The organism is Nocardia anaemiae NBRC 100462 (assembly GCF_001612725.1).
Classification (GTDB): Bacteria; Actinomycetota; Actinomycetes; order Mycobacteriales; family Mycobacteriaceae; genus Nocardia; species Nocardia anaemiae.
The window spans coordinates 115,343-173,013 of record NZ_BDAZ01000034.1; the positions used below are offsets into that span (position 1 = coordinate 115,343).

At 66.8% G+C, this 57,671-nt stretch carries 52 protein-coding genes, 1 pseudogene and 1 riboswitch (1 of these 54 cut by a window edge); of the genes and pseudogenes, 41 read left to right on the plus strand and 12 right to left on the minus strand.

The genetic code is table 11. From position 1 onward, the window contains the following. Positions 1-15: 15 nt before the first annotated feature. The 5 genes from NA5_RS21265 (at position 16) to NA5_RS21285 (ending at position 5,491) form a co-directional block, all read left to right on the plus strand. Entirely contained in the window at positions 16-633 is a 618-nt protein-coding gene (locus NA5_RS21265; RefSeq protein WP_062988820.1) for a GNAT family N-acetyltransferase, read from the plus strand. Further along, entirely contained in the window at positions 630-2,198 is a 1,569-nt protein-coding gene (locus NA5_RS21270) for a phytoene desaturase family protein (protein ID WP_084484308.1), read from the plus strand. Before NA5_RS21265 ends, NA5_RS21270 begins: the two co-directional genes overlap by 4 nt. A 386-nt stretch (positions 2,199-2,584) precedes the next feature. After that, on the plus strand, positions 2,585-3,484 hold the full coding sequence (locus NA5_RS39445; RefSeq protein ID WP_245672323.1) for a carotenoid biosynthesis protein: 900 nt from the start codon (positions 2,585-2,587) through the stop codon (positions 3,482-3,484). Positions 3,485-3,557: 73 nt separating this feature from the next. Beyond that, positions 3,558-4,334: an LppM family (lipo)protein gene (locus tag NA5_RS21280; protein ID WP_371856446.1), complete on the plus strand. Its 777-nt coding sequence runs from the start codon at positions 3,558-3,560 to the stop codon at positions 4,332-4,334. Further along, positions 4,310-5,491: a glycosyltransferase family 2 protein gene (locus NA5_RS21285; protein WP_084484310.1), complete on the plus strand. Its 1,182-nt coding sequence runs from the start codon at positions 4,310-4,312 to the stop codon at positions 5,489-5,491. The genes NA5_RS21280 and NA5_RS21285 overlap by 25 nt, the downstream gene beginning before the upstream one ends. A 162-nt stretch (positions 5,492-5,653) precedes the next feature. Here the strand turns inward: NA5_RS21285 and NA5_RS21290 are convergent, their stop codons facing one another. Then, positions 5,654-6,367 (minus strand): hypothetical protein, encoded by a 714-nt coding sequence (locus tag NA5_RS21290; protein ID WP_245672324.1) that lies wholly within the window; start codon positions 6,365-6,367, stop codon positions 5,654-5,656. Positions 6,368-6,689: 322 nt separating this feature from the next. After that, positions 6,690-6,783: riboswitch (SAM riboswitch) on the plus strand. Between the two features lie 10 nt (positions 6,784-6,793). Here NA5_RS21290 and NA5_RS21295 point away from each other — a divergent pair. The 10 genes and pseudogenes from NA5_RS21295 to NA5_RS21340 all read left to right on the plus strand — a co-directional run bounded on the left by NA5_RS21295 (position 6,794) and on the right by NA5_RS21340 (position 18,001). Then, a complete protein-coding gene (locus NA5_RS21295; protein WP_084484311.1) occupies positions 6,794-7,807 on the plus strand; it encodes an amino acid ABC transporter permease in 1,014 nt (337 codons plus the stop codon). Next, positions 7,804-8,580 carry an amino acid ABC transporter ATP-binding protein gene (locus tag NA5_RS21300; protein WP_062988709.1) on the plus strand — a complete coding sequence of 259 codons (777 nt, stop codon included), beginning with the start codon at positions 7,804-7,806 and terminating at the stop codon, positions 8,578-8,580. Before NA5_RS21295 ends, NA5_RS21300 begins: the two co-directional genes overlap by 4 nt. Positions 8,581-8,599: 19 nt before the next feature. Then, positions 8,600-9,573, plus strand: a pseudogene (locus NA5_RS21305) (ABC transporter substrate-binding protein). 4 nt (positions 9,574-9,577) lie between these two features. Continuing rightward, on the plus strand, positions 9,578-10,714 hold the full coding sequence (locus tag NA5_RS21310) for an LLM class flavin-dependent oxidoreductase (RefSeq protein ID WP_062988711.1): 1,137 nt from the start codon (positions 9,578-9,580) through the stop codon (positions 10,712-10,714). After that, positions 10,714-12,330, plus strand: a complete 1,617-nt coding sequence (locus NA5_RS21315; RefSeq protein WP_062988713.1) for an ABC transporter substrate-binding protein — start codon at positions 10,714-10,716, stop codon at positions 12,328-12,330. The genes NA5_RS21310 and NA5_RS21315 overlap by 1 nt, the downstream gene beginning before the upstream one ends. Before the next feature lie 2 nt (positions 12,331-12,332). Then, on the plus strand, positions 12,333-13,328 hold the full coding sequence (locus NA5_RS21320) for an ABC transporter permease (protein WP_062988716.1): 996 nt from the start codon (positions 12,333-12,335) through the stop codon (positions 13,326-13,328). Between the two features lie 104 nt (positions 13,329-13,432). Then, positions 13,433-14,305 carry an ABC transporter permease gene (locus NA5_RS21325; RefSeq protein WP_084484313.1) on the plus strand — a complete coding sequence of 291 codons (873 nt, stop codon included), beginning with the start codon at positions 13,433-13,435 and terminating at the stop codon, positions 14,303-14,305. Beyond that, positions 14,302-15,996, plus strand: a complete 1,695-nt coding sequence (locus tag NA5_RS21330; protein WP_084484314.1) for a dipeptide ABC transporter ATP-binding protein — start codon at positions 14,302-14,304, stop codon at positions 15,994-15,996. Before NA5_RS21325 ends, NA5_RS21330 begins: the two co-directional genes overlap by 4 nt. Positions 15,997-16,046: 50 nt before the next feature. Further along, positions 16,047-16,853: a DUF1684 domain-containing protein gene (locus NA5_RS21335; RefSeq protein ID WP_062988718.1), complete on the plus strand. Its 807-nt coding sequence runs from the start codon at positions 16,047-16,049 to the stop codon at positions 16,851-16,853. After that, complete coding sequence (locus NA5_RS21340) at positions 16,850-18,001, plus strand: LLM class flavin-dependent oxidoreductase (protein WP_062988720.1); 1,152 nt, start codon at positions 16,850-16,852, stop codon at positions 17,999-18,001. The genes NA5_RS21335 and NA5_RS21340 overlap by 4 nt, the downstream gene beginning before the upstream one ends. Positions 18,002-18,074: 73 nt before the next feature. On the opposite strand, the gene NA5_RS21345 is transcribed toward NA5_RS21340, so the two are convergent. Further along, complete coding sequence (locus tag NA5_RS21345) at positions 18,075-19,106, minus strand: methylenetetrahydrofolate reductase (RefSeq protein WP_084484323.1); 1,032 nt, start codon at positions 19,104-19,106, stop codon at positions 18,075-18,077. Between the two features lie 175 nt (positions 19,107-19,281). Between NA5_RS21345 and NA5_RS21350 the strand changes: the two genes are divergently transcribed. The 4 genes from NA5_RS21350 (at position 19,282) to NA5_RS21365 (ending at position 24,741) form a co-directional block, all read left to right on the plus strand. Continuing rightward, positions 19,282-20,424, plus strand: coding sequence for a polyprenyl synthetase family protein (locus NA5_RS21350; protein ID WP_062988827.1), 1,143 nt, complete (start codon positions 19,282-19,284; stop codon positions 20,422-20,424). 15 nt (positions 20,425-20,439) lie between these two features. Continuing rightward, positions 20,440-22,023 (plus strand): phytoene desaturase family protein, encoded by a 1,584-nt coding sequence (crtI, locus tag NA5_RS21355; protein WP_084484324.1) that lies wholly within the window; start codon positions 20,440-20,442, stop codon positions 22,021-22,023. 64 nt (positions 22,024-22,087) lie between these two features. Beyond that, positions 22,088-23,806: an alpha-(1->6)-mannopyranosyltransferase A gene (locus tag NA5_RS21360; RefSeq protein ID WP_062988727.1), complete on the plus strand. Its 1,719-nt coding sequence runs from the start codon at positions 22,088-22,090 to the stop codon at positions 23,804-23,806. Next, positions 23,803-24,741, plus strand: a complete 939-nt coding sequence (locus tag NA5_RS21365; RefSeq protein WP_062988729.1) for a phytoene/squalene synthase family protein — start codon at positions 23,803-23,805, stop codon at positions 24,739-24,741. The genes NA5_RS21360 and NA5_RS21365 overlap by 4 nt, the downstream gene beginning before the upstream one ends. Before the next feature lie 14 nt (positions 24,742-24,755). Here NA5_RS21365 and NA5_RS21370 read toward each other — a convergent pair whose 3' ends face one another. Next, entirely contained in the window at positions 24,756-25,124 is a 369-nt protein-coding gene (locus tag NA5_RS21370) for an Rv2175c family DNA-binding protein (RefSeq protein WP_062988731.1), read from the minus strand. 387 nt (positions 25,125-25,511) lie between these two features. Here NA5_RS21370 and pknB point away from each other — a divergent pair, with 387 nt between their 5' ends. Next, entirely contained in the window at positions 25,512-27,473 is a 1,962-nt protein-coding gene (gene pknB / locus NA5_RS21375; RefSeq protein WP_062988733.1) for a Stk1 family PASTA domain-containing Ser/Thr kinase, read from the plus strand. A 48-nt stretch (positions 27,474-27,521) separates the two neighbouring features. On the opposite strand, the gene NA5_RS21380 is transcribed toward pknB, so the two are convergent. Next, a complete protein-coding gene (locus tag NA5_RS21380; protein ID WP_062988734.1) occupies positions 27,522-28,907 on the minus strand; it encodes a class II 3-deoxy-7-phosphoheptulonate synthase in 1,386 nt (461 codons plus the stop codon). A 107-nt stretch (positions 28,908-29,014) separates the two neighbouring features. Between NA5_RS21380 and NA5_RS21385 the strand changes: the two genes are divergently transcribed. Then, complete coding sequence (locus NA5_RS21385) at positions 29,015-29,533, plus strand: polyadenylate-specific 3'-exoribonuclease AS (RefSeq protein WP_084484315.1); 519 nt, start codon at positions 29,015-29,017, stop codon at positions 29,531-29,533. 48 nt (positions 29,534-29,581) lie between these two features. Here NA5_RS21385 and qcrB (NA5_RS21390) read toward each other — a convergent pair whose 3' ends face one another. From qcrB (NA5_RS21390) to ctaE, 4 genes are all read right to left on the minus strand, one after another. Further along, positions 29,582-31,204 (minus strand): cytochrome bc1 complex cytochrome b subunit, encoded by a 1,623-nt coding sequence (gene qcrB, locus NA5_RS21390; RefSeq protein ID WP_062988736.1) that lies wholly within the window; start codon positions 31,202-31,204, stop codon positions 29,582-29,584. Continuing rightward, positions 31,201-32,376: a cytochrome bc1 complex Rieske iron-sulfur subunit gene (qcrA, locus tag NA5_RS21395; protein WP_062988738.1), complete on the minus strand. Its 1,176-nt coding sequence runs from the start codon at positions 32,374-32,376 to the stop codon at positions 31,201-31,203. Before qcrA ends, qcrB (NA5_RS21390) begins: the two co-directional genes overlap by 4 nt. 20 nt (positions 32,377-32,396) lie before the next feature. Beyond that, entirely contained in the window at positions 32,397-33,260 is an 864-nt protein-coding gene (gene qcrC, locus NA5_RS21400; protein WP_062988740.1) for a cytochrome bc1 complex diheme cytochrome c subunit, read from the minus strand. 61 nt (positions 33,261-33,321) lie between these two features. After that, complete coding sequence (gene ctaE, locus NA5_RS21405) at positions 33,322-33,933, minus strand: aa3-type cytochrome oxidase subunit III (RefSeq protein ID WP_084484316.1); 612 nt, start codon at positions 33,931-33,933, stop codon at positions 33,322-33,324. Between the two features lie 318 nt (positions 33,934-34,251). On the opposite strand from ctaE, the gene NA5_RS21410 reads away from it, so the two are divergent. Together NA5_RS21410 and trpD are read left to right on the plus strand one after the other, a co-directional pair. Then, the gene (locus NA5_RS21410; RefSeq protein ID WP_062988744.1) at positions 34,252-34,671 is read left to right on the plus strand and encodes a hypothetical protein; all 420 of its coding nucleotides are present in this window, start codon (positions 34,252-34,254) and stop codon (positions 34,669-34,671) included. Between the two features lie 70 nt (positions 34,672-34,741). Beyond that, positions 34,742-35,797, plus strand: a complete 1,056-nt coding sequence (gene trpD / locus NA5_RS21415) for an anthranilate phosphoribosyltransferase (RefSeq protein ID WP_062988829.1) — start codon at positions 34,742-34,744, stop codon at positions 35,795-35,797. 64 nt (positions 35,798-35,861) lie between these two features. Here trpD and NA5_RS21420 read toward each other — a convergent pair whose 3' ends face one another. After that, positions 35,862-36,137, minus strand: coding sequence for an Lrp/AsnC family transcriptional regulator (locus NA5_RS21420; protein WP_062988747.1), 276 nt, complete (start codon positions 36,135-36,137; stop codon positions 35,862-35,864). A 5-nt stretch (positions 36,138-36,142) separates the two neighbouring features. Beyond that, complete coding sequence (locus tag NA5_RS21425; RefSeq protein ID WP_062988749.1) at positions 36,143-37,912, minus strand: DEDD exonuclease domain-containing protein; 1,770 nt, start codon at positions 37,910-37,912, stop codon at positions 36,143-36,145. A gap of 605 nt (positions 37,913-38,517) precedes the next feature. Here NA5_RS21425 and NA5_RS21430 point away from each other — a divergent pair. The 17 genes from NA5_RS21430 (at position 38,518) to NA5_RS21510 (ending at position 55,253) form a co-directional block, all read left to right on the plus strand. After that, positions 38,518-39,090 carry a C40 family peptidase gene (locus NA5_RS21430; RefSeq protein ID WP_062988751.1) on the plus strand — a complete coding sequence of 191 codons (573 nt, stop codon included), beginning with the start codon at positions 38,518-38,520 and terminating at the stop codon, positions 39,088-39,090. Between the two features lie 325 nt (positions 39,091-39,415). Next, complete coding sequence (locus NA5_RS21435; RefSeq protein ID WP_084484317.1) at positions 39,416-40,363, plus strand: NlpC/P60 family protein; 948 nt, start codon at positions 39,416-39,418, stop codon at positions 40,361-40,363. Between the two features lie 6 nt (positions 40,364-40,369). Next, a complete protein-coding gene (locus NA5_RS21440; RefSeq protein WP_062988754.1) occupies positions 40,370-41,368 on the plus strand; it encodes a hypothetical protein in 999 nt (332 codons plus the stop codon). Between the two features lie 465 nt (positions 41,369-41,833). Beyond that, the gene (locus NA5_RS21445) at positions 41,834-42,961 is read left to right on the plus strand and encodes a glycosyltransferase family 4 protein (protein ID WP_062988755.1); all 1,128 of its coding nucleotides are present in this window, start codon (positions 41,834-41,836) and stop codon (positions 42,959-42,961) included. A 49-nt stretch (positions 42,962-43,010) separates the two neighbouring features. After that, positions 43,011-43,400: a hypothetical protein gene (locus NA5_RS21450; RefSeq protein WP_062988832.1), complete on the plus strand. Its 390-nt coding sequence runs from the start codon at positions 43,011-43,013 to the stop codon at positions 43,398-43,400. A gap of 45 nt (positions 43,401-43,445) precedes the next feature. Further along, entirely contained in the window at positions 43,446-43,883 is a 438-nt protein-coding gene (locus NA5_RS21455) for an SRPBCC family protein (protein ID WP_062988757.1), read from the plus strand. Continuing rightward, positions 43,883-45,175 (plus strand): ArsA family ATPase, encoded by a 1,293-nt coding sequence (locus tag NA5_RS21460; protein WP_281201731.1) that lies wholly within the window; start codon positions 43,883-43,885, stop codon positions 45,173-45,175. Before NA5_RS21455 ends, NA5_RS21460 begins: the two co-directional genes overlap by 1 nt. Positions 45,176-45,248: 73 nt before the next feature. Then, the gene (locus NA5_RS41645; protein ID WP_062988761.1) at positions 45,249-45,716 is read left to right on the plus strand and encodes a hypothetical protein; all 468 of its coding nucleotides are present in this window, start codon (positions 45,249-45,251) and stop codon (positions 45,714-45,716) included. After that, positions 45,713-46,726 (plus strand): ROK family protein, encoded by a 1,014-nt coding sequence (locus NA5_RS21470; RefSeq protein ID WP_062988763.1) that lies wholly within the window; start codon positions 45,713-45,715, stop codon positions 46,724-46,726. The genes NA5_RS41645 and NA5_RS21470 overlap by 4 nt, the downstream gene beginning before the upstream one ends. A gap of 134 nt (positions 46,727-46,860) precedes the next feature. After that, positions 46,861-47,586: a lysophospholipid acyltransferase family protein gene (locus NA5_RS21475; RefSeq protein ID WP_062988765.1), complete on the plus strand. Its 726-nt coding sequence runs from the start codon at positions 46,861-46,863 to the stop codon at positions 47,584-47,586. A gap of 266 nt (positions 47,587-47,852) precedes the next feature. After that, positions 47,853-48,728 carry a hypothetical protein gene (locus NA5_RS21480; protein ID WP_157110549.1) on the plus strand — a complete coding sequence of 292 codons (876 nt, stop codon included), beginning with the start codon at positions 47,853-47,855 and terminating at the stop codon, positions 48,726-48,728. A 156-nt stretch (positions 48,729-48,884) separates the two neighbouring features. Beyond that, positions 48,885-50,507 (plus strand): cytochrome bc1 complex cytochrome b subunit, encoded by a 1,623-nt coding sequence (gene qcrB / locus NA5_RS21485; RefSeq protein ID WP_062988769.1) that lies wholly within the window; start codon positions 48,885-48,887, stop codon positions 50,505-50,507. Further along, positions 50,504-50,731 (plus strand): hypothetical protein, encoded by a 228-nt coding sequence (locus NA5_RS21490; protein WP_245672325.1) that lies wholly within the window; start codon positions 50,504-50,506, stop codon positions 50,729-50,731. Before qcrB (NA5_RS21485) ends, NA5_RS21490 begins: the two co-directional genes overlap by 4 nt. A gap of 128 nt (positions 50,732-50,859) precedes the next feature. Then, positions 50,860-51,324 carry a nitroreductase/quinone reductase family protein gene (locus tag NA5_RS21495; RefSeq protein WP_245672326.1) on the plus strand — a complete coding sequence of 155 codons (465 nt, stop codon included), beginning with the start codon at positions 50,860-50,862 and terminating at the stop codon, positions 51,322-51,324. A gap of 66 nt (positions 51,325-51,390) precedes the next feature. Beyond that, on the plus strand, positions 51,391-52,950 hold the full coding sequence (locus NA5_RS21500) for an alkaline phosphatase D family protein (protein ID WP_062988773.1): 1,560 nt from the start codon (positions 51,391-51,393) through the stop codon (positions 52,948-52,950). Positions 52,951-53,002: 52 nt separating this feature from the next. Further along, positions 53,003-54,280 carry an FAD-binding oxidoreductase gene (locus tag NA5_RS21505; protein WP_062988775.1) on the plus strand — a complete coding sequence of 426 codons (1,278 nt, stop codon included), beginning with the start codon at positions 53,003-53,005 and terminating at the stop codon, positions 54,278-54,280. A gap of 148 nt (positions 54,281-54,428) precedes the next feature. Beyond that, the gene (locus tag NA5_RS21510) at positions 54,429-55,253 is read left to right on the plus strand and encodes an SDR family NAD(P)-dependent oxidoreductase (protein ID WP_063813515.1); all 825 of its coding nucleotides are present in this window, start codon (positions 54,429-54,431) and stop codon (positions 55,251-55,253) included. Positions 55,254-55,330: 77 nt separating this feature from the next. Here the strand turns inward: NA5_RS21510 and NA5_RS21515 are convergent, their stop codons facing one another. Both NA5_RS21515 and ctaC read right to left on the minus strand, forming a co-directional pair. After that, the gene (locus tag NA5_RS21515; protein ID WP_040688533.1) at positions 55,331-55,747 is read right to left on the minus strand and encodes a cytochrome c oxidase subunit 4; all 417 of its coding nucleotides are present in this window, start codon (positions 55,745-55,747) and stop codon (positions 55,331-55,333) included. A gap of 13 nt (positions 55,748-55,760) precedes the next feature. Further along, the gene (gene ctaC / locus NA5_RS21520; protein WP_062988836.1) at positions 55,761-56,813 is read right to left on the minus strand and encodes an aa3-type cytochrome oxidase subunit II; all 1,053 of its coding nucleotides are present in this window, start codon (positions 56,811-56,813) and stop codon (positions 55,761-55,763) included. A gap of 493 nt (positions 56,814-57,306) precedes the next feature. Here ctaC and asnB point away from each other — a divergent pair, with 493 nt between their 5' ends. After that, positions 57,307-57,671, plus strand: the start of a protein-coding gene (gene asnB, locus NA5_RS21525; RefSeq protein WP_062988838.1) for an asparagine synthase (glutamine-hydrolyzing). Its footprint extends 1,579 nt past the window's final position; only the first 365 of its 1,944 coding nucleotides appear in the window; the start codon lies at positions 57,307-57,309; its stop codon lies off the right edge, out of view.

Here is a 57,671-nt window from a genome sequence, read left to right on the forward strand (position 1 = left end):
GGACCGACGAGAGCCATGACAGCCGTCAAGCCCAAACACATCCCCGCCAACGCCCCTGTCGTCATCGACCTGTCCGTCGCGGCGCTGCGCTCGCGGCTGCACGACGCACTGGCGGTGTATGTCGCGGCGATGGAATATCCGCACGGCACCGAACACCATCGCGCGCCGATGTGGACCGAACACACCACCCGCGTCGGCTGGCAGGGCGTCGCCGCCGTCATCCCGGATGATTCCGGGCAGATCGACCTGCGGACCGCGCCGATCGTGGCCATCGCATACGGCTATCGCGGCGCCGCCCACCAGTGGTGGCATCAGCAGGTGCACAGTGGGATGCGGCGCTCGGGCTGGCCGGAATATTCTGCGCGCGGACTGCTTTCGGACTATTTCGAACTGACCGAGCTGCACGTGCATCCGTCGGCGCAGGGGCGCGGCATCGGCGGCGAACTGCTGACGCGGCTGCTGGCCGATCGCACCGAGAGCGCGGTATTGCTGTCCACACCGGAGGTGCACGGCGAGGCCAACCGGGCCTGGAAGCTGTATCGGCGAGTCGGATTCACCGATGTGATCCGGAATTTCGTCTTCGCCGGGGACACCAGGCCATTCGCGATCCTGGGACGGCGGCTGCCTCTGTGACCGTTGTGGTCGTCGGATCGGGCCATAACGCGCTGGTCGCCGCTTGCTATCTGGCGCGTGCCGGGGAACGGGTGGAGGTGCTCGAGCGCGACGAGGTGCTCGGCGGCGCGGTGTCGACGGTCGAACGTTTTCCTGGCCATCTGGTCGATCGCGGATCGTCGGCGCACATCATGGTGCGCCATACCGGGATCATCGAGGAACTGGAGCTGTCCCGCTTCGGGCTGCGCTATATCGATTGTGATCCTTGGGGTTTCACGCCCGCGGGGCCGGATGGCGGAGCGCCGATCGTATTCCATCGTGATCTCGATCGGACCTGCGCCGGGATCGCGGAGGTCTGCGGTGCGCGCGACGCGGCGGCGTATCGGCGCCTCGTCGAGGTCTGGGGGCCGCGGTCGGCGCGGGTGATGCGCGCGTTCGGCGGTGCGCCAACGCCGGGTCGGCTGCTGCGTTCGTTCTGGGGGCTGGACGCGCGCGCCGGCGGAAGCGCGTTGTCGCGGGAGTTCCTGCAGACCGGTGATGCACTGCTGGACAGCTATTTCGACGACGAGCGGCTCAAGGCGTCGCTGGCCTGGTTCGGTGCGCAGTCCGGGCCGCCGATGTCGGAACCGGGGACCGCGCCGATGGTCGGATTCGCCGCGCTGATGCATACGCTGCCGCCGGGACGGGCGGTGGGTGGAAGTGGGGCGCTGACAACCGCGCTGGTGGCACGGCTGCGTGCCGATGGCGGTGTGGTGTCGGCGGGTGATGCGGTCACCGAGCTGCGGCAGGCCGGTGCGGGCTGGCAGGTGCGCACGGCTTCGGGACGGAGTCTGCACGCGGACACGGTGATCGCGGGCACCCATGTGCTGACCACGCTGGACTTGCTGCGCAGCGGCGGATTCGACGATGCGGTGCTCGACGACTGGCAGCGGCGGATCCGGGTCGGGCCCGGTATCGGCATGGTGGTGCGCCTCGCGAGCGCCGAGCTGCCGCGATATCCCGGTAGTTCGACCGCCGAATCCGCCAATGGTCTGCAGTTTCTCGTCTCCGATCGGCGGCAGCTGCGCCGGGCGCATGGTGCGGCGCAAGCCGGTGATCTGCCGCCGCGTCCGGTGGTGCTGGCCATGAGTTTCAGTGCGCTGGATCCGAGCATCGCCCCCGCCGGTGAACATCAACTCTCCCTGTGGGCGCAGTGGCATCCGTACGAGCTGGCCGACGGGAGTGACTGGGCCGCGCACGCGGAGTCGGAGGCGGATCGAATCATCGCCGAAGTCGACTCCTACGCACCGGGTTTCGGGGCGAGTGTGCTGCGGCGGCATGTGCAGACGCCGGTCGATCTCGAGCGCGAGCTCGGGTTGCGCGGCGGGAATGTGATGCACGTGGAGATGTCGCTGGATCAGATGATGCTGTGGCGGCCGCTGCCGGAGTTGTCCGGGCAGCGGGTGCCCGGCGCACCCGGGTTGTACCTCACCGGCGCGTCGACGCATCCGGGTGGCGGGGTGTCCGGCGCGAGTGGGCGCAGCGCGGCGCGGTTGGTGCTGCGCGATCGACGGCGCAACCGGTTTCCCCTGCTGCGCAGGCGATGACGGAGCACACCGGGCCAGCCGTGCCCGAGCCGGAAGAGCGCCCCGCGTTCGGGATAGAAAGCCCTGGTCCGGAGACTGCCGGGCGGGCGACATCCTCCGACACAACAGATTCCAACGTCCACAGTCCGGCGAATATAGAGACCACCGGGTGGGCACCCTCGGACGCAAATGCCCACGGTCGGGCGAATGAGACCACCGGGCAGGCGCCACCCTCGGACCCAACGGACGCAAATGTCCGCGGTCCAGCGAATCCGGAAGCGTCCAGGTGGGGCGGGTCCTCACCCGCGGCGGATTCCGCTCTTCGCGGTGCTCACAGAAATCTGGCAAGCGGTGCGGGTCGGCACCCGCAGTCGGCGGGGGGCTTTCGATGGACGCCGCGGTTGCTGGTGCCCGCGGTTCCGGCGGTTCTGCTCGTGCTCGCGCAGATCGGTTATCCGCTCGCCTCGGGTGTCGCTCGCGATCGGGTGACCGTGGTGGTCGTGCTGTTGTCGGCGGGGACGGCGCTGGTGCACGCGGGAGCGACGCGCGGTGTCAGGTATGCCTCGGGGTTCGTGGTGATTGTCTCCGGGCTCGGACTGCTTGCCGAAATCATCGGTACCGCAACGGGATTCCCGTTCGGCTGTTATGAGTATGCCGACGGCAGGTTGGGGCCCGCGGTGGCGGGAGTGCCGCTGGTGGTCGCGCTGGCCTGGACCGGTGGGCTGTATCCGGTGTGGGTGGTCGCCGGGCTGTTGACCCGACGTCGGGCCGGGCGAGTTGTCTTGACCGCGGTGGGGGCCGTGGGCTGGGATCTGTTCCTCGATCCACAGATGGTGGCGGACAGACAGTGGACTTGGTGTGCCGCGGGCCGAGGGCTGCGCGGACTCGAGGAAATTCCGTACACCAACTATCTGGGCTGGTTCGCGGTGGCGCTGATGATGGCGTTGCTGCTCATCGGCCTGGATCGCGCTGCCGGAACCGGAGGTGCGAACACGTTTGCCCCAACGGCGACCGGGCAAACGGCACAGCTGTCGACATCGGAGGCTCTGATCGCCGACGCGGGACCGGCGGCGGGAACACCCGCAGGGGAGTTGTCTGGCTCGTTCACTCCGGAGCAGCGATCCCGAGAGCCGATATCGCCGGACGCGGTGGTTCCCGTGGCGGTGTTCATGTGGACCTGGCTCGGGTCGACGCTCGCGCACGCCGTGTTCCTCGATCTGCCGTATTCGGCCTGGTACGGGTGGGTCGGGCTGGGGGCGCTCGGCGTGCCGCTGCTGGTGCGGTCGGTCGCGGCCCGGCGGGGCTGATACGGCCTGTCCGATACTTCCACGGCGTGCGTTGCGCCCGTCGCGTGGCAATTCGGGGCGGGGGCCTGGCACGATGTGTGCCGTGCAGCCGAGTCCTCTCACCGCGATGCCCGACACACCGGTTCTACCGCCGCGCTCGCCCCGGCCCGCAGCGCGGGTGGCCGCGGCAGTGCTGCTGGCCGCGATGCTGGTGCCCATGCTCGCGGGCTGCCTGCGGGTGCAGGTGTCGATGGGTGTGTCGTCCAATGACCGGGTCTCCGGTCGGATCGTGGCGGCGGTGGTGCCCGCGGACGCCAATGACAAGGGCCCGCAGCTGAAGGCGCCCGATTCGCTGGCCGCGAAGGTGCGGGTCGAGACGTACAGCCAGGATGGCTACGTCGGCAGCAAGGTGTTCTTCGAGGATCTGTCCTTCGGCGAGGTCGGCCAGCTCGGCGCGCTCTCCGATCAGACCCAGGGCATGTTCAACCTGTCGTTCCAGCGCACCGGCGACCTGGTCAGCCTCAATGGCCGGGTCGATCTGAAATCCGTTCCGCCGCATGGTTCGGATGTGCAGTTCACGGTGGCGTTCCCGGCCCGCGTCGCCAAGACCAACGGCAATCGCGAGGACGACTCCACCGTCTCCTGGAAACTGCCGCCCGGCGATGTCTCCACGGTGCGCGCCGAGGTCAGCTATGCCGACCCGAATACCCGCTCCTTCGCGGGTTGGGCGGGCATCGTCGGCGGTATCACGCTGGCCGTCGCCGCGATCATCGCCGCCATCGCCTATATGGACCGCAACCCGGCGCCGCCCGGCGCACCCGAAAGCGACTTCTCACTGAGCAATCTGTGGCGTTCACTGACCCGCCGCTGACGCGAGCCCTGCGCACGGGCGCGGCGGTCGCCGCGTGGACGGGTGCGGGTATCGCGCTGTTCGGTTGCGGGACCGCGCTATTCAACCGCGCGACGGTGCGCAGGCTGTCGACCGGACCGACTACGGCGATCGAGCCGGTGACGGTGTGTATCCCGGCCCGCGACGAGGCAGCGCGACTGCCGGAGCTGATCGATGACCTCCGCGGGCAAGTGGGTGTGCCGCGACTGCGGGTGCTGATTCTCGACGATGCGTCGTCGGACGGGACCGAAGCGGCCGCACTCGAAGCGATTGCGGGTGACTCGCGCTTCACAGTGTTCCGTTCCGAGGCCGAACCCGCACCCGGATGGACCGGGAAGGCCGCGGCCTGCGCGCGACTGGCCGAGTTGGCGGATGCCACGGTGCTGATCTTTCTCGACGCCGACGTGCGATTGGCATCGAATGCGATCGCCGCCGCGACCGCCGAATTGCGCCGAAGCCGAGCGGCATTGTTGTCACCGTGGCCGTATCAGGTGACCGAATCGCTGGCCGAAGCGCTGGTGCAGCCGCTGCTGTGCTGGTCGTGGGCGGCGAGCCTGCCGATCGCGGCCGCCAATCGCAGCCTGCGCCCCTCGACGGCCGTCGCGTGCGGCCAGTTCCTGGTCTTCGACGCCACCGCCTACCGTGCCATCGGCGGTCACACCGCGGTTGCCGCCAGCCCGACCGAGGACCTGGATATCGCTCGCGCACTGCGTCGTTCGGGTCGCCGGACCGCGCTGGTCGCGGCAGGCCGAGCGGCGAGCACCCGAATGTACCGTGGCGCAGCCGAACTGGAGGACGGCTATACCCGCTGGCTGTGGTCCGCTTACGGCGGCACGACAATCGGTGGTGCGGCGGTGGGAGCTCTTGCGGCACTGGCCTACTGGGTGCCCCCACTGGCTGCGATCGGCGGTCGAGGCTCGGTACGCACCGCCGGTCTCATCGGCTACGGCGCCGCGGTCGCCAGCCGCCTCCTCGCGCGCTCACTGGAACGCGGCACCACGACCCGCACGGACATCCTTGTGGCCCTGGCACATCCGCTCTCCATCGACGCCTACCTCCGCCTCTGGACCCACTCCCGCCGCGCCCACCACCACAACACCTTGACCTGGAAGGCCCGCCCCCTCACGCCCACCCGCTGATCAAGATCAGGTGGCACTGGTGGCGGCATCGCCCGAGAAGCCCCGCCCTCAGTGCCACCTGATCTTGATCGGGCGGCACGGTGTCGGCTTCGCGGAACGGTCTCGCTTCCGGCCCGGCCGCACCTCCTAGTTCCTCTGGAGCTTCGGCCGGGTCGGACGTAGTCAGCGCACCGCGGTGAGTCCTACGGTCGGGAGGAAGAAGCAGGACTTGCCGCCGTTGTCTACGGTGCCGAAGACCGCGGCGAGTACCGTGCCGGATCCGGTGTCGACCGGAACCGCGCGTACCCCGCCGACCGGGAAAGCGGCGAAGACGTCTTGGATGGCGCGTTCGGCTAATGGCCTCAGCTCGGTCGGGATTTCGGCGGGCACCATCGTGCGGACCACATCGGGGATCGATCCCATGGCGGTGACGCCGCTGCGGCCATTGGCCAGGTTGACCCAGGCGACATTCATGCCCGAGGCATTGCTGCCATCCTGGCCGAGGCCGTAGGGGACGAAGGTGAACATGACTTGCCCCGCCTTGACGGCGGTCGGGTCGAGTCCCGGAATGGCCACCGTGGTTTTCGGCCACGGACCAGGCACCGCGCCCGCAACCGCGGGCACCAGACCGAGGCTGCCGGTGGCGGAGCAGAACGGTGCGACCGCCGGATACAGGAACGGATCGATGCCGAAGGTGCGCAGCGCCTCGACAACGGTTCGGTAAGCGGCGAACAGATCACCGGGCACGCCCTGGGCGGGCGGTGCGGTCGCGGCCGGAATGGCTGGTTCCGGCATCGGCGCCGGACCGGCGGTGGCGATGCCGGGGCTGGCGAGAGTCAACGCGACCGAACCGGTCGCGATGGCGGTCAGCGTGGTCAGACGGCGCAGCAGGGTCACGGCAAACCTCCTCATCGTCGGGCACGAATCGAGGTCCGAGAGTACTCCGGCAAACCTTCGCAACAGCGGCTATTTCGGCGAGCGACACGTTCGTGCCGCGCACCGCCGGAGCGCCGCACAGGTTGGCGATCCGGACGAAAAGCGCACGAGGAACCGCGTCCGAAATGCCACGATCCACTGCGCGACCGGGCCAATAATGCCTGCTCATGGTCATCCGAACAAGGTCTGCGCTCACGCTGATTCCTACCCTTGTGCCGGACTTCGCCTGCTTCGCATGATATTTCGGCTAGACCCATTGACCGACCCGTGCTCGGCGTCGGACACACCATCCAGAGCGACCGAGAGACCTGGCTCATCGACGTCGCAGCAACCCCCCGGTCACCGGGTGCGGGTGCTTCCGCCGGGAACGATGGAGGAACCGAAAACATGAGCGCGTCCGTCGCATCCGGCACTCCGGTATCGGATGTACCGATACCGGGTGCCAACACACCCGATGCCACCGCATCCGGTGCGCCCGCCACTACCGACGCACCGGCGATCGCCAGGTCCTGGCACCCGTGGCGCTGGGTGGTCAGCGTCATCGCGCTGGTGCTGCTCGCACAATTCATCCACGGACTGGCCACCAACCCCGGCTGGGATTGGTCGACATTCGCCAAGTACTTCACCGCGAAATCGGTGCTGTCGGCGCTGAAGGTCACCTTGGAGCTGACCCTGTGGGGTACGGCACTGGGATTCCTGATCGGCACGGCGCTGGCGATCGCCCGGCTGTCGAATAATCCGGTGCTGCGGGTGATCTCGTGGGTCTATATCTGGGCGTTCCGCTCGATTCCGCTGATCGTGCAGCTGCTGTTCTGGTTCAACATCGCCTACCTGTACCACACGCTTTCGCTCGGAATCCCGTTCGGCCCTCCCTTTCTCACCTTCGAGGTGAACGGGGTAATCAGCGGGTTCACCGCGGCGGTCATCGGACTCGCACTGCATCAGGCGGCGTATGCGGCCGAGATCATCCGAGCCGGATACATTTCGGTCGATCCGGGGCAGCTGGAAGCGGCCGCGGCGCTGGGCATTCCACGCGTGCGCCAATTCCGCACGGTCATCGTCCCGCAGGCCATGCGATCGATTCTGCCGAATGCGACCAATGAGGTGATCAGCCTGTTCAAGGGCACATCGATCGTGTCGGTCATGGCGATCGCGGAACTGTTCTACCAGGTCCAGGTGATCTACGGCCGCAACGGCCGGGTGGTGCCACTGCTCATGGTTGCCACCGTCTGGTACATCGTGCTGACCACGATTCTGTCGGTGGTGCAGTTCTATATCGAACGCCACTACGCCAAGGGCGCGCACCGCACGCCGCCACCGACACCGGTGCAGAAGGTGTGGCACAGGCTACGCGAAATCGCCGAAATCGGTTCCGCCGCACCGCGCGGGGCCACCCGATGAGCGCACCGGCGGCTCCCGCGGTCGAAGTGCGCGGCGTACGAAAGTCCTACGGCGGCGGCACCGAGGTACTGGCTGGTATCGATCTGACCGTGCGCGCCGGTGAAGTGGTCACCGTGATCGGACCATCCGGCTCCGGCAAGTCGACGCTGCTTCGGGTGGTCAACCACCTGGAGTCGCTTGATGCGGGCACCGTGCACATCGACGGTGAGTTGATCGGATATCGCCTGCGCCGCAATAAGCTGCACGCACTGTCGGACCGCGAAGTGCGCAAGCAGCGCTCGCATATCGGCTTCGTCTTCCAGCAGTTCAATCTTTTCCCGCATCTGACGGTGCTCGACAATGTCACGCTCGCACCGATTTCGGCGCAGCGCCGCCCGCGTGCGGAAATCGAGGCCGAGGCACGGGAATTGCTCGCGCGGGTCGGCATCGGCGAACTGAGCGACGCCTATCCACGGCGGCTGTCCGGCGGTCAGCAGCAGCGCGTGGCCATCGCGCGGGCATTGGCACTGCGACCGCCGGTGATCCTTTTCGACGAACCCACCTCCGCACTGGATCCGGAACTGGTCGGCGAGGTCCTCGATGTGATCCGCGATCTCGCCGACGGTGGAACCGCTCTGGTGATCGTCACCCACGAAATCGGCTTCGCCCGTGAGGTCGCCGACACCGTCGTATTCCTCGACGGCGGCGTGATCGTCGAACAAGGTCCGCCCGCCGCCGTCCTTGACAACCCGCAACATCCGCGCACCCGCGCATTTCTGTCCCGAGTCCGCTGAGCGCGGTGCGCGCTCCCCGATGAACAGGTATTCGATGAAGCTCTCTGCCCTGGTCGGCTTGGCCGCCACGGTCGCCTTGCTGGCCACCGGCTGCGGCACCGATCCGGACGCGGAAGACTCCGCACAGCCCGCCGGTTCGATCACCTCGACCTCTCCCCCGGCCAGTCCGGCCGGATCCACGCGTCCAAGGTCGATGCCATTGCCGCCGAACTGCCGCAGGCCATTCGGGATCGCGGCACGCTGGTTGTCACCGGATCCGGCGGTGCCGCACCGCCTTTGCGGTTCTACGCCACCGACGATAAGACCATTGTCGGGTCCGAGGTCGATTTCGCCTCGCTCATCGCCGATATCCTCGGCCTGAAACTCGTTTCGCAGGTGGCCGATTGGTCGCAGAACTTCGTGCGGGTCGACTCCGGTGAGGCCGATGTCTTCATCTCCAACGTCACCGTGACCGAGGAGCGCAAGGAGAAGTACGACTTCGCCACCTACCGCAATGACACCGTCGCGCTGGAAATCCCCAAGCAGAGCACGCTGGAGTACAAGGATCGCAAGAGCCTGGTGGGCAAGCGGATCGGCGTCGGCAGCGGCACCAATCAGGAGCAGCTACTGGTCAAGTGGAACGAGCAGAATATCGCCGAGGGCCTGCCCCCGATCGATATCGCCTACTTCCAGCAGGTCACCGACTACTACCTGGCGCTGGCCTCGCAGCGCCTGGACGGCTACATCGGCCCGAACCCGTCCGCGATCTACCACAGCAGCACCGCGAATCAGACCAAGATCGTCGCGACCTTCTCCGGCGCCGGTGACACATTGCAGGGCGAGATCGGTGTGCTCACCAAGAAGGACAACGGCCTGATCGGCCCGATCAACAAGGCCATCAACAACGCCATCCAGACCGGCACCTACCAGCAGGTCATCGATCGCTGGGGGTTGCGGACCGAGACCGTGCCGAGTTCGCGGATCAATCCGCCCGGCCTACCGAAGAAGTCGTGATCGCATGAAGTTCCTGCTGTTCACCCTCGTCACCCGGGTTCCTGATCCGCATACCGGTCGGCTGCCCAAGACCAGGGAGCGACTGCTCGATGTCATCGGCCAGGCCCGCATCGCAGAGGAACTCGGCTACGACGGGTTCGCCGTCGGTGAGCGGCACGAGGATCCGTTCCTCTCAGCCGCACCGCCGGTGATCCTGTCCCATATCGCCGCGGTCACCTCGCGGATCAGTCTGTTCACGGCCGTAACCACACTGAGTCTGTTGGATCCGGTGCGTGCTTTCGAGGACTATTCGACCCTGGACAATCTCTCCGGCGGCCGCCTCGAACTGATCATCGGCAAGGGCAACGGTGCGGCGCAGGCGAAGCTGTATCACGTCACCACCGAGGACCAGTGGGATCGCAATCGCGAAGGCTACGAATTGTTCCGGGCGCTGTGGGACAGCGACACCGTGACCTGGTCGGGCCGATTCCGGCCGGAATTGGTCGAGGCCAAGGCGCTGCCGCGCCCCTGGCAGCCGCGCATCCGGATCTGGCATGGCAGCGCGACCAGCCGGGATTCGGTGGAACTCGCCGCGCGCCATGGTGACCCGCTGTTCTCGGCGAATGTCACCAATCCGATCGAACCGTATGCCGAACTGGTGCGCCACTATCGGGAGCGCTGGGAGTATTACGGGCACGATCCGGCCCAGGCCCTGGTCGGCGCGGGCACCGCGGGATTTCATGTGGCACGCACGTCACAGGAGGCCGTCGAGGTGTATCGCCCGATCTTCGAGGCTCGACTGGCGCTGGCGCGCAAGCTCGGGCTGCCGATCGTCTTCCAGACGCTCGACGATTTCGTCGCGCGCAGTTCGGCGCTGGTCGGCAGCCCGGAGCAGGTGATCGACAAGGTGGGTCGCCAGCACGAGGCCCTGGGGCACGAGGTGATCCACCTGTCCGCCGAACGCGACGGCCGCAGCGAATCGCAACATCGCACCAGCCTGGAACGCTTCCAGGCCGAGGTCGCACCCGAACTGCGCCGACGCATTCCGAGCCGACCACTGGCCACCGCCCCGAACGGTCGCGCCGCCGCACGTCCCCTCGACTACGACATCGATTCCCGCGGCGAACTCGTCCGCACCGAAACATCTGGAGTACCACAGTGATGCGTCCCCGTCTCCGAATCGCGGCCGTGGCCGCCGCCGTCACCGCGGCCGCGAGTCTGGCCGCCTGCGGCAATGATTCGGCCACCGGCGGCGCCGACGCGGGCCCGCCACAGCCGGGCGGCGCACTGCGCTATGGCCTTTCGCAGGCGCCGACCTGCTCGGATCCGGCGCAGTCCGGCACCAATCAGACGCTGTATGTGACCCGTCAGATCGTGGATTCGCTGACCGATCAGGATCCGAAGACCGGTGAGATCAAGCCATGGCTGGCCAAAAGCTGGGAGATCTCCCCCGACGCGAAGGTGTTCACCTTCCATCTCGCCGACGGCGTCACCTTCAGCGATGGCACCCCGCTGACCGCGGAGTCGGTGCGCAACACCTTCGATTCGGTGATCAAACTGGGCGGGGCCAAGGCACCGCTCGGCTCCAGTTACCTCACCAACTACGTCGGCACCACCGCGGTCGACAAGCTGACCGCACGGGTGGAATTCAGCAAGCCCAATGCCCAGTTCCTGCAGGCGTCCTCGACCGCGCAGCTCGGCATTCAGGGCGATGCCACCACGGCGAAACCCGCCGATCAGCGCTGCCTTGGCGACAATGTCGGCAGCGGTCCGTTCACCTATGTGTCCTGGCGCCAGGACGCCTCGGCGACCCTGGCCAAGCGGGCCGGATACGGCTGGGGTTCGGCGGTCTTCGCCCATCAGGGAGCGGCGTACCTGGACAGGATCGAGTTCACGGTGGTGCCCGAATCCGGTGTCCGCACCGGCAGTCTCATCTCCGGCCAGCTCGACGCGGTCAGCGATGCGCTGCCGCAGGACGCACCACAGATCGAGGCCGCGAGCGGGCGGGTATTGAGCACCGCGAATCCCGGTGTGCCGTTCGGCTTCCAGACCAATGTCACCCGGGGGCCGCTGCGCGATACCGCGGTGCGCCAGGCGCTGCTGCCCGCGATCGACCGGAAACAGCTGGTGGACACCGTCCTCGGCCCGCAGTTCAAACCCGCCACCAGCACATTGGCCAGCAGTACGCCGGGCTATCAGGATCTTTCGGCCCGGCTGAGCTATGACCCCGCCAAGGCGCGCAACATCCTGGACCAGGCGGGCTGGACGCCCGGCGGTGACGGTATCCGCGCGAAAAATGGTGAGCGCCTGTCCTTCTCGGTGCTGTTCAGTCAGGTGTTCGCGGGCAATCAGGCCATCCTGGAGCTGGTGCAGCAGCAGCTGCGCCAGGTGGGTGTGGAGCTGAAGCTGGATCTGGTGTCGGGTCCGGAGAGCACGGCTCGACAGAACGTCAAGGATTTCGACACCACCTACTACAACACCACCCGTGCAGACGGTGACATTCTGCGCACCTCCTTCAGCGTGGACGGGCGCAATCTCAACGCCCGCGAACGCATCCCGGCATTGGATGATGTGCTCGACGGTCAGCTGAGCGCCTCGGATACCGCCGCACGCATCGCATTGATCCGCACCGCGCAACAGGCCGTCCTCGATGCGGGGCTGTGGATTCCGACGGTCGAGCTGTCACAGGCCATCGGTGCGGCGCGCAGCGTGCAGGATCTGAAGTTCGAGGCGTCGGCCCGGCTGCAGTTCTTCGACACCTGGTTGAGCGGGCGGTAGTCATGGCCAGGTATGTGATTGTGCGGATTCTGCAGGCGATATGGGTGCTGTGGGCGGCGTTCACCATCTCGTTCGTGGTGCTCTACCTGCTGCCCGCCGACCCGGTCTCCATCGCGGCCGACGGTGCGGGCGCGGGTACCCCGATCGACAAGGCCGCGATCGCCGAACTACAGGCGCGCTACGGACTCGATCGTCCACTCTGGGAACAGTATTGGACCGCGCTGACCCACGCACTGACCGGGGACCTCGGCCACTCCATCGCCACCGGCCAGCCGGTCACGACCGCACTCGGCGACGCACTGCCCAATACCCTGGGATTGGCCGGTCTGGCATTGCTTTTCGCGGTGCTCGGTGGGGTGAGTGTGGCCTTCGCGGCGACCTACGTCCGCCGCCCGTGGTTGCGTGACGCACTCAGCTCGCTGCCCTCGCTCGGGGTATCGGTGCCCACATTCTGGACCGGACTGCTACTGCTGCAACTGTTCTCGTTCCACTGGCGGCTCGCCCCAGCCTTCGGCGGACACGGTCTCGAGGGCACAGTACTGCCAGCGCTCACCCTCGCCATACCGATCGGTGCGGTGCTGGCCCAGGTGCTCGCCGCTGGCCTCGCTTCGACCTGGCGTCAACCGTTTGTGGATGTGGCACTGGCCAAAGGCGGCTCGCGCGGATGGGTGCTGCGCAATCATGTGCTGCGCCCGGCGAGCGTGCCGACTTTCACCATTGCCGGTGTGCTTGTCGGCAATATGCTCGCCGGATCCGTGGTGGTGGAAACCGTTTTCGCCCGTCAGGGCGTGGGTCGGCTCACCCAGACCTCGGTACTGGCCCAAGACATTCCGGTCGTGCAGGGCATCGTGCTGCTCACCTCGACCGTCTTCGTCACCGTGAATCTGGCGGTGGACCTGCTGTATCCACTGCTCGATCCACGCATCGCCGGTCGCTCCCGCCGTGCGTCGACCGGTTCCGAGACCGAGACCGCGGAGGAGGTGGGCGTCCGTGCGTGAGCTACTCCCCGGCGCGGTGCGCGATAACACCGCACTGGCACTGACGGCCGGAGTCGGCGGCTACGGCCTCGCACCGTGGCCCGGCGGACAGCAGGTGATCGATCATGGTTGATGTCGCCGATGAGTCGCGGCGGATCGCACTACCCGGGCTGCGTCGACCGGCATGGCGGTGGAAGTCGGTGCGCGGCAATGCCGTAGTGATCCTGTCCGGTGCCGTCGCGGTGCTGGCGCTCGGCTGGGCGCTGTTCCCTTCGGTGTTCGCCGGTGGCGATCCGCTGACGGGTGTGCCCGCGCAGAAGTTCCAGAGCCCGAGTGCCCGACACTGGTTCGGCACCGACAACCTCGGGCGCGATCTGTACACCCGCATGGTGCACGGCGCGGGACTATCGCTCACCGCAACGCTGTCCGCGGTCGCCATTGCCCTGGTCGCCGGGTCCGTACTCGGGCTGCTGTCCGGATCGATCGGCGGCTTCGTCGACACCGTCATCATGCGGTTCGTCGACGTGCTGCTGTCGATTCCGTCGCTGCTGCTATCACTCGCACTGGTCACCGCATTGGGTTTCGGTACCCGCAATGTGGCCGTCGCGGTGGGCGTTTCGCTGATCGCCAACTTCGCACGGGTCATGCGCTCGGAGGTGCTCCGGGTGCGGCAGGCGCCGTATGTGGAGGCGGCGCATGCCGCCGGTGTCCGCTGGTACACGGTGCTGGCCAGACATGTGCTGCCGAACTCGTATCAGCCGGTACTGGCCTTGGCCGCGGTCGAATTCGGGATGGCGGTGCTGTCGGTCTCGGCGCTGAGCTTCCTCGGCTACGGCGCGAAACCTCCCACCCCCGAATGGGGCTCACTGATATCGGAGGGCCGCAATTTCCTCGCAACGGCATGGTGGATGACCACCCTGCCCGGCCTGGTGATCATCGTCGTCGTCCTCTCGGCCCAACGCCTCGGCCGCGCCGTAGGAAGGAGTCACAGCGCATGAGTGAGCGCAGCACGTCCGCCGATCCGACGGACGGCACGCCGCATATCCGCGACGTCACACATGGACCGCATGGGTCGCCAGCGGCACTGTTGCGCATCGACGGCCTGCACGTGCGCTACGCCTCCGACAGCGGGGATGTCGCCGCGCTCAACGGCGTATCCCTGTCCGTGGCACGCGGCGAGGTCGTCGCGCTGGTCGGTGAATCCGGTTCCGGTAAATCGACTCTCGCGCAATCGGTGATCGGATTGCTCGGCCCCAATGCCGAGATCACCGGCGGGTCCGTCGCCTTCGATGGGCAGACCATCGATACCGGATCCGAGCGGGCGCTGCGACGGATTCGCGGTGCACGGATCGGATTCGTGCCGCAGGATCCTGGACTTTCGCTGAATCCGGTGCGGCGCTTGGGTGATCAGGTCGCCGAGGCGCTGCTCGTACACGGACTCGCCGATCGCCGCGATGCGGCCGCGCGGGCGATCGAATTGCTCGCCGATGCCGGACTGGATCTGCCGGAGTTGCGGGCGGCGCAATATCCGCACGAACTGTCCGGCGGCCAGCGGCAGCGCGTGCTGATCGCGGCGGCGCTCATCGCCGGACCGGAGCTGGTGATCGCCGACGAGCCGACCAGCGCCCTCGACGCCACGGTGGCGCGACGGGTACTGGACAAACTCGCCGCGCAAACCGCGGCGCGCGGCACAGCGGTGCTGCTGATCACCCACGACCTGGCGATCGCCGCCGAGCGAGCCGATCGGATCGTGGTGCTGAGCGGCGGGGAGATCGTCGAAACCGGGCCGACCGCGACGGTGCTCGCGCAACCGCGTCATCCGCACACCAAGCGACTGCTCGCCGCCTCACCGAGTCTGGCCCCGTTCGACGGGTTCCGCACGCCGCGGGTGAGCGCCGGTCCGCCGCTGCTCACCGTGCGGGATGTGCACAAGCGCTTCCGCGCACCGGCCGGTGGTTCGGTCACCGCGGTGGCCGGCGTCGGATTCGAACTCGGTCGCGGCGAAACCCTCTCGCTGGTCGGCGAATCCGGCTCCGGCAAGTCGACCACCGCGCGCATCGCCTTACGACTCACCGAACCCGACAGCGGCGCGATTACCTTCGACGGGCAAGACCTGACCGCGGTGAAGGGTGGACGGCTGCGCGACCTGCGCCAGCGCTTCCAGGTGGTCTATCAGAATCCCTACGGCTCACTGGATCCGCGCTGGCGCGTGGGTTCGATCATCGAGGAGCCGCTGCGGGCCTATGCCGTCGGCGATCGCAAGGCCAGGCAGGAGCGGGTGCGTGAACTGCTCGGCCAGGTCGCGCTGCCGGAGAACTTCGCACAGCGCCGTCCCGCGGAACTGTCCGGCGGACAACGCCAACGCGTCGCCATCGCCCGCGCGCTGGCCCTGCACCCCGACCTACTGGTACTCGACGAACCGGTCTCGGCACTGGACGCCTCCGTCCAGGCTCAGATCCTGGAACTGCTGGACCGCCTGCAAACCGAACTCGGACTGAGCTACCTGTTCATCTCGCACGACCTCGCCGTGGTCCGCCGTATCAGCGACCGCGTCGCGGTCATGCGCGACGGTCGCATTGTCGAATCCGGCTCCACCGCCGACATTTTCGACAACCCGCAGCACGAGTACACCCGCGAACTGCTGTCGGCCATTCCCACAGCGCACCTCACCGCACCGGGGGCGGCCTGATGACCCGGCTCGGCCTGCACCATTCCCACACTCGAAGGAGTAAGAGCGCCATGACGACCAGCATCACCAGCCTTTTCGAAACCGAGTGGGCGCATTGGCAGCACAGCAGAGAAGACCAGCTGCGCGATCCGCTCGGCTTCCTGAGCCTGACCGGATTGCATTGGCTCACCGACCAACCCGAACGCATCCCCGACCTTCCCGGCACCTGGTGGGTCACCGACGACAAGGTTTTCATCACCGCCCAGCCCGCCGACCGTTTGCGGTTCGAGGGCACCGACATAGCCGGGGTCCAGATCGTGACACCGGCCGAAGGCGCGCCGGGCCTCGAGGTGCTGCACGAACATCGGGTACTCGAGGTGATTCGGCGCAGCGGTCGTTACGCCGTGCGTGTGCACGATCCGGCCGCCCCGACACTGCTGAGCTTCGAGGGCATCCCGACCTATACCCCGGACCCGCGCTGGGTGGTCGAGGGTCGCTTCGAACCGTTCGACCAACCACGCACGATCACCACCGGCGCCGTCGTCGACGGACTCGAACACCACCACACCGCCTCGGGCACCATCGAATTCAGCATCGGCGAGGTCACCGAGCGGGTCATCGCGTTCGGCGAGCCGACCGATCTGCGGGTGCTGTTCACCGACGCCACCAGCGGCGTCACCACCTACCCGGCGGCCAGGTCGCTGGCCGTCGAGGCACCCGACGCCGATGGCACGGTGCGTCTCGACTTCAACCGGGCGGCCAATCTGCCCTGCGCCTTCACCGATTTCGCCACCTGCCCGCTGGCACCCGCGGAAAACCGGCTGCGGGTGGCCATCGAAGCGGGCGAACAGGATCCGCGCCCAGGACGGTCCGCATGACGATCCCGCTCTCCATCCTCGATCTGGCCCCGATCAGCGCCGGATCCAGCGCACAGCAGGCCCTGCGCAACACCATCGATCTGGCCCAGCACGCCGAGCAGTGGGGCTACCGGCGATACTGGCTGGCCGAACATCATTTCGTTTCGGTGGCGAGTTCCTCCTCCATCACACTGATCGGCCTGGTCGCCGCGGCAACCACCCGGATTCGCGTCGGCTCGGCGGCGGTTCAGGTCGGCCACCACACCTCGGCATCCATCGTGGAAGCGTTCGGCACCATCGACGCGCTCTACCCCGGACGACTCGACCTGGGCCTGGGCCGATCGGGCCATCGGCGCACCCAGTTCGGCGCACAGCCAGCGCATCCCAAGGGCGGTCGCCCGGTCGTCGATACCGTGACCGGACGTACCGAGGTGCGCGACGGCGTGGTGGTTCCGCCGCCGTTCGATCCGGGACGGATCACCGACCGGTCCAGGTTCATCGCCTCGCTCAGCGCACTGCAACAGCAGGGCGCGCAGGCACCGGCATTCCCGGACCAGGTCGATGAGGTGCGCGCACTGCTCAACGGCACCTACAAGAGCGCCGAAGGCATTGCGCTACATGCGGTTCCGGGCGAGGGCGCACAGGTCGAGCTTTGGTTGTTCGGCAGCTCGGCCAGTGAAAGTGCCGAATTGGCAGGCGAACTCGGCCTGCCCTTCGCGGCGGCCTATCACGTCTCCCCCGGCACCGCCCTGGATGCGGTCGCGGCCTATCGAACGGCCTTCCGGCCCTCGGCCGAGCTCGCCGAGCCGTATGTGGTGATCTCCGCGGACGTGGTCGTCGCCCCCGACGACGCGCGTGCCCAACATTTGGCCGCCACCTACGGTCACTGGGTGCACAGCATCCGCAGCGGGGCGGGCGCGGCCGACTACCTCGATCCGGATACCGCCACCCCGCTGACTCCGGAGCAGCGCCGACTGGTCGACGACCGCCTCGCCACCCAGTTCGTCGGCAGCCCACGCACCGTCGTCGAACGGCTGCAAGCCCTGCAGCGAGTCACCGGTGCGAACGAACTCCTCGTTACCAGCGTCACCCACCGCCACGAGGACCGCCTCGAATCCCACCGCCTGCTCGCCGATGCATGGGGTCTACGAACGGCCCGCGCCGCCTGAACCAACACCGCGGATAGTCGAACGGTCGGTCCTGACTGCTGCCGGAGCCGCCATTCGACTACCGTCGGTAACTTCAGCTGTCAGCCCGTACGGCTCCGACGACCGGCAGCAGACCGGGTGCGGCGGTTACGCCGTAGCCGAGGTTGGTGAGCACCTCACCGGTGGCCTTGGCGAAGTTCAGCGTGATGAAGTGCAGGCAGGGTGCGCCCTCATCGATGAGCCGCTGGCCCATTTCGGTGGCGATTTCGATGCCGACCTCGCGGACCGCGGCATTGTTCTCCTCCGGCCCGTCACCGGCGGCCCTGCGCAAGCGCTCCATGACAGCGGGCGGCAGCGGACGCCCGCACAGTTCCTCGGCGCGTGCCACCGTGCGCAACGACGTGATGGGCATCAGCTCCGGAATGATCGGCTTGGCGCCCTCGATCGGGTCGAAGGCCGCGATGCGATCGCGCAGCCGCAGATAGTGCTCGACATCGAAGAACATCTGGGTGATCGAATACTCCGCGCCCGCACGCAGTTTCGCGGCCAGGTACGCGGTGTCGTGCTCCAGATCCGGGGAGCGGTGGTGGCCCTGCGGGAACGATGCGACACCGACATGGAAGTCGCCGAGATCGCGCACGATGCGCACCAATTCCTCGGCATAGGCCACACCCTCGGGATGTTTGCGCCATTCGCCGAGCGGATCGCCGGGCGGGTCGCCGCGCAGCACCAGGATATTGCGGATGCCCGAATCGGCGTACGCGCCGACCAGAGAGCGCAGCTCGGCGACGCTGTGCTCGACGGCGGTCAGATGCGCGACCGGCAGCAGCGTCGTCTCCTCGGCCAGCGCGCCGGTGATCCGCACGGTGCGGTCGCGAGTGGTGCCGCCCGCGCCGTAGGTCATCGAGACGAAGGCAGGATGCATGCGCTCGAAGGTGCGCGCGGCGCGCCACAACCGCGCCTCACCCGCGGCGTCACGCGGCGGATTGAACTCCACCGAGAAGGGCACCGAGCCCCCGGAATGGGTCCGCAAACTCTGAACAACCGAGGAGGTTCCAGAGACGATCGGTGGCGTCGGGGACGGCCTGCCAGGGGTCGAACTTCCCCGCACGTTATCGAAAGTCACCGGTTCAGTGTAGTGGTGACCGGACACCGGCCCGTCGGGTCGTCGCATCCGTACGCGTATTCTGCGACCAGGCGACATGTTCGCTAATCGCCGGACGACACGCGCGACCGTCACCGCTCGGCACCGAAGTACCTATAGCGCCCACGATCCACCGCGCGCCAGCACCCGCACGACCTTGGAGGCTCCCCTGTCCGCCGGACCCGGTATCCAGACGCCTCAGGCCACCCCGCCCGCGAACCACACGCCGGGCACCCCCGGATTCGTCGCGGCGGTCGAGGACGCGCTCGAGGCCTTCTTCCTGACCCGACGCCCCATCGTCGAACCGCTCGGTCCGGCTTTTGTCCAGGCCGCGGACGCGCTGGAACTGTTCGTGCTGCGCGGCGGTAAGCGCACCCGACCGGCCTTCGCCTGGACCGGCTGGCTCGGCGCGGGCGGCGATCCCACCGGTCCGCACGCCGCCGCTGTCCTGAACGCCTGTGCCGCACTGGAATTGGTGCAGGCCTGCGCGCTGGTCCACGACGACATCATCGACTCCTCGCGCACCCGCCGCCGCTTCCCCACCGTGCACGTCGACTTCGAGCAGCGCCACCGCGACCACGGCTGGGCCGGTGATGCCGCACACTTCGGCACCTCGGTCGCGATCCTGGTCGGCGATCTGGCGCTGGCATGGGCCGATGACATGGTGCACAGCGCCGGACTCGACGCCGCGGCGCTCGGCCGATTCGCGCCGGTCTGGGCGCTGATGCGCACCGAGGTACTCGGCGGGCAGCTGCTCGATATCCACGGCGAATCGGCGGGTGACGAATCCGTCGCGGCGGCGTTGCGCATCAACCGCTACAAGACCGCGGCCTACACCGTGGAGCGCCCGCTGCACCTGGGCGCGGCACTGGCCGACGCCGATCCCCAGCTGATCGAGGCCTACCGGACCTTCGGCACCGATATCGGCATCGCCTTCCAGCTGCGCGACGATCTGCTCGGCGTCTTCGGCGATCCCGCGGTCACCGGCAAGCCCTCCGGTGACGACCTGCGCGAGGGCAAGCGCACCGTGCTCGTCGCCGAGGCGCTGCAGCGCGCCGATGCCACCGATCCGGCCGCGGCCGACCTGCTGCGCACCAGCATCGGCACCGACCTGACCGCGGAGCAGGTCGAGCGGTTGCGCGCGGTGATCACCGAACTCGGCGCTGTCGACGAGGTCGAGCGCCGCATCACCGAACTCACCGAACAGGGGCTGGCCGCGCTGGCCTCGAGTACCGCGACACCCGAGGCCAAGGAGCGGTTGCGCGCCATGGCACTGGCCGCCACGAGTCGCACGCACTAGCCGCGAGAGATGTATATGAAAACCGTTGTGGGACCGACCGATCGCGTCGTGGTGGTGGGCGCGGGCCTATCCGGCCTCGCGGCCGCTCTTTATCTGACCGGGGCCGGGCGCGCGGTCACCCTGCTGGAACGCGCCGATCATCCGGGCGGCCGAGTCGGCCGGTATCGCGGCCCCGACTACGAAATCGATTCCGGTGCAACGGTACTCACCTTGCCTGAACTGATCACCGACGCCCTCGCCGCGGTCGGCGCGACCCCCGAAACCTGCACGCCGCCGCTGCGCATCCACCAACTCGCCCCCAGCTATCACGCCCGCTTCGCCGACGACTCCAGCATTCGCGTCTACGCCGATCCCGAGGCCATGGCCATCGAGGTGGCCCGCGTCTGCGGCGATGAGGAAGCGCTGCGCTACCGACGGCTGCGCAACTGGCTCGCCGAGATCTACCAGGCCGAATTCACCGAGTTCATGGATACGAACTTCGATTCGCCGCTGGATATGGTCCGCTACCCGGCCAAGCGACGCGCACTGGCCACACTTGTGCGGCTCGGCGGATTCGGCAGACTCGGCCCGCGCGTCTTCCGCTTCCTGCGCGATCCCCGGCTGGCCCGACTGTTCACCTTCCAGGCGCTCTACGCGGGCATGGCCCCGGCGAAAGCACTGGCCGTATACGGCGCGATCCCGCATATGGACACCTCACTCGGCGTCTTCTTCCCCGAGGGCGGCATGCGCGCGATCACCGCCGCACTCGCCGACGCCTTCACCGCGGCGGGCGGCACACTCGAGCTGAATACCGAGGTCACCGGAATCGAATACGTGGGCGGTCGAGCCAGACAGGTCCGTACCGCGGACGGGCGCACCTTCGACTGCGACGCCGTTGTCCTCACCGCCGATCTCGGTGCGCTCGAGCGCTTCGGCGTGCGCCGCCGCCGTCGGCTGCGCGCCGCACCATCGGCGGTCGTCGCACACGGCACCATCCCCGCCGCCATCGCCGAGACCTGGCCGATCCAGGCCCACCACACCATCGATTTCGGCGACGCCTGGGCTCGGACCTTCGACGAGATCGCCGCCCGCCCCGGCCGCGGCCGCCTGATGAGCGACCCGTCATTGCTGCTCACCCGGCCCGCGCTGACCGATCCGGCGCTCTACATCGACCGCGCCGACGGCAGGCACGAGCCGTTCTCGCTGCTGGCACCCTGCCCCAACCTCGACGCCGCACCGCTGGACTGGGACCGGATCGGCCCCTCCTACCTGCGCGAACTGCTGAATGTATTGGCGCAGCGTGGATATCACGGCATCGCCGAACACTTCACGGTCGACCATCTCGACACACCCGGCACCTGGCACGAACAAGGCATGCTCGCTGGCACACCCTTCTCCGCGGCCCATCTGTTCCGGCAAACCGGTCCATTTCGTCCACGCAATTTTTCCGGCGGCAGCGACAACGTGGTTATCGCCGGTTGTGGCACCACTCCGGGTGTCGGTGTGCCGACCACCTTGCTGTCCGGAAAACTGGCGGCAAACCGAATTATCGGCACCGCGCGACCCGCTCGGGATGAATCCGCACGCACCAGCGGGATAGTGTTCCCGGCGAGCCGATAAACTATCGCCCGACCTATTCGCCTGCGGTTGCGACCGCCGACCACTCCGGGGGGACCGACACCACATGCATCCCCCTGAGACGACGGCCGCCGCGCCCACCGACAACTCGATCACCGCGACCGAAGACGAGGCGCGTCCATCGAGCGACCCCGCGCGCCGGACCTCCCCGGCCGTCGCCGAACACGGATTCCGAACCTGGCTGCGAACGACCGCCGACTTCGCCCGCAGCCCTGAGGGACATTCGGCGCTGCTCGGTTTCGTCGGCGCGCTGATGATCACCTTCGGTGGATTCGGTGCGGGCAGCGTCCGCAAACGCGATCCGCTGCTCGAGGCGATGCATCTGTCCTGGCTGCGATTCGGACACGGCTACGTGCTGTCCACCATGGTCATCTGGGTCGGTGTGCTGTTGATGATCACCGCCTGGGTGCGCTTGGGCCGCACCACGATCGGATTCGGCGACCGGCCCGACGCCGGAGTCACGCTGAACGAGCTGCGCGCGATCGTCGGCATCTGGATCTTCCCACTACTGTTCGCGGTGCCGATGTTCAGCCGCGACGCGTATTCGTATCTGGCCCAGGGCGCACTGCTACGCGACGGCTTCGATCCCTACGTCTCGCCGCCGGTCGCCAATCCCGGTGTGCTGCTGGACAATGTGAGCCCGGTCTGGACCACCACCACCGCGCCATACGGTCCGATCTTCCTGCTACTCGGCAACGCGATCACCGCGATCACCGGCGACAACGTGGTGGCGGGCACCATCGCGCTGCGACTGGTCATGCTGCCCGGCCTGGCGTTGATGATGTGGGCGGTGCCCTATCTGACCAAGCACCTGGGCGGCAAGCCGAACGTCGCGCTCTGGCTGGCCGTGCTCAACCCGCTGGTCCTTATCCATCTCATCGGTGGCGTGCACAACGAAATGCTCATGGTCGGGCTCATGTGCGCGGGAATCGCACTGGTGCTCGAGCGCCATCATGTGGCGGGCATCGTGCTCGTCGCGATCGGTGTCGCCATCAAGGCGACCGCCGGTGTGGCACTGCCGTTCCTGGTGTGGATCTGGATGCTGCATGAGCGCGAACGCCGAGCGCTGCAACGCGCCGCCCAATCACCGGGTGCGACCCAGAGTGTCGAGAGCGAGGCCGAACCCGCGCGACCGAGCGCGGAAGTGCCGCATCCGGCGCTGATGTTCGCCAAGATCGCCGGGCTCGGATTGAGCGTGTTCGCGGTGGTCTTCGTGGCCGCCTCGGCCATCGCCGGAGTGGGCATCGGCTGGCTGACCGCGCTTTCGGGCTCGAAGAAGATCATCAACTGGCTCTCGCTGCCCACGATCATGGCGCATATGGTCCGCTGGGTGACGCCGTTCCCGATGGATCCGGTACTCGCGGTGACCCGCGCACTCTGCGCGCTCGCGCTGATCGCCGTGCTCGGGTGGACCTGGTGGCGGTTCCGGCACAGCGAGCGCGAGGCGGTCTTCGGCATCCTCATCGCGTTCGTCGCCATCGTCATCCTCTCGCCCGCGGCGCTGCCCTGGTACTACTCCTGGCCGCTCGCGCTGGCCGCCGGATTCGCGCTGTCAACCACCACACTGATGGTGCTGGTCGGACTGTGTACCTGGTTGATGCTGGTCTTCCAACCGGACGGCTCGATCGGGCTGTACAGCCTCGGACACGTCGCCGCCGCGACCTTCGCCGCCGTCGTCGCGGCCATGTCGCTGCGGCGGGTCGACCCATTGCGATTGCGCGCCACCCCACCGGAGAGCAATCCGGTCGCCGTCACCCGGTCATGACCGAGGTCGCTCTTACCGCCCGCGGCTCGGAACTGGCCGCGGCGTACCGCGTCTGCCGTGCGATCGCCGCTGAACACGGGCGCACCTACTTCCTCGCCACCCGGCTACTGTCGGCACCGCGAAGACCCGCGGTACACGCGCTCTACGCCTTCGCGCGAATGGTCGACGACATCGTCGATCACCCCAGCTACGACGCCGAACACGGTCCCGCGGGTGAGCTCGATCTGATCGAGAAGCAACTGCGCGTCGCCTTGGAGCAGGCGAAGCCGCCGGTCGATCGCCGCACCCAGGTGCTGGCCGCACTGGCCGACACCATCCAGCGCTATGACATTGCGCCCCAGCACTTCTGGATCTTCCTGGACTCCATGCGAATGGATGTGCCCGGCACCGCGCACTTCCGCGCCCAGTACACCACCATGACCGAGCTGCGCGACTACATGCGCGGTTCCGCGGCCGCGATCGGTCTGCAACTGCTGCCCGTACTGGGCACGGTCGTCCCCGTGACCGAGGCCGAACCCGCCGCCGCCGCACTCGGCGAGGCCTTTCAGCTCACCAACTTCCTGCGCGATATCGCCGAGGATCTGGACCGAGGCCGGATCTATCTCCCCACCGACGAACTCGCTGCCTTCGGCGTCGACGCCGACCTGCTGGCCCACTGCCACCGCATCGGCCACACCGACCAGCGAGTCCGCCGCGCATTGGCCCACCTGATCGCGATCAACCGCGACCTCTACCGCTTCGCGAACCCCGGAATCGACCTACTCACCCCCCGGGTGCGCCCCGCCATCCGCACCGCGAGCACGCTCTACTCGGGCATCCTGGATCAAATCGAACACTCCGACTACGCGGTGTTCGCGCGCCGCGCCGTGGTCCCCCGCCACCGACGCCTGCGAGTCGCGGCAATCGAGTTCACCGCTGCTGCCCTGCGGCACTGAGACTCGACCGAAATTCAGAAGGGTTCCGCCGCCGCGCGGCGCAGCACCTCGCGCGCGAGCGGGCCGTGCAATGCGTCGACGGGCTTACCGGGCAGGGTCTCGTCGTCGGTGAAGATCCACTCCAGGATCTCCTCATCGGTGTACTTGGCGTCTTTCATGACGGTGATCAGGCCCGGCAGCGGCTTCACGATCGCGCCGGTGTCGTCGAAGAATCGCTCGGGCACGCCCGCGACGCCACCACGGCGCACGGCGAGCAACTGGTGGTCGCGCAGCATCTGATGCACCCGGGTCACTACGAGCCCGAGCTTGTCGGCCACCTCGGGCAGCGGGATCACCGCCTCCGACTGCGGAAGAACATCGTCACTGCAAGGAAATGCACTCACCCGGACAACGGTAGACGGTCCCGCGCCGAGTGGCTCGAGACACCCTGGACCGTTCCCGCACGATTCGACACCCTGTGCCAGGAACCATCAGTTCGCACCCAAACCAACCACCACGGAGCGAGTCTTACGAGCGACCCGTTCGTGGCCCGTCTCGCGTCCGCGCCGAAGGCGCGGCCGTCTAACACAGCCGAGTCGTCGAAGCGCTTGCGACGAAGTCGCGAGTCTCGACGGCTCGGACGCGAGACACCAGGGGGCTGCGAACCCGCCGCGCCCGCGCGGCCAAAAACACAGCCGCGGCTACGATCGTGAGCGGGCCGCGCGAGGCGGTCAATCGCTTGTCGCATCGGAGCGAGGGGTGAGAAATTTGGGCAAGCCGGAGGACATCACTTGATCGGGCAAATCCTGGAGGGGCGCTACCGCATCGATGCGCCGATCGCAAGGGGCGGGATGTCGATGGTCTTCCGAGGGGTGGATACCCGTTTGGACCGTCCGGTCGCGATCAAGGTAATGGATCCCAAGTTCGCCGCCGATCCCCAGTTCTTGTCCCGGTTCGAATTCGAGGCGCGCGCGGTCGCCAAGCTCAAACATCCGTCCCTGGTCGCGGTGTACGACCAAGGCGTGGACGGCGAATATCCGTTCCTGATCATGGAGTTGGTCGAGGGCGGCACGCTGCGCGAGCTCCTGCGCGAACGCGGTCCGATGCCGCCGCATGCGGTGCGCGCGGTCGCCGAGCCGGTACTGGCCGCGATCGGCGTCGCGCATTCGGCGGGCCTGATCCATCGCGATATCAAACCGGAGAATGTGCTGATCTCCGATTCCGGCGAGGTCAAGATCGCCGATTTCGGTCTGGTACGGGCCGTCGCGGCCGCGAATACCACCTCGGCGAGCGTGATTCTCGGCACCGCCGCCTATCTGTCACCCGAACAGGTGACCGCGGGCACCGCCGATTCCCGCAGCGATGTCTATTCCTTCGGCATCCTGATCTTCGAACTGCTCACCGGCCAGGTTCCGTTCACCGGCGACACCTCGCTCTCGGTGGCATATCAGCGCATCGAGAATGATGTGCCCAGCCCGAGCGAATTCATCGACGGGGTCCCGCCGGAGTTCGACGAGCTGATCGCGCGAGCCACCAACCGCGAACCCGCACACCGCTTCGCCGATGCCAACGAGATGGCGGCCGAACTGCATTCGATCGGGGTCGCGCTGAATCTGCCGCCGTATCGGGTGCCCGCGCCGCAGGAATCGGCCGAACATCTCAGCGCCAGCTTCAAGACCGGCGCGCCGACCCCGCAGCGGGCCAGGGCCGCGGCACCGCCACCACCGTCCGCGCAGCACACCAAGGTGGTCACCGCGGCGCGACCGCGAGTGCCCGATTACGGTCCGCCCGACGACTACGGGCCGCCCGATACTTATCGCGACCACTACCCGCCATCACATTCGCCGCAGCCATCACCGTTCGCGGACGACCGGACGAAATCACGTCGCACGGTACTGCTGTGGGTCGCCATAGTCGCGATCCTGACCTTGCTCGTCGGGATCGGCGGCTGGTGGTTGGGTGTCGGGCGCTACTCGGCCGTTCCGTCGGTCGCCGGGAAGGATCAGGACAGCGCGATTTCGGCGCTGACGGATGCCGGTTTCGACACCGAGATCAGACAGAAGACCTCCGACACCATCCCGGTCGGTGGCGTGGTCGGCACCGACCCCTCGGCCGGATCCAAGGTCACCAAGGGTTCGACGGTGGCCGTGCTGATCTCCAGCGGCAAACCCCGTGTGCCGGATGTGAAAGCGGGCGACGACATTTCGAAGGTCAACCAGCTCATCCGCGATGCCGGACTGCAACCGGTGGACGCGGGCGAAACCGGCAGCACCGCGCCCAAGGGCACATTTGCGAAGGTCGATCCGGCTCCCGGCACCGTCCTGCCGCTGGCCGCGCAGGTAAAGGTCTACCGCAGCAAGGGTTCTCAGCCGGTGAAGATGCCCGATCTGCGCGGCAAGACCACCGAGGAAGCGAACAAGGCCCTCACCGCGGCCGGAATCACTGTGCGCGAGACCAGGACTCAGTACGACCGCACGATCGAGGCGGATAAGGTCATCGCCACCGAACCGGCCGCGGGCGCCACGATCCAGTCCGGCGACGGCGTCACCCTGATCGTCTCGAATGCGGTGAAGGTGCCCTTACTGGTCGGCTCGAGCGTCGCCGACGCCCGCTCCAAGCTGCAGGCGCTCGGCCTTGTGGTGGCGGTGCGCCAGCTCGCCCCGTCCGAGAGCTCCGTAGTGATCGGCCAGGTTCCCGGCGTGGGTTCCAATGTCGAGGCGGGCAGTACCGTCTCGCTGACGGCACTGCCCTGACGACAAAGGAGCGCCGCATGTCGCGGCGCTCCTATCGGAAAGCCGTGGTCAGCGCAGCATTTCCGCGACCAGGAAGGCCAGTTCCAGCGACTGCTGGGTGTTCAGCCGCGGATCGCATGCGGTCTCGTAGCGACCGGACAGATCCAGATCGGAGATGTCCTGGGCGCCGCCGAGGCATTCGGTGACGTCCTCACCGGTCAGTTCGATGTGCAGTCCACCGGGATGGGTGCCGAGCGCGTGGTGCACCTCGAAGAAGCCCTGCACCTCGTCGATGATCCGGTCGAAGTGCCGAGTCTTGTAGCCGGTGGAGGCCTCGTGGGTGTTGCCGTGCATGGGGTCGCACTGCCAGATGACCTGGTGTCCGGTCGCCTGCACCTTTTCGATGATGGGCGGCAGTACGTCGCGGACCTTGGTATTGCCCATGCGCGAGACAATGGTCAACCGGCCCGGCTCGTTATTGGGATCGAGCCGCTCGACGTACTCCACGGCCTGATCCGGGGTGGTGGTCGGACCGATCTTCAGGCCGATCGGATTGGCGAGCAGCTCCGCGAAGGCGATATGCGCGCCGTCGAGCTGACGGGTGCGCTCGCCGATCCACAGGAAGTGCGCGGACAGGTCGTAGAGCACCGGCTCGCCCGCCGGGTTCTCGCCGAGACGCAGCATGGCGCGCTCGTAGTCCAGCACCAGCGCCTCATGGCTGGCGTAGATGCGGGCGGATTGCAGACTGGGATCGTTCACCCGGCAGGCGGTCATGAAGGCCAGGCCGCGGTCGATCTCCTCGGCCAGCGCCTCGTAGCGCGCACCGGCGGGCGACTGGGCGACGAAGTCGCGGTTCCAATCGTGCACGCGGTGCAGATCCGCCATACCCGCACCGGTCAGCGCGCGCACCAGGTTCATGGCGGCGCTGGCGTTGGCGTAGGCGCGGACCAGTCGCGACGGGTCGTGCTCGCGCACCTTCGCATCGGCGACCAGCGAGTTCACCATGTCACCGCGGTAGGACTTGAGGCCGAGCGCGTCGGTGTCCGAGGAGCGCGGCTTCGCGTACTGGCCTGCGATGCGCGCGACCTTGACCACCGGCAGGCTGGCGCCGTAGGTCAGCACCACGGCCATCTGCAGCAGGGTTCGGATATTGCCGCGGATATGCGGTTCGGTGTTATCGGCGAAGGTCTCCGCGCAGTCACCGCCCTGCATCAGGAAGGCCTCGCCGCGCGCGACCTCCGCGAGCTGCGCGCGCAGCTCCTCCACCTCGGCGGGTACGCAGATCGGCGGCACGCTCTCCAGCACAGTGCGCATCATCGCCGCCTGCTCCGGATCCCACGCCGGCTGCTGCAGCGCCGGACGCGCCAGCGCGTCGTCCAGCCGCCTACGCAGCTCTGCGGGCAGCGGCGGCAGCTCCGGCAGGCGATCGATGGGTACGTCGACGGTCCAGTTCACCCGTTCAGAATACGGATACCCCGGCCTGCGCAGATACCCGGTATGAGGGGTGGATTCTGTCCACCTAGGGTGGATAGCCGGGCACTATCGCCGCACCGTACCGATCTTTGGAGGACAGACCGATCTCGCTTCGATACTTTTATGACTGCGAATTCATCGAGGACGGGGTCACGATCGACCTCGTATCGATCGGTGTGGTCTGCGAGGACGGCCGCGAATACTACGCGGTCTCAACCGAATTCGATCCCGAACGGGCCGGTCCGTGGGTGCGCAGATACGTGCTGCCACAGCTGCCGCCGCCCGCCTCACCGCGCTGGCGCAGCCGCGAACAGATCCGCAAAGAACTCTACGAATTCCTGGTCCCGCGCCCCAGCGTCACCCCCGAGCTGTGGGCCTGGGTGGCCGCCTACGACCATGTCGCGCTGTGCCAGCTCTGGGGCTCCATGGTCGACCTGCCCAATGCCCTGCCCCGCTACACCAACGAACTGCGTCAGCACTGGGAGGCTCACGGCCGTCCCGAACTGCCCCCGGTCCCCCCGGACGCCCACGACGCCCTCGCCGACGCCCGCCACAACCTGGCCAAGTTCGAGGCCATCGAGGCCGCCCGGCGTCGGGTCTCCCGTTAAAGCGAAAGGCCCCGAGTCGAATTCGACTCGGGGCCTTTCATTTATCCGTCAGTGCGAATGGTTGCCGTTGCGACCGTTCGCCTTGTCCTGGACCTTCTGCAGGACGGCGAGCTGCTTGTGCTCTTCCGCGTGGTCGTCCTCGAAGGCCTGCTCGATCTCGTGCAGCGGATCGGCGCGCAAGAAGCTACCGGTGCCCGGCTTACCGGCCGAACCCAGCTTGTTCATCTTCTTGGGCACCGTCGCGCCCTGGTACTCCAGCGGGATCGGGTGGCCGTGGTCGTCGACCGGGCCGAGCGGCTGGTGCACCTCGATGTACTCACCGTGCGGCAGACGCTTGATCACACCGGTCTCGATGCCGTGCTCGAGCACCGCGCGGTCACTGCGCTGCAGACCGATGCAGAACCGGTAGGCGAGGAAGTACGCCACCGGCGGCACGACAAGCAGGCCGATGCGGCCCATCCAGGTGGTGGCGTTCAACGAGATGTCGAACTTCAGCGCCAGGATGTCGTTTACGCACGACAGTGTCAGCACCACATAGAAACCGATCGACATCGCACCGATCGCCGTGCGCACCGGCACGTCGCGCGGGCGCTGCAGCAGGTTGTGCTGCACATCGTCGCCGGTGAGGCGCTTCTCGATCCACGGGTAGGCGATCAGCACCGTGAACACCAGACCCATGATCAGCGCCACCCAGAACACGGCCGGAACTGTGTAACGACCGATGTAGAGCTCCCACGGCGGCATCAGACGTGCCAGACCGTCGGTCCACATCATGTAGAAGTCGGGCTGGGAACCCGCCGACACCTGTGAGGGGTTGTACGGACCCATGTTCCAGATCGGGTTGATCTGCAGCACACCGGCCATGATCGCCACGATGCCGAGGGTGAAGGCGAAGAACGCGCCTTGATCGGAGGCGAACACCGGCACGATGCGCGCACCGACGACATTGTTCTCGGTGCGGCCCGGACCGGGGAACTGAGTGTGCTTCTGGTACCAGACCAGCGCGACGTGCGCGGCGATCAGCGCCAGAATGATGCCAGGGAACAACAGCACGTGCGCGATGTACAGGCGCGGAATGATGATGTCGCCCGGGAAGTCACCGCCGAAGATCAGCCAGTGCATCCAGGTGCCGATGATCGGGATACTCATCGTGATACCGCCGAACGCGGCCCGCAGACCGGTACCCGAGAGCAGGTCGTCGGGCAGCGAGTAACCGAAGAAGCCCTCGAACATGGCCAGGATCAGCAGCAGGCAGCCGATGACCCAGTTCGCCTCGCGCGGCTTGCGGAACGCACCGGTGAAGAAGATGCGGAACAGGTGCACGATGATCGAGGCCGCGAAAAGCAGTGCGGCCCAGTGGTGCACCTGGCGCACGAACAGACCACCGCGCACCTCGAAGGAGATGTTCAGCGCCGTCTCGTAGGCCCGCGACATGGTCACACCACGCAGCGGCTGGTAGGCGCCGTTGTAGACGACCTCGCTCATCGACGGATCGAAGAACAGGGTGAGATACACGCCCGACAGCAGCAGGATGATGAAGCTGTAGAGCGCGATCTCGCCGAGCAGGAACGACCAGTGGGTCGGGAAGACCTTGTTGATCGACCGCTTCACGAACGCCGCGGCGCGGTACCGCTCGTCGGCCTCGTTGGCTTGGGCTGCAACCCGACTCATGAACGACGCTCCCAGTAGGCCGGTCCGAGCGGCTCGATGAAGTCGCCCGCGGCGACCAGGTAGCCCTCGGAATTGACGGTGATCGGCAGCTGCGGCAGTGCGCGAGCGGCGGGACCGAAGACCGGCTTACCCCATTCGGTCGCCAGGAACTGCGACTGGTGGCAGGGGCACAGGATCTTGTTGGTCTGCTGCTCGAACAGCGACGTCGGGCAACCGAGGTGGGTGCAGATCTTCGAGTAGGCGAAGTAGTCGCCGTAGTTGAAGCTCTCCTGCCCCTTGCGCTTGATGGCCTTCTGCGCGTCTTCGGTGCGCAGCCGGATCAGCATGACGGCGTTGCGGATACCGCGCAGGGACTGCAGCGTCGCGTGCTCGTCACCGCGCCACTTCTCCTTCCACGGGAACACCGTCTCCATGGCGCCCGCGTCCAGATCCTCGGGACGAACCAGCACGATGTCCTCGGGACGACCGGTGTCGCGACGGATGTAGATCGTCTCGCCCGCGAAGTCCGGGGTCCAGCCCGAGACCCACAGCGGCGACTTGTCGCCCTTGGCCCACGGGTTCTTGATCAGGCCGCCGACGAAGACCAGCAGCGCACCGACACCGAGTACGCCGACACCGGCGCCCGCGGTCCGGGTGATCATCTTGCGACGACCCAGCGTGGAGGTATCCAGCGCGTCCTGCAGCTCGGCGACCAGGGTGCGGCGTTCGACCTCGGGCGAGGGCCCGTCGTGGCGGTCCTGGATGGACAGCTCGGCCGGTATGAACTTCTTGCGGATCAGCACCACCGCGACGCCGATGACCAGCACGGAGATACCCAAGCTGAGGCCGACCAGCGGGGTGAACAGCGAGTAGGCGGTGTGGCCGTCCTCGTCCTTGCCCTTGAATTCCCAAGGCCAGAACAGGAAGACCCCGACCAGGACCGCGGCCGCGATACCGGAGACCGCGAACCAGAAAGAGACCTGTCGCTCGGCGCGCTTCTCGGCGCGGGTGCCCGGCACCGGGAACCGCTCGCGCCGGTAGGCGACGTCGACGCCGTCGCGCTCGGTACCGAGCTTGACCAGCTCGTCGCGCGACATCGCGTCGAGTTCTTCCTCGGTGGGCTCAGCCGGTGTGGTGTTCACCTGCTCGTTCGACGGCTCCACACCGTCGTGGCCCTCATCCGGCCGACCCATGTCAGTTGGCTCCTTATTGCTCATGAACGTGATCCGATCCACATCGCGGCGCCGACGACCAGCGTGATGCCGACCACCCACATGGCCAGACCCTCGGTCGCGGGACCGAACCCGCCGAGATCCCAGCCGCCGGGGCTCTTCTCCTCGGTGGCGTTCTTGACGTAGGCGACGATGTCACGCTTCTCTTCCGGGCTCAGCTGCCGGTCGGAGAACTTCGGCATGTTCTGCGGACCGGTGAGCATCGCATCGTAGATCTGCTGCTCGCTCGCGGGTTCCAGCGGCGGTGCGAACTTACCGGAGGACAGCGCACCGCCGCGGCCGGTGAAGTTGTGGCAGGACGCGCAGTTCATCCGGAACAGCTCCGAACCGCGGGCCACATCCGGACCGCGCAGCGATTCCTGGGCGATCTCGCCATTGGCGTCGCGGACCACGCTCGGGCCGCCGCCGTTGGACGCGACGTACGCGCTGAGGGCGTCGATCTGGTGCGCGTCGAACTTCGGTGGCTTGCGCTGGGCCTGGGCCTCGTTGCGCGCCATCGGCATGCGGCCGGAGGAGACCTGGAAGTACACGGCCGCCTCACCGACGCCGATCAGGCTCGGACCGCGGTCGGGCACGCCCTGCAGGTTGGCGCCGTGGCAGGTGATGCAGGAGGTCTCGTAGAGCTGCTTGCCGTCGCGGATCAGCGCGGACTGGTCCTCGTTCGCGGTCGCGACCTGCGGGTCCGGCGTGATCGCGGTGGCGAGGAATCCGGCTCCGACGAGGCCCACCAGCAGCGCGAGCCCACCCGCGATGCGACGCCGCATGCGGCGCTGCTTGCGGATCTTGCTGGCCTCGCCGTTCCCGGGGCTGGCGGGCTCTGGCGCTGACGGGGGAGATGAACTCATCTGTGTCCCTTTGGAGTAGACGGAACCGACTTGTGCAAAAGATTCGGGGTACTGGCCCGGCTCAGCGGACGAAGTAGATCGTGGCGAACAGCCCGATCCAGACGATGTCGACGAAATGCCAGTAGTAGGAGACGACGATCGCGGCGGTGGCCTGTGCCGGGGTGAACTTACTGACCTTGGTGCGGATCAGCAGGAAGACGAAGGCGATCAGACCGCCGATGACGTGCAGTCCGTGGAAACCGGTGGTGATGTAGAACACCGAGCCGTAGGCGCTGCTCGAGATCGAGGTGCCCTCCTTGACCAGGTTGGTGTACTCGTAGCCCTGCCCGGCCACGAACAGCGCACCCATGATCAGGGTCACGACGTACCAGCGGCGCAGGCCGAACACATCGCCCTTCTCCGCCGCGAACACACCCATCTGGCAGGTGAACGAGGAGGCGACCAGCACGGTGGTGACCGGCACGGCAAGCTTCAGGTTCAGCTCGGTCGGTTCCGGCGGCCAGTTGCCGTGGGCCTGGGCGCGCGCGACGAAGTACATCGCGAAGAGCCCGGCAAAGAACATCAGCTCGCTGGACAGCCAGATGATGGTACCGACGCTCACCATGTTGGGCCGGTTCAGCGAATGCACACGCTGAGTAATGGCCGATCCTGGGGTCCCTACTGCGGTCGTCACGGGGGTAAGTATGACTCGTCGTAGTACGACACAAGTACCCGGGTGCGAAACTTGTCCTCCCGTGTCGGAAAACGCACGGACAGACAGCGTTTGATGGCCGCGCCACGGCGCGGCATGTCGGCGGCCCCCTGGTGTCTCGCGACCGAGCCGTCGAGACTCGCGACTGTGTCGTATGCGCTTGGACGACTCGGCCGCGAGACGGGCCGCCGACGGTCGCTCGAAGACGCGCTCCGTTGTGGTGACGTCGGGGTTTGTGAACGTCGCGCGATCACAGGATGACAGCCCAAGATTAGGAAAAGCTGAGATCAGGAGGCGGACGTGACGCGATGGTGGCAACGGCTGTTCGGCGGGAACGAACCCGAACCGCTCGATCCGAGCCGTTCCGATCTAGTAGTCGTCGCGGAGTGCTTCGATGACGCCGAGGCGTGTTCGACAACACTCTCGCGCGCCTCGGCTCTCAAAGCCGATGAGCCCGCACTGCTGCGCCATCACTTGCGTATTCCGCCCGATCGGATCGATGACGTCTGTGCGGTTGCCGCCCAAGACGGCTACACCGCGGGCCCGCGCACCGAAGGTCCACATGAGCTGGAATCGCTGATCCTGCAACGAGTTCAACTACTCGATGCACTGCACTGTTCGCAGGAGCGGAACAGGATGGTCGGTCTCGCCCAGCGTCACGACGGCGTCGTGGACGGCTGGGATGCCCTGCAACCGGGTTCCGCGACCGCGCAGCGCTGATAACGCCTCGACCACTACGCTCTATCGCGACAGACTGGTGCGCGAACCAGTGGTGACAGGAGAAGTGGACATGCGCAGCTGGCCCCAAGTACTCGGGACACTTGCCGATGGCGGCGATCTGGCGGCGGAGGACACGACCTGGGTGATCGATGAGATCTTCACCGACAACGCGACACAGGCACAGATCGCCGCGTTCGGTGTCGCGATGAAGATCAAGGGCCCGACTCCCACCGAACTGTCCGGCATGGCCGCGGGCATGCTCGGCCACGCCCGCCTGGTCCATGTCGACGGCGATGCGGTCGACATTGTCGGAACCGGCGGTGACCGGTCCGGTTCGGTGAATATCTCGACGATGTCCTCGATCGTGGTGGCCTCAGCCGGTGTGCCGGTGGTCAAGCACGGCAATCGCGCGGCCTCCTCGAAGAGCGGCGGCGCCGATGTGCTGGAGGCACTTGGCGTGAAACTGGCCCTCGGCCCCGAGGCGGTCGCTCGCTGCGTGCGCGAGGTCGGCATCGGCTTCTGCTTCGCGCCGCTGTTCCACCCCGCGTTGCGCTTCGCCGGTCCGGCCCGCAAGGAAATCGGCATACCCACCGTTTTCAATGTGCTCGGCCCGCTCACCAACCCCGCGCGACCGCGTGCCGGGTTGGTCGGCTGCGCCTTTCCCGAGCTGCTGCCGGTGATCGCCGGGGTATTCGCCGGGCGCGGCGCCAGCGCGATCGTGGTGCGCGGCAATGACGGCCTCGACGAGATCACCACCTCCGACACCACCGACGCGTGGATCGTGTCGGGCGGAAAACTGCGGAAGACCACCATCGATCCGACCCGCATCGGCATCGCGCGCGTCGATCTGAACGCATTGCGCGGCGGCGACGCCGAGGTCAATGCGGGCGTCGCGCGCAGCGTATTCGCGGGCACCGCGGGCCCGGTGCGCGATGCGGTACTGCTCAATTCCGCCGCCGCCATCGTCGCCTACGACTGGTCTCAAGGTGTCGGCGATCCGGATGCGGATATCCACGACGCCATCGCCGCGGGCATCGATCGCGCCGCCGAAGCCATCGACACCGGCAAATCCGCCGCCCTGCTGGACCGCTGGGCCAAACTCACCAACACCCTCGGCGACAACTGACTCCCGCGGCGCGAATTGTGCGTCACCCCCCGCACCTTCTCCTAAATCATTCCCTGATCACGGCTCACTCGCCCAGGGAGAAGCCCGCTTCGACGTCGGCGCGGGAATAGGACTTGAAGGCGATGTGCGTGGTGGTGCGAGCCACGCCGGGAGTCTTGTCGATCCGACCGGTCACCACATCGGCGATCTCCTCGTGGTCGCGCACCCGCACGATCGCGATCAGGTCGACATCGCCCGCGCAGGAGTAGACCTCGGTGACGCCCTCGGTGTCGGCGACCGCCTGCGCGGTCTCCGGAATGCGGGCGTTCTCGGCCTGGATCATCACGATCGCGGTAATCATGGCTGTCAGCCTAGGCGGTCACCACCCTCGTACCGCGCGAGTTCGGCCTCCGGCCCGTGCAGCCGGGCCCGCGCGGCCGCATCGGCCAGATCCGCCCACCCGGCCCAGCGTCCGGCACTTCGGATCGGTTCACGGTAGCCCTCACTCGTGCGCACGATCCGCACCCCCGGCCGTCCCAACCATCGCGTCACGAGACCGACCTCCTCCGGCGGCGCACCGCGCAATGGCGGGACCGGGTCCGGCAGTACGGTCTCCGCCGCCGCGACGATGCGTTCGATCACCGGCATGGGCGGCACACCCCGCGCCGAGGTTCCGGCCCCCGCCAGCCGCCCATAGCGAATCACCGCGTACTCCCAACCGCCCGCGCCGTCCGGATGCGCCGCGATCAGTTCGGCGAGCCGCGCCACCGCGGCGAGCCGCTGGGTGCGGTGCAGTGCCCGCACCACCGCGCCGGTCCGGTCGCGGAGTCTGGCGGCGGCCTCGAAATGCTCGGCCCCCGAATGAGTTTCGATGCGGTCGAGCATGGCCCGCAGCGGCGCGTCGCAGTGCCCCGCGAACAGCGCCCGAACGGCCGCGGCGGCGGGCTCGTATTCCTCCCTATATATAGGAGTGCCATCGACGGACGCCGGGCAGCCACCGACCACCGCGGGCGGGCAGTCGTGGCGACCGTCGCGTGGCAGTCGCGTTGTGCAGGTACGCAGGCCGCTGTGCTCCGCGATGGTGAGCGCGATGTCGTTCGCGACCATCCGAGAAGGGAAGGGCCCCAACGCATCCGCGGTCGGTGTGCGCGCGATCGCGAATCGAGGAAACGGTTCGTCGGTCAGCGTTATCCACCAACCGCGCTTGGGGAACTTCGAACGCCGGTTATAGGGCGGGGTGTGCGCGACGATCAGTCGCAGCTCGCGAACCGCGGCCTCCAGGCCGTGCGCGCACACCACGTGGTCGACCCGAATGGCAAGGGAGACCATCTCTTTCATCCGGCCGCGGGTCTCGGATCCGGTGAAGTAATTGCGCACGCGACGGCGCAGGTTCACGGCCGTGCCTATATAGAGGACTTCGTCGGACGGTCCGCGGAAGAGATAGACGCCAGGACTCGACGGCAGATCATTGGCGAGCACCCGCTTGGCGCGTTGGCGCGGTGTGACATTCGGCAGATAGTCGAGCAGTTCGGTCAGGCTGTGCACGCCGAGATTCCCGACGCGTCCGATGAGAGCGTGCAGCACGTCCACGGTGGCCCTGGCGTCGTCGAGGGCGCGGTGGTTCGGCTGGGTGCTCGCACCGAGCAGCGGCGCGAGCACACCGAGCCGGACCGAGGGCGCCTCGTCGCGGGCGAGCACGCGCCGCGCCAGCTTCACCGTGCACACCACCGGCCCGCTCGGCCACGGCATATCCATGCGGGCCGCGGCGGCGCGCAGGAAGGCCATATCGAAGCGGGCGTTGTGCGCGACCAGCACAGCGCCCTTGGCGAATTCGAGAAAACCCGGCAGCACCGCCTCGATCCGGGGCGCCTCGTAGACCATCGCGGTGGTGATCCCGGTGATCTGCACGATCGCGGGTGGTATGGCCCGTCCCGGATTGACCAGGGTCGCGAACTCTCCGAGCATTTCACCGCCGCGCACCTTCACCGCGCCGATCTCGGTGATCGCGTCACCTTCGGGGCTGGTGCCTGTCGTTTCCAGATCGACGATCACGAAAGTGGTGTCGTAGAGCGGCGTCTCGAGCTCGTCGAAGGCCAACTGCAGTGCGGCGGCCTGGCGCGGCGTCGGATCGGGCACGGCGTGCAGCGTAGGGCCTCGGTACGACAGGAACCGCGGGAAAGCCACCTGGGATTTCACCAGAGAAATGTCCGAATTACACGGTGAGGATTTCGCTCCGATTCCCACGAAATGATCTAGAACACCAAAAAGTGGCGCACATCACATTATTGAGCAAATTGCGTCAATCGGACGGACACGCCCGGGCGCCCCGCCACGTCGCCCTCGGCGTGCTGCCCGCGACGCCAACGAGAAGACCGTTCGGTTCGACTCGCACGACCCCACGCGGGCAGAGATACCGTCACTACCTGGGCAAATTCGGAGAATCGCAGCGTCTGAGACACGCCGACTCCAGACCGCTGACAGCCCGGCAGTGATGCCACCATCCCTGGGAAATCGCGCGTCGTTATCGTTTCGTGATTGGTGTGACTGAAGTCGCACATATTCGGTGGCGAATTTGTTGAGCATCGCCATTTCGGATGTTCCCGGCTTTACAAAACACCGTGATGTGTTCGTAACCTTTTCGAGACCTCACGGAGTTCGGCGCACCACCCGACGGTGCTTCGACACGCAGTCCGCTGCATCACCGGGTGCGGCGTCGTGGGGCAGATTGGAAGTACCGCATCATGGCGACCAACACCGTAAAGCGACATGCCCAGCGTGCCGTCGCGGCCGGAGCCGTCGGAGCTGCCACGCTCGGCGTCTTCCTGTTGCCCGCCGCGCCCGCCTCGGCCCAGCCGGTCACCATTCCCGGCGTCGGCACCTTCGACGTGCCGAACGAGATCCCGATCCCGCAGGGCATCCCGGGCATCGAGGTGCCCAACCCCGCCCCGCTGCCGTTCATGGCTCCCAAGAAGTCCGTGGGCGATATCGCGCTCGACGCCGCAATGAGCAAGATCGGTTCGCCGTACGTCTACGGCGCCGCGGGCCCGAACGCCTTCGACTGCTCGGGCCTGGTCAAGTGGTCCTACCAGCAGGCCGGTCTGGAGCTGCCGCGCACCAGCGGTGAGCAGCTGAACGCGGGCACCCCGGTCTCGCTCGACGACCTGCAGCCCGGCGATCTGGTGTCGTTCTACGGCGGCGGACACTCCGGCCTGTACGCCGGTGACGGCAACGTCGTTCATGCCTCCACCTCGGGCACCCCCGTGAAGCTCGCGCCGATCTCCTCCATGCCGGTCACCGGCGCGCGCCGCTTCTGAGCAGCTCTTTCGATCACGCCGCCCGGCCGTACGAAGCGGCCGGGCGTCGGGACGGCGTGTGTGATCATTTTGTGGCCCACTGGACACAGAGCCACGCCGTTCCGTAACCTAATCGAGACCTTCCCGGGTTGCGGAGTTCGCCGCAGAGGTTCCGCAGCTTACGGAGGCGACAAGATCGCTTCACGAGAGAAACGGGGCCTGGCGCGCTGTGACAGCACATCACCGGAGACAACACTCGAAACGTCTGGCGGGAGGGGCATTCGCAGCAGCGGTCCTGGTCGCCGCACTGTGCGGTGGCAGTCCAGCCGGAGCCGATCCGGCCGCCATGCCGACCACGGCCAGTGAGGCCGTGCAGCGGATGATCGACCTGTCTCGCGAATCCGAGCAACTCAATCAGCAGGCGCTCGAAGCGCAGGCCGATCTCGATGTCAAACTCGGCGTGCTGCACGATGCCGACGCCAAACTCGCTGCGGCCACGCAGACCGCCGATGCGGCCCGCGCGGAAGTCCGCAAGTTCCAGCCGGTTGTCGATCGCACCGTCATCGCCGCTTATCAGGGCGCGCGCACGAGCCGCCTCTCCGCTGTGCTGCTGAGCGATTCGCCGCAGCGTCTGCTGGACCAGATGTCCACCATCGACGTGATCTCGGCCAGGAACTCCGAGCAGCTCAATCTCTACAAGCAGGCCACCGCGGCCGCGACCGACGCGGAAAACGCCGCACGTGCCGCCGCCGATACCGCCCGCGCGGCCTCCGATAAGGCCGACCAAGTGCGCGCCGACCTCGAGCGCAAACGAGCGGGCCTGTCCGGATCCATCGCGCAGGTGGTCGAGGCGTGGGGTCAGTTGTCCACCAAGGACAAATCGGCATTGGCCGGATCCCCCTTCCCGCCCGGATTCGATACCGACACCCTGCTGCGCGGGCTCGTTCCCGGTAGCGGCACCAGCGCATTGGCCGCCGGACTGACCCGCATCGGCGACCCTTATGTGTGGGGCGCGACCGGACCGCATCAGTTCGACTGCTCCGGCCTGGTGCAGTGGGCTTTCAAACAGGTCGGCAAGGATGTGCCGCGGACCAGTTCGCAGCAGGCCAGCTACGGCACCCCGGTGGACAAGGCGGATCTGCAGCCCGGCGACGTCGTGTTCTTCTACTCCGATATCTCCCATGTCGGCATCTACGCGGGCAATGGATTGATGCTGCACGCCTCCACGTTCGGGGTTCCGGTAGCCGTTGCGCCGATGGGGTCGACGCCCTATCACTCGGCTCGGCGATACTGAGCAGCTATGAGTAGCTTTCGGCGGGCGCGCGCCTGGTTGTTCGTGCGGCGCCGCTTCCAGTTCGTCGCCACCGTCGCGATGGTGGCCGTACTGACCGGCACCTGCGGTGCGCTGCTGATGATGCCGAATTCGGTACTGCCGAAACTGCGTGCGGCCCAGCCGACTCCGATCGGCAGCCTGCGCGCCGCCGATGACGATCCGCGCCTGGCCGCGGTGCGGCGCACGCTCGAACCCTTCGGACAGCTGGTCACCGAGCAGGTGCCGACCGGGAACGGCCAGCAGTCCCTGGTCGTCGGTCATCCGGGGCAGCAGGCCGAAATCGATACGCTGGCGGGCGAACTCGCCGCCGCGACCACGGCCGTCACCGGAGTGTGGGGGCCGGACTGGGCCCAGTCCGCGATGGTGGTCGTCGCATCGAATCCGTCGGAGTTCGCCGCGCTGGTGCGCTCGGGTGCGAGCATGCCCGCCGATGTCGCCGCGGCCTCGGTCGCCGATCCCTTCGTACCTGGCACCAAGCCGACCGGCCAGCGCGTGGTCTTCAGCTCCGATGCCGGACGCCGCCTCGACGCCGACGGTCTGCGCACCCTGCTGCGCCACGAACTCACCCATATCGCTACCCGGGCCAAGACCGTCGACGGCGCACCCCAGTGGATGCTCGAGGGCTTCGCCGAATTCGTGGCCCACCTCGGCACCGGACACCATTTCGCCGATATCGCACCGACGGTCGCCACCCGCATACGGGCCGGAGACGTCCCGCGCGATCTCCCGACCGCCGCCGACTTCGCTGGCAGTGGCGCCGTCGCCGCCTATGAGCAGGCCTGGTCGGTCTGCGCATTCGTCGCCGAGAAGTTCGACCAGCCGCGCCTGGTCGAGCTCTACCGCCGCGTCGCAGTGGGCAAACAGGACCCCGCGAGCGAGGACCGCATCATGCGCGATGTTCTTGGCGTCAGCCGTAACGACATGGTCGCCGACTGGCGCGCTTGGTTATCGGCCCGCGCCACTTGAGTCGAGCGTCGACGCATGCCCCGCCCACAACGGAGCGAGTCCTCCGAGCGACGTTCGCGACCCGTCTCGCGTCCGAGGCGTCGAAACTCATGCACCGGAGGCGCGAGTCCCGACCATCCGGCACCAATGCACCAGGTGCCGAACGTCTCCGCCATCACGAACCCAACAGAGCGAGTCTTACGAGCGACCGTTCGCGATCCGTCTCGCGTCCGAGCCGTCGAAACGCATGCCGCAGCCGTGGCATTCGACCATCGAGCACGCGTGCAACAAGTGCCGAACGTCCCGCCCTCGGCGACCACCACGGAACGAGTCTTACGAGCGACCGTTCGCGGCCCGTCTCGCGTCCGAGTCGTCGAAGCGCATGCGACGAAGTCGCGAGTCTCGACGGCTCGGACGCGAGACACCAGGGGGCCGCGAACACGCCGCGGCGGAGCCGCGGCAAATTAGACACAGTAGTTTGTTCGCATGGCCCGAACTCTGCTGGTTACCAATGATTTCCCGCCGCGGCCGGGCGGTATCCAGTCGTATTTGCAGGCGTTGGCCGGTGAGCTGCCGCCCGATGATCTGGTCGTTTACGCTCCGCGGTGGCGTGGCGACAGTCATCTGAAATTCGATGCGAAACAGAAGTTCCAGGTGGTGCGCCACCCGACCACGCTGATGCTGCCGACACCGCTGGTGCTGCGGCGGGCCGCGCGCCTGCTGCGCAGCGAGAACTGCGACACGGTGTGGTTCGGTGCGGCGGCACCGCTGGCGCTGCTGTCGCCGATGCTGCGGCGCGCGGGTGCCACCCGGATTCTGGCGAGTACCCACGGCCACGAGGTCGGCTGGTCCATGCTGCCGGGTGCGCGGCAGGCGCTGCGCGCGATCGGCGAGCACACCGATGTCGTCACCTATGTCAGCAGATATACGCGCGGGCGGTTCGCCTCGGCGTTCGGGCCGAATGCCGCGCTCGAATATCTGCCGCCGGGAGTGGATACCGAGGTCTTCCGACCGGATCCGGCCGCGCGCGCGGAATTGCGCGAGCGCTACGGCCTCGGCGATCGCCCGACCATCCTGTGCCTGTCGCGACTGGTTCCGCGCAAGGGACAGGACGCATTGATCGTCGCCATGCTGGAGATCCGCGCTCGGATTCCCGGTGCGGTGCTGGTGATCGCGGGCGGCGGACCGTACGAGGACAAGTTGCACGGGCTCGCGGCGGCCCTCGGCCTCGGCGATGACGTGGTCTTCACCGGCCGCGTCCCGTCCAGCGAACTCGCGGCCCATCACACCCTTGCCGATGTGTTCGCCATGCCGAGCCGCACCCGAGGGGCCGGGCTCGATGTCGAAGGTCTCGGCATCGTGTATCTGGAGGCCTCCGCGTCCGGAGTGCCGGTGGTCGCCGGACGTTCGGGTGGTGCGCCGGAGACCGTGTTGGAGGGCAAGACCGGCCGCGTCGTCGACGGACGCAAGAGCACCGAGATCGCCGATGCCATCGTCGAGATCCTGTCCGATCGCGATGCCGCCGCGCAGATGGGCGCGGCGGGACGCGCGTGGGTCGAGGAACAGTGGCGCTGGGACAGCCTGGGCGCTCGGCTACGTCAACTGCTGCAATAAAGGCGACGGCGGCTCACAGATCGGGGCTGTGATCTACTACGCTCGGGCCGTGAGCAGTATTCAGGTCGCTGATCAGACGTTCGTCGCCGCCCCAGGGGCCGCGGTCGCCGAGATCCTGGCCGGGGAGAACAATTGGCGCCGCTGGTGGCCCGATCTGACCCTCGGCGTCCGGGAAGACCGGGCCGACAAGGGTATTCGCTGGTCGGTCACCGGTGCGCTGACCGGAACCATGGAAGTATGGCTGGAGCCCGCCCTGGACGGGGTGATCCTGCATTACTTCCTGCACGCCGAACCGAAGGCGCCGACCCGGGATCTGGCCGCGGCCAATCGGGCGCGCCGGGTGGCGGGCAAGGATATGTCGTTCGAGATCAAGGCCAGGCTCGAGGCGGGCCGCGCGGCCGGTGTCGCACCGGCACACGCCGCCCCGACCGCCCGCTGACGCGCACGAGCACAGCACAGCAGCTGAAAGGAATCGTTGTCCGCCATGGCCGACAGGACCCAGAGGTCGATCATCATCGATGCACCGTCGCAGCGGGTGATGTCCGTCATCGCCGATCTGGAGTCCTACCCGGAGTGGGTCTCGGCGGCGAAAACCGTTGAGGTGCTGGAGAAGAGCGCCGACGGCCGGGCCCGGACCGCGCGCTTCGTGCTGGATGCCGGAGTCGTCAAGGACACCTATGTGCTGTCCTACACTTGGCGGCCCGATGACAAATCGGTGAGTTGGACGCTGATCAGCGGTGATCTACAGAAGGCGCAGGACGGCACCTACGAACTCGTCGATCAGCCCGACGGCACCACCGAGGTGATCTATGAGCTGACCGTCGACCTGAATATCCCCATGATCGGCATGTTCAAGCGCAAGGCCGAGAAGGTGATCACCGATACCGCGCTCAAGGAACTGAAGAAACGGGTCGAAGGCTGATCGCGCACAAGCCCGAGGTAGCCAGTACTCGGGTCGAACTATTCATCGGCAAAGGCGGAGTCGGCAAGACGACATGCGCCTGCGCTACCGCCATGGCCTATGCCAGGGCAGGGCAGCGGGTGCTGGTCGCTTCGCTGGATCAGGCGCATTCGCTCGGCGACGCGCTCGGCTTCCGATTCCCGCACGATCCCGGAACCGTGCCGGGAGTCGCGAGCGTGCTGCCCGGCCTCGATGTGATCGAGGTCGATTCCCTTGCGCTGCTCGAGGATCGGTTCCGCGATGTGGTGCGCGTGCTCGCGACCGGAACCGACCACAATCACGGCATCGACTTGGCCGCACTGGATCCGGCCGAGCTGACCGGACTGCCCGGCGTGCAGGAACTGCTGATGCTGGTGGAGATCACCCAGTTCGCCGCCGAGGACGACTGGGATGTGATCGTCGTCGACTGCCCGCCCTCGGCGGATATGTTGCGCATCATCACCGCGCCGGAAACCCTGCTCGGATATGTGGAGCGGATGTGGCCGCCGCATGCGCGGGCGATGAGTATGGTCGGCACCGATCTGCGGCGCGCGGTGCTGGCCACCACCGTCGAGCGGATCCTCGAGGCGGTGACCGAGGTGCGCGATCTGCTCGCCGATCACGGACGAACCGGTGCGCGACTGATCACCGGCGCCGAACAGGTCGCCATCGCCGAATCGGAGCGGGTGCGTTCGGCGGCGGCGCTGCTCGGTCTGCGGTTGGACGCGGTGGTGGTGAACAAGGTGCTACCCGCCGTGCCCCCGCCGACCGCACTCGAGGTGGCCTCGCATCCCGCGGTGCAGTGGTATCTGAATCGACGCGCCGAACAATTGGATGTAGTGAATCGACTACAACGGGGTATGAACGGGACACGGGTGCTGATCGCACAGCACACCGGGCCCGAACCGGTCGGGCTCACGTCCCTGTCCGCGCTGTCGTATGCGATGGATTCGGGTGAGCGGTTGAATGCCGACTCGAAGCTGAGCGACAATCCGGCGGAGGTTCGCACAAGTTCCGGCGAGCCGGTGGTTCGATTGGAATCGGGCACCGGTCTGCATTCGGTGTACGCGTTGCGGATGCACCTGCCCGTCGTCGATCCGGCGACGCTGCGACTGGGACGAGTGGAGGACGATTTGATCGTGGGAGCGGACGGGGTCCGACGCCGGGTGCGCTTGGCGCCGGTATTGCGACGGTGCACGGTCGACGGCGCCGAACTCGACAACGGCTATCTGATCGTGCGTTTCCACCCGGACCCGGAAGCGTGGCCGGTATGAGCGAGCGTAGCGAGCGAATCATGTCACAGCGCGCATCGCGCATGCCGGAGCCGAGCGCTAGCGAGGCGCAGGCATGAGCGATTCGAACGAATGGCCCGGCGCCGCCGAGCCCGGTGACGGCCTCAGCGAATTCGCCGCGGAGTTGAAGCTGCTGGCCGAGGCGGTGCTCGAACGGGTCGAACCCGTGCTGCGGCGCGCCGCCGACGGACAGCCGGACTGGTCGAGCTGCAGTTGGTGCCCGATCTGTGCGGCCGCGGCGCTGGCGCGCGGTGAACATCATGATGTGCTCGCGGTGGTGGCCGATCACGGGACCGCGATCGTCACGGTGCTGCGTGAGGCACTCGCCGGGGTGCCGGTCGATCCGGTGATGCCCGAAGACGGTGTGCCGCATGATCATTCGTTCGCTGCCGAGCGTCAGGACGACGACACCCCGGACGCGGAATCGGCAGCCGCCGAAGGCGATGCGCGCGCACGGCAGTCGAAACCGTCCGGGCGCAAGCGATCCCGCTATATCGGCATCCCCGTGACGATCAAGGCATGACGGCGCGAGTTGCGGATGCGCGACCGCTGACCGTCGGAATAGACGTCGGCGGCACCAATATTCGCGCATCGGTGGTCGACGGCGACGGCGAGGTGCTCGACACCGTGGTTGCGCCGACACCGCATTCGGCGCGGGCACTGGAGAATGCGCTGGACCGTGCGGTCCGCGAACTGTGCCGCAGACATCCGATCAGCGCGGTCGGCCTGGCGGTGGCCGGATTCATCAACGCCGATCGCTCGACGGTGCGCTTCGCACCGCACTTACCCTGGCAGGACACCCCGGTCGCGCAGCGGCTCACCGAACGCCTCGAACTACCGGTGATCCTCGAGCACGACGCGAATGCCGCCATGTGGGCCGAGTACCGATTCGGCGCGGCGGCGGGCGGGCACAATTCGGTGCTCGTCGCGATCGGCACCGGAATCGGCGCGGCGCTGCTCATCGACGGCGAACTGTATCGGGGCACGCACGGCGTCGCACCGGAGCTGGGACATCTGCAGGTGGTGCCGCAGGGCCGGTCCTGTCCGTGCGGTAAGCGCGGCTGCTGGGAAAGGTATTGCAGCGGAACGGCTCTGGTCGACACCGCGATCGAAATGCTGGCCACCGACCCGGTGCATTCGACGGTGCTGGCGCGCGAGGTGCTGCGCGATCCCGGTTCGCTGACCGGACGCCGGGTGGCGGGGGCGGCCCAGGACGGTGACCCGTTGGCGGTGGCGGTCATGGCCGATTTCGCCCGCTGGCTCGGGCTCGGGCTGGCCTTCGTCAGCGATATCTTCGATCCCGGACTGATCGTGATCGCCGGTGGCGTAAGCAGTTCGGCCGCGCAGTTCCTGGACGAGGCCCGCGAGGAGTACGCACGGGCGATCACCGGCGCGGGGCATCGACCGCTCGCCCGGATCCGGACCACGCAGCTCGGTGAGGCGGCGGGGATGGTCGGCGCGGCGGAGCTCGCCAGGGCCACCCTCGCCGAGACCGGCCGCGGCCGTTCCTGGGTGGCTCGTTCCACCCACTGAACGGTCGGTTATCAGTACTCGAGAACATGTGGTGAGATACACCGCTCAGCTTGGATGTGATCTGTACCCAGCGGTAAAGTCGGCAATTGACGGTTGTACCCGTAAACGATCCCGGCTGCGGGGGTTAGGACGCCATGCTCTACTGGATGCTGAAGTACCTGTTCCCAGGACCGTTCATGCACCTCTACAACCGTCCGACGGTCGAAGGCGTTGAGCATATCCCCGCCGACGGACCGGCCATTCTGGCCGGGAACCACCTGTCCTTCTCGGACTGGTTGTTCGCTCCGCTGATGAGCCCGCGTCGGATCAGCTATCTCGCCAAGGCCGAATACTTCACCGCCCCGGGCTTCAAGGGTCGGCTGCAGAAGTTCTTCTTCACTGCCACCGGGCAGTACCCGATCGACCGCAGCGGTGCCTCCGCGGCCGAGGACGCCCTCAATGCCGCACGCAAGCTGCTCGACAAGGGTCACCTCGTCGGCCTCTACCCGGAGGGCACCCGCTCCCCCGACGGTCGCCTGTACAAGGGCAAGACCGGCCTTGCCCGCCTCGCGCTCGAGACCGGTGTCCCCGTCATCCCGGTCGCCGTCATCGGCACCTTCGAGGTCTGCCCGCCCGGCCCGTTCCGCTGGCGCCGCCACAAGGTGACCGTCAAATTCGGCGCCCCCATCGACTTCTCCCGCTACGAGGGCATGGGCGGCAACCGCTTCGTCGAACGCGCCGTCACCGATGAGGTCATGTACGAACTCATGCGACTCGGCGGCCAGGAATACGTCGATGTCTATGCCGCCAGCCTGAAGAAGGGCGTTCCCAGCGGTTCCGCCCCCGAACCCACCCGCATCCCGGAGACGGCCGCCAGCTAGCCCTCCGACCGCAACGAGCCCGGTGCCGAATGCACCGGGCTCGTTCTGTTTCGGCGGCTCGACAGCCCGGTGCGCGTGTGCGGCGTTCGTGGCAGCGGCGCACGGGGCGGGCGGATCCGTGGCGTCTCGCAGCTGAGCGATCTCGCCCAACACCGAGGTGCGGGTCGCGGCTGAGGGGCACAATCACGGAGGTACGTGTTCCGAGTGCGGCAACTGCGGGCGTGCAGTGAAAGCTGGTGCACCGCAAGACGAGCGAGGGAGTCACGGTGTCGGAGGTAGCGCCGGATCTGTTGTTGTCTCTCGCCGTGGCGGCGGCGCATCAGCTGGGGTATTCGTGTCATGTGGCGGCGGCCGATGACGTGATGTTGTCCGGTCCGGCGGGGGATGTGATGGTCGGGCTGACGAATTTGCGGCGCATGGCCGCGGATGAGCCGCCGGATCAGTGGCCCGCACTGGTGGCGGATTATCTGAGTACCGGGCTGGTCGATCTGGAGGTCGACCGCGATCCGCTCGATACCGGCGACTTCGCGATGATGCGGGGGCTCATCAGGACTCGGCTCTACTCCGGGCTCGGCGGTGCGCCGGATGTGGTGCGTCGCCAGGTCGCGCCACGGCTGATTCAGCGGGTGCTGATCGATCAGGTGCACACCATGGCTCCGGTCACCTATCCGATGCTGCGGCAGTGGCCGATCGACGAAGACGAGCTGTTCGCCCTCGCCGAGCAGAACACCCGCGGCGACGGTCCGCTGGAAGTGCTCACCCATCAGATCGATACGCCGACCGCCGACGGTGTCGAGATCACCATGCTGTGCGGCATCTCCGACTACGTCACCGCGCACGCGTGCTGGCTCGACGAGTATCCGGTGATCGGACCGGCGGGTGCGGTATTCGTGGTGCCGTCCCAGCGCCACATCTACGCCCATCCGGTGGCGAATCTCGAAGTGGTCCAGGCGACCACGGTGCTGGCCCAGGTCGCGGTGCTCGATTACACGCAGCGCCCGTGGCCGGTGAGCCAGGATGTCTACTGGTGGCACGGTGGCGCCATCGAGCTGGCCGCCGCCACTCAGCACACCGGTGACTCGCTGTGCATCTATCCGTCGGACGACTTCCTCGCCGCATTGAACGAACTCCCCGAGCCCTGACGAGATCTCCGTCACACGGCAGCACCTCTCGCATCCAAGCCGTCACGTTTCGGACCACTCAACCGTCTTATGCGTACCGGTTTCCGATCGAGGAGGAGATACGACCATGCCTGTGCTGTCCATTCGTCACCAGGTGGCACCACTCGGGATCCCGCGATGAGCTCGAAGGCGGCCCACCATGCCGATGCCGCGGACGAGCGCTACCGCGCCGCGGCCTTCGTGAAACGGTCGATCAATAAGGTCTTTCCGACGCACTGGGCCTTCCTGCTCGGCGAGATCGCCTTGTACAGCTTCATCATTCTGCTGATCTCGGGCATCTACCTGACGCTGTACTTCGATCCGTCGATGACCGAAGTGGTCTACGACGGTGCGTATCAACCGCTGCGCGGTGTGCACATGTCGGCGGCATATGCCAGTTCCCTGGACATTTCGTTCGAGGTGCGCGGCGGCCTGTTCGTCCGGCAGGTACACCATTGGGCCGCACTGATGTTCCTGGCCGCGATCATCGTGCACTGCCTGCGGATCTTCTTCACCGGCGCGTTCCGCAAACCGCGCGAAGCGAACTGGGTGATCGGCTCGACGCTGTTGGTACTGGCCATGTTCGAGGGCTACTTCGGCTACAGCCTGCCCGATGACCTGCTGTCGGGCACCGGCCTGCGTTCACCGCTCGGCGGTATCACGATGAGCATCCCGATCGTCGGAACCTGGATCCACTTCGCCCTGTTCGGTGGCGAGTTTCCGGGCGATGTACTGATTCCGCGCCTGTTCATCACCCATGTGCTGCTGTTCCCCGGCATCATGCTCGCGCTGATCGCCGCACATATCGCACTGGTCTGGTATCAGAAGCACACGCAATTCCCGGGGCCTGGTCGCACCGAGCGCAATGTCATCGGTGCGCGCATCGTTCCGGTCTTCGCCGCGGATCAGGGTGCGTTCTTCATGTTCACCCTCGCCACGGTGGCGATCATGGGCGGTGTCTTCCAGATCAATCCGATCTGGGAACTCGGGCCATACAACCCGGCGCAGGTGTCGGCCGGTTCACAGCCGGACTTCTACATGATGTGGACCGACGGCCTGGCCCGGCTCATGCCGCCGTGGGAGATATACCTCGGCAACTACACCATTCCGGCGGCGTTCTGGGTTGCTCTGGTGATGGGTCTGGTGATCGTGATCCTGCCCGCCTATCCCTGGATCGAGAAGCGACTCACCAAGGATTACGCGGCGCACAACCTATTGCAGCGGCCGCGAGATGTGCCGGTGCGCAGCGGAATCGGCGCGATGGCGATCACCTTCTATCTGGTGCTGACACTCAGCTGCGTCAATGACATCATCGCGTTGAAGTTCGACATCTCGCTCAATGCCACCACCTGGATGGGCCGCATCGGTCTGTTGATCGCGCCGCCGATCGCATACTTCATCACCTACCGGTTCTGCATCGGTCTGCAGCGCAGTGACCGGGCGGTGCTGGAGCACGGTATCGAAACCGGCATAATCAAGCGACTGCCGCACGGTGAGTACGTCGAGGTGCACCAGGCGCTCGGACCGGTCGACGAGCACGGCCATCCGATGCCACTGGCATACCAGGGCGCGGCGATCCCGAAGAAGATGAACAAACTCGGTTCGGCGGGCAAACCGGGAACCGGCAGCTTCCTGCGGCCCGATCCCGCGGCGGAATCCGAGCGCTACTTCGAGATCGAGCACGCCGAGGAACGCAAACAGCTCGCCGTGCTGCAGAAATACCAGGACCGCATCTCCGACGGCGAAAGGCACACCCCATGATGTGGCTCACGCGCTCGCATGAGCCGGTTGCCGAGGACTACGGCCTGCTCGTCGCGGCCGCGACGGTGGCCACCGAAACCACCGCCCGTGTGGTCCGCAACCTGTTGCGCGAGAACGGGATCCGCGCCACCATCGGCTCGGCCCATCACGCCCGCCACCGCGTGCTCGTCTTCCCGGAAGATGCCGTCCGCGCGTTCGAAATCCTCTGCGACAACACCATCTGAAGGCGCGCATCAGAAGACCCCGAGCCATCCCGGTTCGGGGTCTTCGGTCATCCGGCGACCGGCCACGAAATGATCACCGAAGTGGAATGCTGTCAGGGAGACAGTTCCGAGCGGTATGGGAGCGGATCATGAGTTTTCAGAAGATTCCGGCGGGGACCCGGGGTTCCCGACCGCCCTCACCCAATCCGGTATTCCGTTTCCTCATCCGGGCGATGGAGCGATATCACCGATTCCGCCACGACCGATTCATGGGGATGGACCTGGTGTATCTGACCACCGTCGGCGCGAAGAGCGGTGCCGAACGCCGGGTGACGGTGAGCCGGTTCCCGGCCGATGACGGCGGCTGGCTGGTCGTGGCATCCATGGGCGGCGCGATCCAGCATCCGGGCTGGTATCACAATATCGCCGCGCATCCGGACCAAGTGTGGGCCGAGGTGGGTGGCACGAAATACCACGTCACGGCCGAACAGCTGGACGGCGAACGACGTGAGCGGGCCTGGCAGCAGATCACCGCCGTGCAACCGCGCTATCTCGGCTACCAGAAGAAGACCGACCGGCTCATCCCGATCATCGAACTCCGACCGCGCGGCTGATACCTGTTGGCCGAGCCGACGATGGGAGTTCACATGGCGTTGGGCCCCCTGCGCCAAGGTGGGCCAATGACTGGTTCGGACTTCGGCGTCTCCCGGCGCACCCTGCTGCGCGCCTCCGCCCTCGGTCTCGTCGCGGTCCCCGCACTGGCCGCCTGCTCGAAGGACGGGCCCGCACTGGTGCGTGCGCGCCCGAATCTCACCCACGGCGTCGCGGTGGGCGATCCGCGCACCGACGGCGCGCTGATCTGGGCGCGCTCCGATCAGCCCGCGAAGCTGATCGTGGAGACCGCCGCCACCGAATCCTTCACCGACGCTGAACGATTCACCGGACCACTGCTCACCCCGGATTCCGACGGCACCGGACGCGTGCGAGTCAACGGTCTGCCCGCGGGCCAGCAGGTGCACTACCGGGTCACCCTCGAAGGCGAGGACGGGGCCACCTCCGAACCGATCACCGGCGTCTTCCGCACCGTGCCCAACGGCGCGTCCGATATCAAACTGCAGTGGTCCGGCGATGTGGTCGGCCAGGGCTATGGCATCAACCCCGAACTCGGCGGTATGAAGATCTTCTCCGCCATGGCCGCGCGCGACCCGCATCTGTTCATCCACTCCGGCGATTCGATCTACGCCGATGTTCCCTTGCAGGAATCGGTGACGCTGCCCGACGGCCGGATCTGGCGCAATACCGTCTCCGAGGCGAAAAGCGCTGTCGCGCAGACGCTGGACCAGTTCCGCGGCAACTACGCCTACAACCTGACCGACCAGAACTACCGCCGCTTCAATTCCGCGGTCGCCCAGGTGGTCCAGTGGGACGACCACGAAACCGTCAACAACTGGTATCACGGCGGACTGGTCGCGGAGACCAAGGGCTACCGCGAGCGCAGCATGGACACGCTGGCGACACGCTCTTGGCAGGCCTTCCACGAGTGGATGCCATTGGAGCCCAAGGAGGCCGTCGACGGCCGCCTCTACCGCAAGATCTCCTACGGCCCGCTGCTGGACATCTTCGTGCTCGATATGCGGACCTATAAGGACACCAACGACATCGACAACGGACCCAGCGGTCGCATCTTCGGTCCGGAACAGACAAAGTGGCTCATCGAAGGTCTGCGCGATGCCAAGGCCACCTGGAAAATCATCGCCAACGACCTACCACTCGGCCTTGTCGTCAAGGACGGTGAACAAAAAGTGACCGCCTACGAGGGCCCCGCCAACGGCGACAACGGCGCCCCGTCCGGGCGGGAAACCGAAATCGCGCAAGTGCTCTCGGCGATCAAGGCGAACAAGGTCGGCGGCGTGGTCTGGCTGACCGCGGATGTGCACTACACCGCGGCTCACCACTACTCACCCGCGCGCGCCGCCTTCACCGACTTCGACGAGTTCTGGGAGTTCGTGTCCGGACCGCTGAATGCCGGTGCGTTCGGCCCGAATCCGCTCGACGGCACCTTCGGCCCGGAGGCGGTTTTCGTGCACGCGCCGCCGGTTCAGAACGCCGCGCCGCTGGACGGCTTCCAACATTTCGGCGAGGTTCTGATCGACGGCAGGTCAAGAGAACTGACGGTCAATCTCTGCGATGCGACCGGATCCGTCCTGTTCAGCCAGCGGATCGCGCCGCCGGTCCGGTAGTCGGCAAGATCGAACGAGCATCGGAGGCCGCGCTGTGGTTAGCTTTCGGTCCATGAGCACGCCGCACACTGTCGCCGCCGAAGAATATCTACCTCGTGACACCGCGGATGTCGTTCGTACGGTGCGGAATTCACGCGGTCGCGCGGAAAACCTCACGGTACGTGGCGGCGAACCGATCGATGATGGTCTGTCGTTACCCGATCCGCGCGCGGTGCTTTCGCTGCGCAAGATGAATGCGGTGCTCGATATCAACCTCGGCAGGCGCACCGTGCGCGTGCAGGCGGGGGCCAAACTCTCCGATATCGATCGGCGCCTCGGCGCGCACGGACTCGGTCTGCCGATCGTCGGCGACCACCGCGATATCACCGCGGGCGGTTTCGCCTCGGTCGGCGGTGTCAGCACGGCGTCGCACAAGTACGGCATGTTCATCGATCAGATCGTGGACCTGGAATACGTCGACCCGGACGGACGCATCGGCACCTGCGGACGCAACCACCACACCGAGCGCTTCCACCGGATTCTCGGCGCGGGCGGGCGCGCGGGCATCATCACCGCGCTCACTCTGGATGCGGTCGATATCGATAAGGACCACACCTGGCTCACCACCGATGCCGACCGCTTCCTCGACTTCGACTCCTTCGTCGAACACGCCTACGCCGAAATCGCTCGGCCGGGCAATGTCGCACTGCAGGTCGGTCGTTGGGTCGATACCGCGCCGCTGAAGGTGTCGCGTCCGGTCGGCACCGGACACGTGCAGTTGGGGACCGTGCGGTTCGGTCAGTGGTCGAGCCTCTACCCCACCACGCCAACTCGCTCGCTGCGTGCGCGTCGTGAGGTCGGCACCAAGACCAGGAAATCGTTGGGCGTCATCGCCTCTGCCGCGGGCGGGCGCGCGGGCGCGCCGGTGCGCAATGCCGCGGCGGGCGCGCTCATGTTCGCCCCGAAGGTGCTGACACTGCGCGATGCGGAGTATCTGGCCGATACTGTCATCAGCTCCTCCGAACGCGGACCCGCCTACCGGGTCGCGATTTTCGCGCCGCTGTCGACCTACGCCTCAGTTTTCTACAGACTGCACGATTTGTTTGCTGGACACCGAGAGCGGACCGGCTGCTTCACCGTCATCTCCGCGATGACCTACGGCGTGCGCTCGAAGTACCTGCGTGCCGAGGCGCAAGCGCGCGGACTCGCGGTCGAGGACCACGGACTGATCACCTTCACCTGCCGTTTGCGGCCCTCCGCGCTGCCCTCAGAACTGTTGCGCGACATCGTCACCGGAATCGACGAGATCTGCACGTCCGAACACGCCCTGCGGTACGACTCCACGGATTAGACTGTGTCGCGCCGCCTATAGTCGCCAGCAAATAGCTTCCCCCGCCATCGGGCGGTTCGGCTATCTGTTGGCGACGGCGGTCGACTTCGACACTGTCGGCGGGGTGTCGATGCGTTGGTTCAGCCCATCTACGGTGAAGGTTGCTCTGATGCTCGAATTCCGCACTGCCCCAGCGCGTTTGCCGGACCGCAAGCGTCAGCGGCCCGAATCCGTCGAGGGGCTACGGATTCTCGTGACGGACGCGTGTTCGGAGATCGGTCGCGCGACCGCCACGCGCCTTGCCGAGCAGGGCGCGCAATTGCTGCTGGTCGCGCGTCGCGGGGATCAACTCGTCACCACCTGCAATCAGATCGTCGATGCGGGCGGTGCGGCGAATTGGTTCCGCTGCGATATCTCCGCACTCGGTGATGTCGATCAGCTGGTCGAGTGGGTGCTCAGCGATTTCGGCCGGGTCGATGTGCTGATCAACAACGCGGGCCGCCCGCTGCGAAGACCTGTCTCGCAATCCCTGGACCGCTTCCGCGACTACCAGCGCATGATGGCGACCAACTACTTCGGTCCGCTGCGCCTGACCCTCGGCCTGCTGCCCGCCATGCTGGAATCCGGCTCCGGCCATGTGATCAATGTCGGTCCGTGGAGCCTGAAGACCGGCGCCACCCCGAATTTCGCCTCCTACGCCAGCTCCCAGGCCGCCTGGACCACCTTCGGTCAATGCGCGGACGCCGAACTCTCACCGCGCGGCATCCAGGTGACCGCCGTCCATTATCCGGCCGTGCAACCGGATACCGGCACCATCGCGCACTACGTCACCGAACCCGCACTGGAGCCGACCGACGCCGCCCGGCTGATCGAAACGGCCATCCGCACCCGCCCCGCCCGCCTCGAACCCCGCTTCGCGCGCACCCTGCGCGGACTGGCCGGTGTCGCGCCGCGCTGCACCAACCGCATCCTCTCCCGCCTCGCCTCGCTCTAGCCCGCGGACATCCGAGCCCAGCAACGCCGAAGCGCCCCACCGGATTCGGTGGGGCGCTTCGCCAGACAGCTATCGGCTCAGTGCTTTTCGGGGCCGAGGTAGTACTCGAAGACCAGACCGGCGGCCGCACCGAGGATGCAGACCACACCGATGCCGATCAGCCAGAACTGGAAGAACGCCAGGCCGAGGGCGGTGATGGAGCCCGCACCGGCCAGCGTGATGGGCCAGAAGCTACCGGGCGAGAAGAAGCCGAGATCGCCCGCGCCGTCCACGATCTCGGCATCCTCGTAGTCCTCCGGACGCAGGTCGAGACGACGCGCGACGAAACGGAAGTAGGTGCCGATAATCAGCGACAGACCGGCGGTCAGCACCGTCGCGGTGGTGCCCGCCCACTCGACACCGGTCCGCGACTGGCCGGTGAAGTAGCCGTACACGACTGCCACGATGATGAAGAACACCGTGAGCAGTTCGAAAATCCGCGCTTCGATCTTCATTTCAGATCAGTCCTCACTTGCTCTCTACCGCGGACGCGCTCTTGGTGTCGCGCTTGGTGTTGAACGGCTGGGTGGAGGTCGCGACCGGGGATTCACCGATGGACTCGAGCGCCTCGGCGTTGGTCTTACCCGCCTTGCGCGCATCGATGTACTTGGTGAACTTCTCCGGCGATACCGCGCGGACCTCGAAGTTCATCATCGAGTGGAAGGTGCCGCACATCTCGGCGCAGCGGCCGACGAACGCGCCTTCCTTCTCGATCTTGGTGATCTGGAAGACATTATCCGAGTGGTTTTCCTTCGGATTCGGCATCACATCGCGCTTGAACAGGAACTCCGGCACCCAGAAGGCGTGCACCACATCGGCGGCGGCCAGCTGGAATTCGATGTTCTTACCGGTCGGCAGCACGAGCACCGGGATCTCGGTGCTGGAGCCGACGGTCTCGACCTTGTCGTAGTGCAGGTAGGACAGGATGTCGTTCTCCGGCTTGCCGTGCACCGGGCCCGGCTGCGGGTGACCGTCCTTGGTCCGCTCCTTGTACTCCTCGAGCTGCTGCTGATTGGCGTCCTCGCGGGCCTTGTCGATGCCGTCGAAGCGGTAGCCGTCCTTGAAGTCGACATTGCGGTAGCCGAACTTCCAGTTCCACTGGAAGGCGGTCACGTCGACGGTCACGTCCGGGTTGCCGACCTTCTCGTGCACGTAGTTCTGCACGACCACGGTGAAGTAGAAAAGCACCGCGATGATGACGAACGGCACGGCCGTGTAGGTCAGCTCCAGCGGCACGTTGTAACCGGTCTGGCGCGGGAACTCCGGGGAGTCCTTCTTCTTGCGGTGGAAGGTGACGGTCCAGAAGGTCAGACCCCATACCAGCACGCCCATCGCCAATGCCGCGATGACCGACCAGGTCCACAGTTCCCGCATCCGGGTGGCCTGCGGCGTGATGCCCGAGGGCCAGCCGAATCGCAGCCATACATTGTCGATCGAGCAGCCCGAGACGAGCATCGCGGTGATCCCCAAGGACACCGCCAAGCCGACCCGTCGAAGGATGCGGCCCTGCCGACCCTTCACGGGTCGCGCCCCGATCTCTTCGCTCGCCTTGTGCGCCACGCTCACGCCTTCCTGGTCGCCACACATTCCGACAGTGCACCGCTCGGGTTGCGATCGCCCGGCGGTACGTCCTAAGCACGTTTCAGGGCATTCCGTCGGCCGCTTGCTTCGCGCGCGATCCAACTGAGAATGTCCTGAGTACTACGCAGCGTAGACCAAACCGGCGCCCCGTTTGACGTCGGGTCGGATTCAACACTCCACCGATGCGGGGGTTGATCGGGTCACCCGGACATCGTCGCAGTACACGGGGTGCGACGCGACCGGATCGGGCAGGTGCGATGCAGGCGGACACAATATTTCGCAGCGCATCTGCCCGGTGGGCGCGACACATGAATCCGCCTCGTGCGGCATACTCGGACACGAGATTTCGTCCTGTGCGCCCAGCTATCGGGCGCAGCCACCCAATGAATCGGGCCAGCGCCCGTACCAAGTAGGAAACGAGGTTGCCGACGCCGTGTGTGGACTGCTCGGATTTCTGACATCTGATGCGGCAACCGACGACGTGGTAGAGGGGGTGTACGACGCCCTGCACTGCGTGCGCCATCGCGGCCCGGACGAGCGCGGGACCTGGCACGACGATCATGTGATCTACGGCTTCAACCGGCTGTCGATCATTGATATCGAGCATTCACACCAGCCGCTGCGCTGGGGTCCGGCGGAAAACCGGGAGCGCTACGCGCTGACCTTCAACGGTGAGATCTACAACTACATCGAGATCCGCGAGGAACTCGCGAAGGCCCATGCCGAGGAGTACCCGGACGGCAGGATCTTCGAGACCGAGGGCGATAGCGAGGCGATCGTCGCGGCCTTCCACTACTG

What these genes read in the sequence shown, in the direction of transcription:
- NA5_RS21265 (WP_062988820.1), top strand. Translation starts at nt 16, where the DNA reads ATGACAGCCGTCAAGCCCAAACACATCCCCGCCAACGCCCCTGTCGTC.
- NA5_RS21280 (WP_371856446.1), top strand. Translation starts at nt 3,558, where the DNA reads ATGTGTGCCGTGCAGCCGAGTCCTCTCACCGCGATGCCCGACACACCG.
- NA5_RS21295 (WP_084484311.1), top strand. Translation starts at nt 6,794, where the DNA reads ATGAGCGCGTCCGTCGCATCCGGCACTCCGGTATCGGATGTACCGATA.
- NA5_RS21300 (WP_062988709.1), top strand. Translation starts at nt 7,804, where the DNA reads ATGAGCGCACCGGCGGCTCCCGCGGTCGAAGTGCGCGGCGTACGAAAG.
- NA5_RS21310 (WP_062988711.1), top strand. Translation starts at nt 9,578, where the DNA reads ATGAAGTTCCTGCTGTTCACCCTCGTCACCCGGGTTCCTGATCCGCAT.
- NA5_RS21315 (WP_062988713.1), top strand. Translation starts at nt 10,714, where the DNA reads ATGCGTCCCCGTCTCCGAATCGCGGCCGTGGCCGCCGCCGTCACCGCG.
- NA5_RS21320 (WP_062988716.1), top strand. Translation starts at nt 12,333, where the DNA reads ATGGCCAGGTATGTGATTGTGCGGATTCTGCAGGCGATATGGGTGCTG.
- NA5_RS21325 (WP_084484313.1), top strand. Translation starts at nt 13,433, where the DNA reads ATGGTTGATGTCGCCGATGAGTCGCGGCGGATCGCACTACCCGGGCTG.
- NA5_RS21330 (WP_084484314.1), top strand. Translation starts at nt 14,302, where the DNA reads ATGAGTGAGCGCAGCACGTCCGCCGATCCGACGGACGGCACGCCGCAT.
- NA5_RS21335 (WP_062988718.1), top strand. Translation starts at nt 16,047, where the DNA reads ATGACGACCAGCATCACCAGCCTTTTCGAAACCGAGTGGGCGCATTGG.
- NA5_RS21340 (WP_062988720.1), top strand. Translation starts at nt 16,850, where the DNA reads ATGACGATCCCGCTCTCCATCCTCGATCTGGCCCCGATCAGCGCCGGA.
- crtI (WP_084484324.1), top strand. Translation starts at nt 20,440, where the DNA reads ATGAAAACCGTTGTGGGACCGACCGATCGCGTCGTGGTGGTGGGCGCG.
- NA5_RS21360 (WP_062988727.1), top strand. Translation starts at nt 22,088, where the DNA reads ATGCATCCCCCTGAGACGACGGCCGCCGCGCCCACCGACAACTCGATC.
- NA5_RS21365 (WP_062988729.1), top strand. Translation starts at nt 23,803, where the DNA reads ATGACCGAGGTCGCTCTTACCGCCCGCGGCTCGGAACTGGCCGCGGCG.
- qcrB (WP_062988736.1), bottom strand. Translation starts at nt 31,204, where the DNA reads ATGAGTCGGGTTGCAGCCCAAGCCAACGAGGCCGACGAGCGGTACCGC.
- qcrA (WP_062988738.1), bottom strand. Translation starts at nt 32,376, where the DNA reads ATGGGTCGGCCGGATGAGGGCCACGACGGTGTGGAGCCGTCGAACGAG.
- qcrC (WP_062988740.1), bottom strand. Translation starts at nt 33,260, where the DNA reads ATGAGTTCATCTCCCCCGTCAGCGCCAGAGCCCGCCAGCCCCGGGAAC.
- trpD (WP_062988829.1), top strand. Translation starts at nt 34,742, where the DNA reads ATGCGCAGCTGGCCCCAAGTACTCGGGACACTTGCCGATGGCGGCGAT.
- NA5_RS21420 (WP_062988747.1), bottom strand. Translation starts at nt 36,137, where the DNA reads ATGATTACCGCGATCGTGATGATCCAGGCCGAGAACGCCCGCATTCCG.
- NA5_RS21430 (WP_062988751.1), top strand. Translation starts at nt 38,518, where the DNA reads ATGGCGACCAACACCGTAAAGCGACATGCCCAGCGTGCCGTCGCGGCC.
- NA5_RS21435 (WP_084484317.1), top strand. Translation starts at nt 39,416, where the DNA reads ATGCCGACCACGGCCAGTGAGGCCGTGCAGCGGATGATCGACCTGTCT.
- NA5_RS21440 (WP_062988754.1), top strand. Translation starts at nt 40,370, where the DNA reads ATGAGTAGCTTTCGGCGGGCGCGCGCCTGGTTGTTCGTGCGGCGCCGC.
- NA5_RS21445 (WP_062988755.1), top strand. Translation starts at nt 41,834, where the DNA reads ATGGCCCGAACTCTGCTGGTTACCAATGATTTCCCGCCGCGGCCGGGC.
- NA5_RS21455 (WP_062988757.1), top strand. Translation starts at nt 43,446, where the DNA reads ATGGCCGACAGGACCCAGAGGTCGATCATCATCGATGCACCGTCGCAG.
- NA5_RS41645 (WP_062988761.1), top strand. Translation starts at nt 45,249, where the DNA reads ATGAGCGATTCGAACGAATGGCCCGGCGCCGCCGAGCCCGGTGACGGC.
- NA5_RS21470 (WP_062988763.1), top strand. Translation starts at nt 45,713, where the DNA reads ATGACGGCGCGAGTTGCGGATGCGCGACCGCTGACCGTCGGAATAGAC.
- NA5_RS21475 (WP_062988765.1), top strand. Translation starts at nt 46,861, where the DNA reads ATGCTCTACTGGATGCTGAAGTACCTGTTCCCAGGACCGTTCATGCAC.
- qcrB (WP_062988769.1), top strand. Translation starts at nt 48,885, where the DNA reads ATGAGCTCGAAGGCGGCCCACCATGCCGATGCCGCGGACGAGCGCTAC.
- NA5_RS21490 (WP_245672325.1), top strand. Translation starts at nt 50,504, where the DNA reads ATGATGTGGCTCACGCGCTCGCATGAGCCGGTTGCCGAGGACTACGGC.
- NA5_RS21495 (WP_245672326.1), top strand. Translation starts at nt 50,860, where the DNA reads ATGAGTTTTCAGAAGATTCCGGCGGGGACCCGGGGTTCCCGACCGCCC.
- NA5_RS21500 (WP_062988773.1), top strand. Translation starts at nt 51,391, where the DNA reads ATGACTGGTTCGGACTTCGGCGTCTCCCGGCGCACCCTGCTGCGCGCC.
- NA5_RS21505 (WP_062988775.1), top strand. Translation starts at nt 53,003, where the DNA reads ATGAGCACGCCGCACACTGTCGCCGCCGAAGAATATCTACCTCGTGAC.
- NA5_RS21510 (WP_063813515.1), top strand. Translation starts at nt 54,429, where the DNA reads ATGCTCGAATTCCGCACTGCCCCAGCGCGTTTGCCGGACCGCAAGCGT.
- NA5_RS21515 (WP_040688533.1), bottom strand. Translation starts at nt 55,747, where the DNA reads ATGAAGATCGAAGCGCGGATTTTCGAACTGCTCACGGTGTTCTTCATC.